This is a genomic window from Nonomuraea maheshkhaliensis, from assembly GCF_039529435.1.
GTDB lineage: Bacteria > Actinomycetota > Actinomycetes > Streptosporangiales > Streptosporangiaceae > Nonomuraea > Nonomuraea maheshkhaliensis.
Genome location: NZ_BAAAMU010000014.1, coordinates 1 through 43,080, shown reverse-complemented (window position 1 = coordinate 43,080; position 43,080 = coordinate 1). Strand labels below are relative to the sequence as shown.

At 71.1% G+C, this 43,080-nt stretch carries 43 protein-coding genes; 22 read left to right on the top strand and 21 right to left on the bottom strand.

Annotation, left to right across the window (positions count from 1 at the left end; translation table 11 throughout):
* On the top strand, positions 1 to 286 hold a 286-nt coding region (locus tag ABFX54_RS12165), incomplete at its 5' end, for an SDR family oxidoreductase (RefSeq protein WP_346104211.1).
* 73 nt (positions 287 to 359) lie between these two features.
* Here ABFX54_RS12165 and ABFX54_RS12160 read toward each other — a convergent pair.
* Positions 360 to 1,016: an NIPSNAP family protein gene (locus ABFX54_RS12160; protein WP_346104209.1), complete on the bottom strand. Its 657-nt coding sequence runs from the start codon at positions 1,014 to 1,016 to the stop codon at positions 360 to 362.
* A gap of 215 nt (positions 1,017 to 1,231) precedes the next feature.
* On the opposite strand from ABFX54_RS12160, the gene ABFX54_RS12155 reads away from it, so the two are divergent.
* The 3 genes from ABFX54_RS12155 to ABFX54_RS12145 all read left to right on the top strand — a co-directional run bounded on the left by ABFX54_RS12155 (position 1,232) and on the right by ABFX54_RS12145 (position 2,736).
* Positions 1,232 to 1,519 carry a hypothetical protein gene (locus ABFX54_RS12155; protein WP_346104207.1) on the top strand — a complete coding sequence of 96 codons (288 nt, stop codon included), beginning with the start codon at positions 1,232 to 1,234 and terminating at the stop codon, positions 1,517 to 1,519.
* A 60-nt stretch (positions 1,520 to 1,579) separates the two neighbouring features.
* A complete protein-coding gene (locus tag ABFX54_RS12150) occupies positions 1,580 to 1,819 on the top strand; it encodes a hypothetical protein (protein ID WP_346104205.1) in 240 nt (79 codons plus the stop codon).
* Between the two features lie 143 nt (positions 1,820 to 1,962).
* Positions 1,963 to 2,736, top strand: coding sequence for an ATP-grasp domain-containing protein (locus ABFX54_RS12145; protein ID WP_346104203.1), 774 nt, complete (start codon positions 1,963 to 1,965; stop codon positions 2,734 to 2,736).
* Here the strand turns inward: ABFX54_RS12145 and ABFX54_RS12140 are convergent, their stop codons facing one another.
* The 5 genes from ABFX54_RS12140 to ABFX54_RS12120 form a co-directional block, all read right to left on the bottom strand.
* Positions 2,737 to 3,483 carry an SDR family oxidoreductase gene (locus ABFX54_RS12140; RefSeq protein ID WP_346104201.1) on the bottom strand — a complete coding sequence of 249 codons (747 nt, stop codon included), beginning with the start codon at positions 3,481 to 3,483 and terminating at the stop codon, positions 2,737 to 2,739. It lies immediately after the preceding gene.
* A 48-nt stretch (positions 3,484 to 3,531) separates the two neighbouring features.
* Positions 3,532 to 4,827, bottom strand: coding sequence for a DUF2252 domain-containing protein (locus tag ABFX54_RS12135; RefSeq protein WP_346104199.1), 1,296 nt, complete (start codon positions 4,825 to 4,827; stop codon positions 3,532 to 3,534).
* 93 nt (positions 4,828 to 4,920) lie between these two features.
* Positions 4,921 to 5,724 carry an SDR family oxidoreductase gene (locus ABFX54_RS12130; RefSeq protein WP_346104197.1) on the bottom strand — a complete coding sequence of 268 codons (804 nt, stop codon included), beginning with the start codon at positions 5,722 to 5,724 and terminating at the stop codon, positions 4,921 to 4,923.
* Between the two features lie 12 nt (positions 5,725 to 5,736).
* Complete coding sequence (locus ABFX54_RS12125) at positions 5,737 to 6,861, bottom strand: acyl-CoA dehydrogenase family protein (protein WP_346104195.1); 1,125 nt, start codon at positions 6,859 to 6,861, stop codon at positions 5,737 to 5,739.
* Positions 6,848 to 7,381, bottom strand: a complete 534-nt coding sequence (locus ABFX54_RS12120; protein ID WP_346104365.1) for a flavin reductase family protein — start codon at positions 7,379 to 7,381, stop codon at positions 6,848 to 6,850. Before ABFX54_RS12120 ends, ABFX54_RS12125 begins: the two co-directional genes overlap by 14 nt.
* A 229-nt stretch (positions 7,382 to 7,610) precedes the next feature.
* Here ABFX54_RS12120 and ABFX54_RS12115 point away from each other — a divergent pair, with 229 nt between their 5' ends.
* The 4 genes from ABFX54_RS12115 (at position 7,611) to ABFX54_RS12100 (ending at position 11,674) form a co-directional block, all read left to right on the top strand.
* A complete protein-coding gene (locus ABFX54_RS12115; RefSeq protein WP_346104193.1) occupies positions 7,611 to 8,780 on the top strand; it encodes a thiolase C-terminal domain-containing protein in 1,170 nt (389 codons plus the stop codon).
* Positions 8,780 to 9,217 carry a Zn-ribbon domain-containing OB-fold protein gene (locus ABFX54_RS12110; RefSeq protein WP_346104191.1) on the top strand — a complete coding sequence of 146 codons (438 nt, stop codon included), beginning with the start codon at positions 8,780 to 8,782 and terminating at the stop codon, positions 9,215 to 9,217. Before ABFX54_RS12115 ends, ABFX54_RS12110 begins: the two co-directional genes overlap by 1 nt.
* Before the next feature lie 914 nt (positions 9,218 to 10,131).
* Positions 10,132 to 10,869: a GntR family transcriptional regulator gene (locus tag ABFX54_RS12105; protein WP_106235132.1), complete on the top strand. Its 738-nt coding sequence runs from the start codon at positions 10,132 to 10,134 to the stop codon at positions 10,867 to 10,869.
* Positions 10,870 to 11,137: 268 nt separating this feature from the next.
* Positions 11,138 to 11,674: a GNAT family N-acetyltransferase gene (locus ABFX54_RS12100; protein WP_346104189.1), complete on the top strand. Its 537-nt coding sequence runs from the start codon at positions 11,138 to 11,140 to the stop codon at positions 11,672 to 11,674.
* Between the two features lie 365 nt (positions 11,675 to 12,039).
* Here the strand turns inward: ABFX54_RS12100 and ABFX54_RS12095 are convergent, their stop codons facing one another.
* Both ABFX54_RS12095 and ABFX54_RS12090 read right to left on the bottom strand, forming a co-directional pair.
* Positions 12,040 to 12,594 carry a hypothetical protein gene (locus ABFX54_RS12095; RefSeq protein ID WP_346104187.1) on the bottom strand — a complete coding sequence of 185 codons (555 nt, stop codon included), beginning with the start codon at positions 12,592 to 12,594 and terminating at the stop codon, positions 12,040 to 12,042.
* 30 nt (positions 12,595 to 12,624) lie between these two features.
* Complete coding sequence (locus tag ABFX54_RS12090; RefSeq protein WP_346104185.1) at positions 12,625 to 14,388, bottom strand: trypsin-like serine peptidase; 1,764 nt, start codon at positions 14,386 to 14,388, stop codon at positions 12,625 to 12,627.
* Positions 14,389 to 14,610: 222 nt separating this feature from the next.
* Between ABFX54_RS12090 and ABFX54_RS12085 the strand changes: the two genes are divergently transcribed.
* The 5 genes from ABFX54_RS12085 (at position 14,611) to ABFX54_RS12065 (ending at position 20,203) form a co-directional block, all read left to right on the top strand.
* The gene (locus ABFX54_RS12085) at positions 14,611 to 14,748 is read left to right on the top strand and encodes a hypothetical protein (protein ID WP_346104183.1); all 138 of its coding nucleotides are present in this window, start codon (positions 14,611 to 14,613) and stop codon (positions 14,746 to 14,748) included.
* Positions 14,735 to 16,198, top strand: a complete 1,464-nt coding sequence (locus tag ABFX54_RS12080) for a YcaO-like family protein (protein ID WP_346104182.1) — start codon at positions 14,735 to 14,737, stop codon at positions 16,196 to 16,198. The genes ABFX54_RS12085 and ABFX54_RS12080 overlap by 14 nt, the downstream gene beginning before the upstream one ends.
* 98 nt (positions 16,199 to 16,296) lie before the next feature.
* A complete protein-coding gene (locus ABFX54_RS12075; RefSeq protein ID WP_346104181.1) occupies positions 16,297 to 18,450 on the top strand; it encodes an NACHT domain-containing protein in 2,154 nt (717 codons plus the stop codon).
* Between the two features lie 137 nt (positions 18,451 to 18,587).
* Positions 18,588 to 19,802 carry a S8 family peptidase gene (locus ABFX54_RS12070; RefSeq protein WP_346104179.1) on the top strand — a complete coding sequence of 405 codons (1,215 nt, stop codon included), beginning with the start codon at positions 18,588 to 18,590 and terminating at the stop codon, positions 19,800 to 19,802.
* 185 nt (positions 19,803 to 19,987) lie between these two features.
* A complete protein-coding gene (locus tag ABFX54_RS12065) occupies positions 19,988 to 20,203 on the top strand; it encodes a hypothetical protein (RefSeq protein ID WP_346104177.1) in 216 nt (71 codons plus the stop codon).
* Between the two features lie 185 nt (positions 20,204 to 20,388).
* Here ABFX54_RS12065 and ABFX54_RS12060 read toward each other — a convergent pair whose 3' ends face one another.
* A complete protein-coding gene (locus ABFX54_RS12060) occupies positions 20,389 to 22,779 on the bottom strand; it encodes a DUF4132 domain-containing protein (protein ID WP_346104175.1) in 2,391 nt (796 codons plus the stop codon).
* Between the two features lie 312 nt (positions 22,780 to 23,091).
* On the opposite strand from ABFX54_RS12060, the gene ABFX54_RS12055 reads away from it, so the two are divergent.
* Positions 23,092 to 23,772, top strand: coding sequence for a copper homeostasis protein CutC (locus tag ABFX54_RS12055; protein ID WP_346104173.1), 681 nt, complete (start codon positions 23,092 to 23,094; stop codon positions 23,770 to 23,772).
* 67 nt (positions 23,773 to 23,839) lie between these two features.
* Here the strand turns inward: ABFX54_RS12055 and ABFX54_RS12050 are convergent, their stop codons facing one another.
* The 5 genes from ABFX54_RS12050 to ABFX54_RS12030 form a co-directional block, all read right to left on the bottom strand.
* Positions 23,840 to 24,982 carry a DUF6986 family protein gene (locus ABFX54_RS12050; RefSeq protein WP_346104171.1) on the bottom strand — a complete coding sequence of 381 codons (1,143 nt, stop codon included), beginning with the start codon at positions 24,980 to 24,982 and terminating at the stop codon, positions 23,840 to 23,842.
* Positions 24,966 to 26,267, bottom strand: coding sequence for an FAD-dependent oxidoreductase (locus ABFX54_RS12045; protein ID WP_346104169.1), 1,302 nt, complete (start codon positions 26,265 to 26,267; stop codon positions 24,966 to 24,968). Before ABFX54_RS12045 ends, ABFX54_RS12050 begins: the two co-directional genes overlap by 17 nt.
* Before the next feature lie 203 nt (positions 26,268 to 26,470).
* Positions 26,471 to 27,955 carry an AMP-binding protein gene (locus ABFX54_RS12040; RefSeq protein WP_346104167.1) on the bottom strand — a complete coding sequence of 495 codons (1,485 nt, stop codon included), beginning with the start codon at positions 27,953 to 27,955 and terminating at the stop codon, positions 26,471 to 26,473.
* A gap of 49 nt (positions 27,956 to 28,004) precedes the next feature.
* On the bottom strand, positions 28,005 to 29,066 hold the full coding sequence (locus ABFX54_RS12035; RefSeq protein ID WP_346104165.1) for a hypothetical protein: 1,062 nt from the start codon (positions 29,064 to 29,066) through the stop codon (positions 28,005 to 28,007).
* On the bottom strand, positions 29,066 to 30,133 hold the full coding sequence (locus ABFX54_RS12030) for an LLM class flavin-dependent oxidoreductase (protein ID WP_346104163.1): 1,068 nt from the start codon (positions 30,131 to 30,133) through the stop codon (positions 29,066 to 29,068). The genes ABFX54_RS12035 and ABFX54_RS12030 overlap by 1 nt, the downstream gene beginning before the upstream one ends.
* A 93-nt stretch (positions 30,134 to 30,226) precedes the next feature.
* On the opposite strand from ABFX54_RS12030, the gene ABFX54_RS12025 reads away from it, so the two are divergent.
* Positions 30,227 to 30,712 (top strand): hypothetical protein, encoded by a 486-nt coding sequence (locus ABFX54_RS12025; protein ID WP_346104161.1) that lies wholly within the window; start codon positions 30,227 to 30,229, stop codon positions 30,710 to 30,712.
* A 67-nt stretch (positions 30,713 to 30,779) separates the two neighbouring features.
* Here the strand turns inward: ABFX54_RS12025 and ABFX54_RS12020 are convergent, their stop codons facing one another.
* Positions 30,780 to 31,724 carry an acyl-CoA dehydrogenase family protein gene (locus ABFX54_RS12020; protein WP_346104160.1) on the bottom strand — a complete coding sequence of 315 codons (945 nt, stop codon included), beginning with the start codon at positions 31,722 to 31,724 and terminating at the stop codon, positions 30,780 to 30,782.
* 134 nt (positions 31,725 to 31,858) lie between these two features.
* Here ABFX54_RS12020 and ABFX54_RS12015 point away from each other — a divergent pair, with 134 nt between their 5' ends.
* Both ABFX54_RS12015 and ABFX54_RS12010 read left to right on the top strand, forming a co-directional pair.
* On the top strand, positions 31,859 to 32,530 hold the full coding sequence (locus ABFX54_RS12015) for a hypothetical protein (RefSeq protein ID WP_346104158.1): 672 nt from the start codon (positions 31,859 to 31,861) through the stop codon (positions 32,528 to 32,530).
* 166 nt (positions 32,531 to 32,696) lie between these two features.
* The gene (locus ABFX54_RS12010; RefSeq protein WP_346104156.1) at positions 32,697 to 34,442 is read left to right on the top strand and encodes a proline--tRNA ligase; all 1,746 of its coding nucleotides are present in this window, start codon (positions 32,697 to 32,699) and stop codon (positions 34,440 to 34,442) included.
* 55 nt (positions 34,443 to 34,497) lie between these two features.
* On the opposite strand, the gene ABFX54_RS12005 is transcribed toward ABFX54_RS12010, so the two are convergent.
* From ABFX54_RS12005 to ABFX54_RS11990, 4 genes are read right to left on the bottom strand one after another with little or no spacing between them, the layout of a single operon-like run.
* Entirely contained in the window at positions 34,498 to 35,997 is a 1,500-nt protein-coding gene (locus tag ABFX54_RS12005; RefSeq protein ID WP_346104154.1) for a tripartite tricarboxylate transporter permease, read from the bottom strand.
* A 1-nt stretch (position 35,998) separates the two neighbouring features.
* Positions 35,999 to 36,583: a tripartite tricarboxylate transporter TctB family protein gene (locus tag ABFX54_RS12000; RefSeq protein WP_346104152.1), complete on the bottom strand. Its 585-nt coding sequence runs from the start codon at positions 36,581 to 36,583 to the stop codon at positions 35,999 to 36,001.
* Complete coding sequence (locus ABFX54_RS11995) at positions 36,580 to 37,569, bottom strand: Bug family tripartite tricarboxylate transporter substrate binding protein (RefSeq protein WP_346104150.1); 990 nt, start codon at positions 37,567 to 37,569, stop codon at positions 36,580 to 36,582. The genes ABFX54_RS12000 and ABFX54_RS11995 overlap by 4 nt, the downstream gene beginning before the upstream one ends.
* On the bottom strand, positions 37,566 to 38,414 hold the full coding sequence (locus tag ABFX54_RS11990; protein WP_346104148.1) for an alpha/beta hydrolase family protein: 849 nt from the start codon (positions 38,412 to 38,414) through the stop codon (positions 37,566 to 37,568). The genes ABFX54_RS11995 and ABFX54_RS11990 overlap by 4 nt, the downstream gene beginning before the upstream one ends.
* Before the next feature lie 68 nt (positions 38,415 to 38,482).
* Here ABFX54_RS11990 and ABFX54_RS11985 point away from each other — a divergent pair, with 68 nt between their 5' ends.
* The gene (locus ABFX54_RS11985) at positions 38,483 to 39,550 is read left to right on the top strand and encodes an ArsR/SmtB family transcription factor (protein ID WP_346104147.1); all 1,068 of its coding nucleotides are present in this window, start codon (positions 38,483 to 38,485) and stop codon (positions 39,548 to 39,550) included.
* 20 nt (positions 39,551 to 39,570) lie between these two features.
* On the opposite strand, the gene ABFX54_RS11980 is transcribed toward ABFX54_RS11985, so the two are convergent.
* Complete coding sequence (locus tag ABFX54_RS11980) at positions 39,571 to 40,119, bottom strand: ferritin-like domain-containing protein (RefSeq protein WP_346104145.1); 549 nt, start codon at positions 40,117 to 40,119, stop codon at positions 39,571 to 39,573.
* Entirely contained in the window at positions 40,116 to 40,610 is a 495-nt protein-coding gene (locus ABFX54_RS11975) for a hypothetical protein (RefSeq protein WP_346104144.1), read from the bottom strand. Before ABFX54_RS11975 ends, ABFX54_RS11980 begins: the two co-directional genes overlap by 4 nt.
* Positions 40,611 to 40,892: 282 nt before the next feature.
* Here ABFX54_RS11975 and rimP point away from each other — a divergent pair, with 282 nt between their 5' ends.
* From rimP to ABFX54_RS11955, 4 genes are all read left to right on the top strand, one after another.
* Entirely contained in the window at positions 40,893 to 41,378 is a 486-nt protein-coding gene (gene rimP, locus ABFX54_RS11970; protein ID WP_346104142.1) for a ribosome maturation factor RimP, read from the top strand.
* Between the two features lie 12 nt (positions 41,379 to 41,390).
* Positions 41,391 to 42,395, top strand: coding sequence for a transcription termination factor NusA (nusA, locus tag ABFX54_RS11965; RefSeq protein ID WP_346104140.1), 1,005 nt, complete (start codon positions 41,391 to 41,393; stop codon positions 42,393 to 42,395).
* Positions 42,379 to 42,678 carry a YlxR family protein gene (locus ABFX54_RS11960; protein WP_346104139.1) on the top strand — a complete coding sequence of 100 codons (300 nt, stop codon included), beginning with the start codon at positions 42,379 to 42,381 and terminating at the stop codon, positions 42,676 to 42,678. Before nusA ends, ABFX54_RS11960 begins: the two co-directional genes overlap by 17 nt.
* Before the next feature lie 125 nt (positions 42,679 to 42,803).
* A partial coding sequence (locus ABFX54_RS11955; protein ID WP_346104137.1) for a translation initiation factor IF-2 N-terminal domain-containing protein occupies positions 42,804 to 43,080 on the top strand: 277 nt, incomplete at its 3' end.

Here is a 43,080-nt window from a genome sequence, read left to right as displayed (position 1 = left end):
CCGGGACGCCAACACCCGGGACGCCAACACCCGGGACGCCAACACCCGGGACGCCAACACCCGGGACGCCGACGCCCAGGACGCCGGAGCCCATGGTGCGGCGGACCACTACGGCGGCCGGGCGGATCTCGACGGCCGGGCCATCCCGGCCGGCAGGATGGCCACACCGGCCGACGTGGCCCAGGCCTGCCTGTGGCTGGCCGCCCCCGGCTACGTGACCGGCGCGGAGGTGCGGGTGGACGGCGGCGGCGAGATCCCCGCCTGGCGCCACCTCGTCTCGGACTGACCGGCGACCAGCACAGGAGCCGGGGCGGCAGGGGTCGCGCGGGATCGGCGCACGGACGTCAGGCGGTGGGGTGTCAGCGCAGGGACGAGCGGGCGGTGGGGCGCAGGCGCAGCCGCTCCGTGGGCGCGGTCAGGTACGGCTTCAGCATCGGCAGTTCCACCTCCCGCTCCTCCTCCGGAGTCTCGAAGCGGGCGAACCACACGAACACGTTCACCCCCGTCCTGACGGGCAGTCGTGGAAAGGTGTTCTCCGCATGCTCGCTTTCCAGGCAGGCCACCGGCCGCACACCCGCCTCGGCCAGTGCCGGAACGGCCTCCCGAGCGAAGAGGGCGGCGAAGCCATCCCCGGCCACGTGATGGATCGTGGCTACGTAGAGTGACGAAGGTAGGTCCTTCGTCCCGACTGGAGGCCGTTCACCGAAGGACGGCTCCGGTCCGACGGGGCGCAGGAGCAGCACGTCGTCGGAGTCGATCATCGTGGCGTTGGCCGCATCGCGGTTGGCCAGCCAGACGGGGCCGCCGTAGAAAGCGGTCAGCGCCGCCCGCCGCGACTCCATGTCGGGAAAGGCCCGCAACCAGGGGAACGTGTCCGGCTCGCCGTCCTCGCGGAAGGATCCGGCGACCCGCATGCCGGTGGCCTCCTGCGTCTCGATGAACTCCCGCTCGAACAGCTCGATGAGGACGTCCCGCCGCCCGGGGCGCATCTGGTAGCGCCGTAGTTCGTAGATCATGCGCCGGACGTTAGAGCCAGGTCACTGACATCCCGTGTCAGCGTAAGCTTCGAACAATATTCTGATCACTCACAGCTACTAATCGACCACGCAACGCTATATGCTCGCACTGACCTTGATCCCCTGAGGTCCAAGGAAGGTCAAGGGGGCGGTGTGCGCTCAGGGCCCTGCGAGCGCCGTCTCCGAGCTCTTCCCCAACTGGCGAAGGAGCAGAAGTGATCAGAAGGGTGTGCGCCGCCGCGGCCGTGCTGGCAGCGGTCGCCGGCGGCACACTACTGGCAGTCCCCGCTCACGCTGACGACGACTGGATCAGCCCGTGGACCGGCGCCAACTGGTCCGCGAACCGGAGCGGCAACAGCGATTCGTCCCAGTCGGGAAACAACTTCGGGGACGTCCTGGCCGGCAACCACGGCTCAGGACACTCGACCAACGTCAACAACGTCAACGGCATCGCGCCGACCGCCACCTACGGCGGCATCACGGTGACGTACATCTTCCACTGACCCGCTGACGTCCCGAAACAGCACTACGAAAGGGCAAGCACCATGATGAAGAAGCTCTGCGTGACCGGTCTCATCGCCGCCGCGGCCGGCGTGACCCTGCTGTCCGCCCCCGCCCAGGCCGACACGAACGCCGGCAACACCAGCTCCAACCGCGGCTCCTCGCAGTCGGGCAACAACTTCGGCAACGTCGTCAACTCCAACGCGAACGGCCTCGGCGCCACCGCGATCAACAACGTCAACGGCAACGCCGTGACGGGCACCAACGGCAGCGACGTGGTCGTCGACGACGTGGTCGACTAGTCCGGCTCCCGCGCCGCGGACCTGCCGGAACGCGGCGCGCTCGTGCGGGGTAGGGGCGGGCCGGGCCGGAAAAGGCCCGGCTTGCACCGTAATAGCATCTTTGCGTGACTCTTTGTGCCTATGCCACGTTTGAGAACTTTCATGTGGACGACGAGCTCGACCTGGTCCTGACCGCCTGGAAGGAGGCCGGGATCGACGGGCGCGCCGAGCGCTGGGACGACCCGGCGGTCGACTGGAGCGCGTACGACGCCGTCGTCGTCCGTTCCGTCTGGGACTACATCCTGCGGCGGGAGGAGTTCCTGGCGTGGGCGCGCGGCGTGGAGTCCGTCACGCGGCTGCTGAACCCGTACGCGGTGCTGGAGTCGAACACCGACAAGACCTACCTGCGCGAGCTGGGTGTGCCGATCGTGCCCACGCACTGGTCGTCGCGGGGGCTGCCCGACTGGCCGGAATACGTCGTCAAGCCGACCGTCTCCGGCGGGGCCCGCGACACCGTCAGGACCACCGACCGCGCCGAGGCCGAGGCGCTGGCCGTGGCGCTGGAGGCCGCGGGGCGCGCGCCGATGGTGCAGCCGTACCTCGACATGGTGGAGTCGGAGGGCGAGACCTCGCTGCTGTTCTTCAACGGCCGCTTCAGTCACGCCGTCCGCCGCAGGCCCATGCTCGCCCGCGGGGCGGGCCCCGGCGACATCGCGCGGGCCCGGCTCCGCACTCCGGCTCCGGACCAGGTCGACCTTGCCGAGAAGGTGCTCACCGCCGTACCCCATGTCCTTCTCTATGCCAGGGTCGATCTGGTCCGGCTCCCCGGCGGCGCGCCCGCCGTCATCGAGCTGGAGCTGACCGAGCCCTCCCTCCACCTGCACTACGAGCCGTCGGCGGCGGCGAGCTTCGCGAGGGCGCTGCGCGAGCTGCTCTGATCAGCAGGAGATCCCGCCGTCCACCGGGATGACCGCGCCGGTGAGGTACGCCCCCGCCCGCGAGGCCAGGTAGATGGCCGCGCCCGCCATGTCCTCAGGCCGCCCGATGCGCCCCAGCGGGACGCTCGCGGCGATGCTCGCGCGGGTGGCGGGGTCGTCGAGCGCGAACGCCATCATCTTCGACTCGAACGGCCCCGGCGCGATGGCGTTGACCGTGATGTGCTCACCGGCCAGCCGCTTGGCCAGGTGGCGGGTGAGCATGTGGACGGCCGACTTCGTCGCGGAGTAGGCGTAGCTCTCCAAGGCCGGCACCCTGAGCCCGTCGATCGAGCCGACGTTGATCACCCGGGCCGGGTCGTCGGCGCCGGCGGCCTGGCGCAACTGCGGCAGGAACCGCTGGGTCAGCTGGAACACCCCCTTGACGTTGATGTTCCACAGCTTGTCGAAGGCGCTCTCCGGATATTCCTCCAGCGGCGCGCCCCAGGTCGCCCCCGCGTTGTTCACCAGCACGTGCAGCGGCCCGTCCACCGCCGACACCAGCCGGTCCAGCCCCTCGGGCGTGGACAGGTCGGCCGGCACGGCGGAGCAGCCGAGCTCGGCGGCCGTCTTCTCCACCTCGGCCGTCTTGCGGGCGGAGATGTGCACGGTCGCGCCCGCCTCGACGAACCCGGCGGCGATCATCCGCCCGATGCCGCGCGAACCGCCGGTGACGACGACGTTCTTGCCTTCCACTGAGAACAGAGTCATGTTCTGGGAGCATGCCATACCGACCGGTCGGCTGTCAGGGTCGGAAGCTCACACTCCGGGCAGGCGGCCGTTGCGGAACAGGTCGACGAACCGCTGATGATCGTCCCTGGCCCGCGCCCCGTACCAATGGGCGAAGTCCACCAGCATGGCGACGAATCCGGACCTGTCCTCGCCGATCACCGCCACGATCGCCTCCTCCGTCGAGAAGTCCACCAGGTCGTGGCTGGACTCGTCGTCGGCGACCGAGTGCATGCGGGCCACCGCCCGCCCCAGGTCCTGCACGATCGAGCGCAGCTCCGCCGGCTCGTTGACGTCGTCCCAGTCGAGGTCGGCCGAGTACGGGGACACCTCCGCCACCAGCTGCCCCACCCCGCCGAGCGAGGTGTAACCCAGCCACGGATCGGCGTAGGCCTGCAGCGCCCGCTGCGACTCGGCCGTGCGGTGCCCTTGGTGCAGGAAGTAGGAGGTGACCTTCTCGTCGGAGATGTAGCGCGCCACCGCGGGGGCCGCCGCCTGCTTCATGTAGAGGATCACGTCGTTCTCCAGCGCTTGCGAGCGCCCTTCGAGCAGCAGGTTGTACGACGGCAGCCCCGCCGACCCGATGCCCACGCCCTTGCGCAGCGCCACGTCCTTGATCGTCTGCTCGTGCGGCGCGAGCGGCGCCGGCAGTGTGGCCAGGTAGTCGTCGAAGGCCGCCAGCACCGCCAGCCGCGTCGCCTCGTCCACCGGCTCGCGCCCCTCCATGAGCGCGAAGCGCCGGTCGTAGTCGTCGATCACGGTCTCGACGTCGAGCAGTGCCACCCTGGTGCTCAGCCGGGCCCGCTGCAGCACCCGGTGCAGCACGCCGGTGGTGGTGTCGAGCGTGAGCGAGCCGATCGCGTCGTCGCCACCGGCCGCGATGGCGCCCAGCTCGACCAGGTACGCCCCGGCGAAGTCGGTCACCAGCACGCTGATCGAGTCGTCGGACAGCGCCTTGGCGTACCCGAGCAGGGCCAGGCTGGCCGCGAACCGCTTGAGGTCCCAGACGTAGGGGCCCACGTACGCCTCGTCGAAGTCGTTGACGTTGAAGACGAGGACGCCGGAGGCGTTCATGTAGGTGCCGAAGTTCTCCGCGTGCAGGTCGCCGTGGATCCACACCCGGCTGGTCGGCCCGTCGAGGTAGGACTCGTCGGCGAAGGATCCGGTCATGTCCGCGTAGAACAGGCAGGCGCTGCCCCGGTAGAACGCGAAGGGGGAGGCCGCCATCTTCCTGAACTTCCGCCTGAACGCGGCGGGGTCTCGCTTGATCGACTCGCCGAACTCCGTCATGAGGACATCGAGCAGGAACGAAGAGCGTGTGCCCATGGTCCGGACACTAGATCCGGATCGCCCGTAGGACCACCCTGGTCTTTCCCTGACAGGGACGATCCGCGCCGGTCAGGGATGATTCCTGCCGGTTCACGGATGCTGCGAGGAGACCGAGACGACCTCGCCCGTCATGTACGAGGAGTAGTCGCTCGCCAGGAAGACGATCACGTTCGCCACCTCCCACGGCTCCGCCGACCGCCCGAACGCCTCCTTGGCCGCCAGCTCCGCCAGCAGCTCCTCACTGGTCACCTTCGCCAGGAACGGATGCACCGCCAGCGACGGCGCCACGGCGTTGACCCGCACCCCGTGCTCGGCCGCCTCCATCGCGGCACACCTGGTCAGTGCCATCACCCCGGCCTTGGCCGCGGCGTAGTGCGCCTGACCCCGCTGGGCCCGCCAGCCGATCACGGAGGCGTTGTTGACGATGACCCCGGAGCCCTGGGCGATCATCTGCCGCAGAGCCGCCCTGGTGCAGCGCATGGTGCCGTGCAGCGTGACGTCGATGACCGCGTGCCACTGCTCGTCGGTCATCTCGGCCAGCGGCGCGGTCCCGCCGAGCCCGGCGTTGTTGACCACCACGTCCAGCCGCCCGTGCGCCTCCACGACCGCGTCGAACAGCGCCAGCACCTGCGCCTCCGAGGTCACGTCGCAGGGGACGGCCAGCGGCTTGACCCCCGTCAGCTCGGTCAGCGCGTCGGCGGCGGCCGACAGGCGGCGCTCGTGCCGGTCGGAGACGACGATCGTGGCGCCCTCCTCGGCGCAGCGCCTGGCCGTGGCGTAGCCGATGCCGGCGCCCGCGGCGGCCGTGACGAGCGTGACCTTGCCGTCCAGCAGGCCGTGCGCCTTCGGCTGGGCCGGTGGCATGGGCTGGGGCGTCGGCTGGGGCAGTGACATCGGCGGCTCCGATCAGCGGGGGAGTCCCAGGGTGCGCTCGGCGATGATGTTGCGCTGGATCTCGCTGGAACCGGCATAAATGGTGTCGGCGCGGCTGAACAGGTAGAGCCGCTGCAACTCGTTCAGCCCGTCGGCGCCGCAGGCGAGCCCCGCCCGGCCCTGGACGGCCTGGGCCAGATCGCCCAGCCTGCGGTGCCACTCCGACCAGTACAGCTTGGCGATCGACACCTCGGGTCCCGGGTCGGGGCCCAGCGTCCTGAGCGCGTTGAGCCGCATGATCCGCAGCTCCAGCCAGGCGCGTACGAGCCGGTCGCGCAGCACGGGGTCGGCGGCGGCGCCCGTGCGCCTGGCCGTGGCGATCACCGCGTCCAGCTCCCGCGCGAACCCGAGCTGCTGGCCCAGCGTGGAGGCCCCGCGCTCGTGGCCGAGCGTGGCCATGGCCACCCGCCAGCCGTCGCCCGGCGCCCCGAGGATGTTGCCCGCCGCCGTGCGCGCGCCGTCGAAGAAGACCTCGTTGAACTCGGAGGTGCCGGTCAGCTGCACGATCGGGCGCACCTCGACGCCGGGGCCGTTCATGGGCACCAGCAGGTACGACAGCCCGTGATGACGCCGGGAGCCCTCCTCCGTACGGCACAGGACGAAGCACCAGTCGGCCACGTGCGCCAGCGACGTCCACACCTTCTGGCCGGTGATCACCCATTCGCCCGCTTCGAGCCAGGCCCGCGTCTGGACATTGGCCAGGTCGGAGCCGGCCTCCGGCTCGGAGTAGCCCTGACACCACAGCTCCTCGCCGCGCCGGATCGGCGGCAGGAAGCGCTCCTTCTGCTCGTCGGTGCCGAACTCCAGGATGGTCGGGCCGACCAGCCCCTCGCCGATGAGGCCCACCCGGGCGGGGGCACCGGCTCTGGCGTACTCCTCGTGGAAGGCGACCTGGTCGGCGAGGGAGGCGGCGCGGCCGCCGTACCTCTCGGGCCAGCCCAGGCAGGTCCAGCCGTGCCGGCCGAGATGGCGCTCCCACGCCTTCCGCAGCTCGAAGCCCTCGTGCTCGCGCCCGGGGCCGCCGAGCCCTCTGGCGCCGGCGAACTCGCCGCGCAGGCTCTCCTCCAGCCAGGCCCTGGCCCGCTCACGAAGGCTCAAGGAACCCGCCGTTGAACGATCCGTACCCGCCGCGGAAGAACAGCAGCGGCCCGCCCTCGGCGAGCGTGTCGAGCTGGTGCACCCGGGCCACCACGATCATGTGGTCGCCCGCCACGTGCTCGGCCTCGACCACGCAGTCGAGCCAGGCGAGCGCGCCGTCGAGCACCGGGTTGCCGCCGGGGGAGCCGGTCCAGTCGAGGCCGGCGAACTTGTCGCCGCCCTTGCTCGCCATCTGCGCGCACACGTCCTGCTGGGTCTCTGCCAGCACGTTGACCGTGACGACCTTGGCGGTGCGTACCTTGGGCCAGCTCGTGCTGGTGTGCGCGACGCAGAAGGCCACCAGGGGCGGGTCCAGCGAGACCGAGGTGAAGGAGTTGGCGGCCAGGCCGCACGGCCGGCCGCTCAGCGGGTCGACGGCCGTGATCGCCACCACGCCGGTCGCGAACCTGCCCAGCACCTGCCGGAAACGGCGGCTGTCGAGGTGGCCGTTCGGGCTGTGCTGGGATGGGCCCGTCGGCATGGCGGCTCCGTTGCGAGTCCTGCGCTGGTGGGGCGTCGGAAGGCCGCGGCAGCCGTCCGGCGCGATGAGCCGGGCAGCGTGTGTGCTCATGGTCCGCCTCCTCGTACGCCGACTGCGCTTATCTTACCAAGCGCTTGCTTGGACGCTAGGGGGAAGCGGCGAAAGGTGTCAAGTCGCAGTGGCTCACCTGCGTTGACAGGGGCGAAAACGGGTGCATAACGTGACGTATGTGCCCAAGCGCTTGCTTGAATTCAGGAATGTCACGGCCGTCGCGGGAGTCGGCTACACGCCCTTCACCAAGGACTCCGGCGTCAGCACGCTGACCCTGGCCTGCCGGGCCGTGCTGGCCGCCCTGGAGGATGCCGGTCTGACCGCGGACGACGTGGACGGCCTGGCCACGCACCGCGTCGGCGATTCGGCCCCGCCCACCCTCGTCGGCCCCGCCCTGGGACTGAGCGACCTGGCCTGGAACCTGGACCAGTTCGGCGGGGGCAGCGTCTCCCACGCCGTCGTCGGCCAGGCCGCGCTGGCGGTGGCCGCGGGCCTGGCCGAGACCGTCGTCTGCTACCGGGCCATCAACGCCCGCTCGGAGTTCCGCATGGGCGGCACCGGCAGGGGTGTCCCGGTGAGCCCTGAGGTGCAGTTCCAGGCCCCGTACGGTTACGTGGCCCCGCCCCAGCAGTTCGCCATGTACGCCCGCGCCCACATGCTCCGCTACGGCACCAGGGCCGAACACTTCGGCCGCCTGGCCGTCACCCAGCGCGCCAACGCCGCCAAGAACCCGCGCGCTCTCATGCGCACGCCCATCACCCTCGACGACTACCTGGCCAGCCGGTGGATCGCCGAGCCGTTCCGGCTGCTGGACTGCTGCCTGGAGACCGACGGGGCCTGCGCCGTGGTCGTCACCACGGCCGAACGCGCCCGCTCGCTGCGCCGCCCGCCCGTCCTCATCTCGGGCGCGGCCTGGGGCGGCGGCACCTCGCACCTCTCGCTCGCCGGCACTGACCCCACGGTCACCGCGGCCGCCGCCCTGGCCCCCCGCCTGTACGCGCAGGCGGGGATCGGCCCCGAGGAGGTGGACGTGGCCGAACTGTACGACTGCTTCACCTACTCGGTGATCGTCCAGCTTGAGGACTACGGGTTCTGCGCCAAGGGCGAGGGCGGGCCGTACGTGGAGTCGGGCGCGACCGCCCTGGACGGCCGGCTCCCGGTCAACACGCACGGCGGTTTCCTGTCCGAGGGGTACGTCCACGGGCTCAACCACGTCGCAGAGGCGGTCTCCCAGCTCCGGGGGGACGCCGGGGACCGGCAGGTGCCGGGCGCGGAGGTGGCGCTCTCGACGTCCCAGCCCGGCTACATCCTGCCCGCCACCTCCGCCCTGATCCTGAGGAGGGCGTGATGGCCTACCGTCCCGAGCCCGACCGGGACTCCCGCCCGTGGTGGGAGCGGATCGCCAGGAAGGAGTTCGCGGTACAGGAATGTGCCTCCTGCGGCACGCCGCGCTTCCCGCCGCGCGCCTTCTGCCCGGTCTGCCGTACGGAAGGGTGTCGCTGGCGGGAGGTCGACCCCGTGGGAACGGTGGAGAGCTGGATCGTCAGCCACCAGCCGTTCGTGCCGGGACGGCTCGATCCATACCTAGTGGTAATGGTCCGGCTGGAGGCGGTTTCCGGCTGTCTGGTGTACGGAAATTGGCGATCGACGCGTCCGCCGGAGCACGGGGAGCGGGTCGTGGGGGCGTTCACCGAGGTCACAGGGGATGTGACGCTGCTCGACTGGGCGCCGGCCGATGCCGGGAGCGTGCATGTTCATCCACCGGAGCGCAAGCCCTCCCACTAGTTGACCTTGCGCGGCAAATTGCATTGGTACCGGTAAATCCCACCAGTCCCACCATCACGAAAGGTGCCCCCGCGTTCGGCCTCAAGGGTTGATGATGTGGCTGTAGGCGTCGTCGATGCGGACGGCCTGGACTTGGCGGCAGATGTGATTCGTGCGTGCTGGGTGACGGACGTGGCCACGAGGTCACGTGAGACGATCCTGCCCGCCTGCCGTCGTGACACCCGGTCTCCCCGCTCCGGAACCCGGGCCAGCCGCCCCGGGTTCCGGAGCGGGGCGGCCCGTGCGCCCCCTGACACGGAAAAGCCCCCATCGGGAGATGGAGGCGGCGGTTCGTGCGGATCCCTGTCGAGGAGAACGCGTCCTGGCGGGCGTGGGGGACCCGCCAGGACGCGCTTCCTTCCCCGTGTGCGACGGCTCAGGACTCCGGCGAGGGATGGAGTCCTAGACCGTTGAGCCGCACACGGAGTCGATGGGGGAACGTGAAGGTCCCTGTCGTCGGCAACGTGCGGCGATGCTTCGAGCTGCACCGACCGGGTCATCGATGTGTTGCGTGACGGTGGCGCCACCCTCCTTGTCTCCGACAAAGGATCCGTCTTCGCAGCACGCGGTCAGCTCAGTCAGCACCGATGGCGATGGCGCGGATGTGCCACTGCACTGGCAGGTGTGGGTGATCACCTGGCGGCGCAACGCGTAACGCAGTAAACGAGTTGCTTCGCGAGGGTCATGCCAGGGCAGGTATGGCGTACCCGTGCGGACCGGCGACACTGGCCTTCACCCCCTCACCGGCCTTTAGATGGATTTGTACCAACGAATGGATGATGGGCCGGTAGACCGGGTTTGGTCAAGGGGTTGTGGCCTGCTAGAACCAGATCGTCTAAATTGTTGGAACAAAAGGGGTGAAAGTGGCAAGGTCGGTGCTGTATCAGCAGGTGGCTTCGGAACTGCGACGAGCCATCTACTCGGGTGTCCTCGGCCCCGGGTCGCAGCTGCCGACCGAGGCTCAGCTCATGGAAGACCATGGCGTGAGCAGGAACACTGTGAGGCTGGCCCTTGGGGAGCTGGTCAATGAGGGACTCGTCACTCGCACGCCACGGCGTGGAACAGTGGTCAGAGACCGCAGACCGCTGCTGATCTATCCGCAGCGGGAGCTGGAGCCACAACCCAGTGGGGAACTGCGGGAGGCCTTCGCCTATGCCGTCGCGCAGGAAGGCCGCGCGCCAAGCCAGTACATCGAGGTCCTGACGGTGTCTCCGGTAGAGGAGATCGCCAGCAGGCTGGAGTTGGCCGACGGGGAGTTGGCCGTGGTGAGACGCCGTCTGCGGTTCGTGGACGGGCAGCCGTACAACACCAACGATTCCTACTTTCCCCGTGACATGGTCGCCGATTCCGAGATCGCCAGGCCCGGAGACATCGCGCGAGGGGCGAACCGGGTACTGGAAGAGTTGGGTCATGCGCAGGTGCGCGTCGTCGACGACATCTGGGCCCGCATGCCCAACCAAGAGGAGGCCGAGCGCCTCCAGCTTGAGCTCGGCACGCCAGTGATGGTCTATGTCCGAGTGGGTTACGACGGGGCGGACATGCCTGTGCGTGTCGCCGTGTCGGTGTTGCCAGCCGACAAACATCTGATCAGATACGAGCTCGATCGCCGCTGACGAGCTCGTGGGTGAAGGGGTGATCCCGCCGGCCGGGCGCAGCGAGAAATAGCCGCCTCGCTGGCCTAGGGGAGTCGTGCATACTCCCCTAAATCGCCATTTATCCATATATATCGGGATAAGGCCCTATTTCGCCCTAACGCACCGTTGTGTCATCACGCTGTGCGCTGGGGCGGACACCCAACGCAGTGAAGGATTCACTATGCACACACACACCCTGCTTCACCCTCTCTCCCTCCGCCGAGCGGAACCCGCGGACCTTCCCGGCGTGCTCACCCTCCTCGCCGACACCTCCGAGTGGCTCTGGCGGCAGGGACTGCGGCAGTGGCCCCGTGGGGGGTTCGGTCCGGAAAGGATCGAGCCGCTCATCGAGGAGCGGGTGCTGTTCCTGCTGGACGACGAGCTCAGATACCTCGATCCCGACGAATCCGCCCCGCCGGTGGCCACCATCGCCCTCGACGAGCACGCCGACCCCGAGTTCTGGCGGCCGGGAGACGACCCGGGGGCCGCGCTCTACGTCCACAAACTGGCCGTCGCCCGCCCCTGGTCGGGCTCCGGCCTCGGGGACGCCCTGCTCGACTGGGCGGGCGCCTCGGCGTACGGGGCCGGCCTGCCGTGGCTGCGCCTCGACTGCGCCAAGAACAACCCCGGGCTGCAGAACTACTACCGCAGGCGCGGCTTCCGCCACGTCCGCACGGTGGACCTGCCACACCGGTCCTCGGGGGCGCTGTTCCAGCGCTCGTCGCAGGACGTGCCGATCACGGTCTTCCGTGATCTGACCATCGCCGAACTGATCAGCGCCTGACCCGCCCCGGCTCGCGGCCCGGCCCCACCCCTCGGGACCGGGCCCCGGCCGGCCCCATTCCTCGGGTCGCGACCGCCCTCATTCCTGGGCTCGCGGTCGACCCCGTCCTCAGTCCTCCACCGACCCCGTCCTCAGTCCTCCACCGACCCCGTCCTCAGTCCTCCACCGACCTCGTCCCTCGGGTCACGACCGGCTCCCGTCCCTCCGGTCGCGACCGACCCCGATCTCCCGGGACCCCGGTTTCGACCCCCGGCCCCGCGCGGCTCCGTCCTGGCCTGATCCCGCGGGGTGGCCTGTGGTCCGAGCCGACCTGCGGCCTGGGCGAGCCTGCCACCTGAGTCGGACTGCGGTTTGAGCCGGCTTGCTCAGGCGTGCGGAGCCGTCCAGGCCGGGGAGCACAGTGAGATGCCGATCTCCTGGGCCACCTCGGCGTGGGCGAGGTACTCGTCGATGTCATGAGCCCGGCCGGTGGCGTTGACGACGGGGACCTCGTCGGGCCCGTCCTGCCAGCGGTCGCCCAGCGGGCAGCCGATGGTGACCGGGTCGATCGGGCACCAGGCGTTCAACCAGCGGGCCACCCGGTCAGGGCGGTACGGCCCGCCGCTGATCAGCCGCTCGTACACGCCGTCCAGGCCGAGCGGGCTGCCCGCCGTCACCAGCAGTTCCACCTCCACCGCCGGGTCGAGCCGGGTGAGCAGGTCCATCGCGACCACCGTGCCCAGGCTGTGGCTGACCAGCACCATGCGGCCTGATCGCGGCAGCTCCTGGAGCACGCAGTCCAGAACCGTGTCCCGCACCCGCTGGTCGTCGAGGTAGGCGGCCACGTCTCCGAAGATGGCGGCGATGGCCAGGCGGTCCAGGTCGGTGGTGTCGGCGAGCCAGCTCAGCCCGTCATGGACGGCGTCACGCAGCCCCTCCACGCCCGGGGCCCGAGCCGGGGGCAGGCCGGCTCAGGCCGCCGCCTCGACGATCAGCCGCTCGTACAGCCGCCGCGTGGAACCGGCCGCCGGCGCCGCCGCCTCGACGGGATCGCCGACGGCCAGCCTCGGCGAACGCCGCAGCGCCTCCAGCGGCCGCATGGCGTCGACGAGCCGCCGCCCGTAGAACGGGAACCAGGCGTCGGCGGGCACGATGGTGGGCAGGCCGGCCCGGGTGAGCCCGCAGTTCAGCCCGGCGGCCCAGTTGCGGCGCACCTCTTCGGGAACGCATTTCTCGTGGTTGCGACCGTGCAGGAACACCAGGTGCTTCGCCCCACCGAACGCGCCCGGCGCGGCGGGCAGGCCGGTGCGGGTCCGGAGGGGCGCGGCACGTACACCGGCCTCGACGGGCGGCCCGCCCTGCGACGGCACGACCGACCGCCACGCCTCCGACGGCGGCATCGATCGCGGATCCGACGCAGGCGGCACGGTGCGCATGTCCTGCGACGGTGGCTCCGATCGCGTGTCCTGCGGTGGCGAGACCGGCCGCGTGTCCTGTGGCGGCGTGGCCGGTCGCGCGTCTTCCGACGGCGGGACCGTTTGCCCGTCCATCGCAGGAGGGACTGCTTGCGCGTCCGGCACGGGAGGGATCGTTTCCCCGTCTGCCGAAGGTGCGGCGGATAGCCCGTCCGCTGAAGGTGGAGCGGATCGCCCGTCTGCCGAGGGCGGGGCGGTGGCGGTGGTTTGTGTCGTGGCGAGGTTCTGGAGTCCGGACTCCGGGCCCATTTCGGACAGGTACGCCAGCCGTTCATCGTCGAGCGGCAGCGCGGCCAGATGCTTGAGGATGACGCTGACCCGCACACCCTCGTTGGAGACCCAGTCGACGGCGTCGTCGCCGTCGCCCTCCCGCCAGACCTGCCCGTCGCGCCGCAGGATCCGGCCGCGGTCGTCCGTCCTGGGCACGCCGCTGTGGTGGAGGGCCGTCACCTCCCACTGGTCGTTGAAGACGGGAGAGCCGGAACTGCCCGGCTCGGTGTCGGTCTGGTACTGCAGGAAGTCGTCCAGCCGCGCCTCCAGCCGGTTCTCCCGGATGGAGATCTCCTTCAGCCTGCCGCTGGGATGGCCGATGATGTTCACCGGCTCCCCGATGACCAGTTTGCCGGTCTGGACGCTGAGCCTGTTCCAGCCGAACGTCTCCCCGACCGGCCGGCCGGTGGCGTCCGGGACGACCGGGGCGAGCGCGAAATCGAGGGCCTGGTCGGCGACGAAGAAGGCGTCGGGGTCAAGGACGAAGCGCCGGGACACCTCAGGCGTGTTGTCCACGGTGACCTGCGCGTCGAACTCCACGATCGCCGAGCGGGCCACGCCGGCGTCGGGGAACACGTGGTGATTGGTGAGCAGCAGCCTGGGGGAGACCAGGAAGCCGGTGCCGATGGGAATCTCGCGGCCGTTCTCACGGACCGAGATCCGGGCGACCGTCCGCGCGGCCCGCACACCCCGGGGCAGGAAACTCCACGCCTGGAGGTCCTTGGCCACGCCCAGGATGCGCTCGTACATCATGGGCCGGTCGAGGGCCTCGGTCCTGGTCGCCTCCAGCGCCGCCTCCACCGGGAGCCCGTTGCGCTGGACGAGGCGGGCGGTGCGTGCGGCGAGCATCTCCGGCGTGTCGGGGAACGCCTCCCCCTGCTGCTGCCGGTGGGAGGTGGCCGCGCGGTCGCTGCCGCTCCAGCGATACCGCTTCGCGGCGGCCTTGCTGTGGCCCGCCCGGTTCTCACGGACTTCTGCTGCTATATCCATGGCAGTCCGCCACCTCACGTAAAAGCCGTGTCACTTTCGACGATGTGGCTCGGGGCGGTGCGGCGTCCAGGCGGGTGTACGGTAATTGGCCGCACGTTGACCGACATTTCGGCGCGCACTTCCTGTCGACCTCGACGGTCACGAGTTAAGTGAACTCATTAAACTTGTCATCAAGATGCCTTTCCTCTTTGCCGGACGGAGGCGGGACTACAATCAAACGACATGAGAAAGGGGGGCGGTCCCATGGGGAACAAGGTCGACTTCGTAACCGTGGAATCGCTGGACCGGCAGACCCAGCAGCTCACCCAGGTGGAGCTCCAACTGTTGGACGAGCTGCCGGCCCGGGATGACGGGCAGTAGCGGGGGTGGTCATCCGCCGCCGCGCTGCCCGGCCGAGCGCGAGGTGCCGCTGCCCGTCGCCGTCCGGCGGGTGACGACCACGCTGTCCGCGCTCGGCCTGCGCGCGCAGCTCGTGGACGCGGGTCCCGGCCATGACCCGTCCGCCTGGTGGTGCGGCCTGCGGGGTGAGGCGGACGCGGCGCCGCTGGCCTGCGGGATGGGCAAGGGCGGCCGGGACGAGGCCCGCGCAGGCGCCCTCTTCGAGGCCGTCGAGCACTACCTGACCGGCTCGGCGGGATTCGCCCCCGAAGCTGTGGCACTGGCCGCCCCGGCCGACGTCGCCGCCGGGCCGCTGCGGGATGACGTCTGCGGGGCCCTGCTGGCCCCCATGGGCGGCCATCGGATGGCTTGCGCTCGCTACCGGGCCATCGGCGGGCCAAAGCTCGGCAGGGACGTCCTCAGCGGTGGCGGTCTCAGCGGTGGTGGTCTCAGCGGCAGCGATCCCAGGGCCGGCCTCAGCGGGGTCGGTCGGAGTGGCGGCATCCTCGGTGGCGGCGACATGAACGGTGCCGGCCTCGACAGGGCCGGTCTCAATGGCCTCGGTGGCGGCGGGGTGTTGGTGCCGCTCTTTCTGTCTGCTCCCTGGTACGTCGAGGCAGGAGCCGCGTCGCTGCGGGAGCTGGTGGGCGACCGTTGCGACTACGCCGACCTCATGCGCTACAGCTGCAACAGCGGCTCTGCCATCGGCGTCACGGTGGCCGAGGCGTTGCTGCACGCGCTCAACGAGACGATCGAGCGGGACGCGCTCTCCCTGCTCCTGGTACGGGTCTTCCTGGGCGGGCCCGGGTTTCGCCCCCGGCTGATCGATCCGGAGACGCTGCCCGACAAGCCCGCACGGGCGTACGCGGTGGCCCGGGAGCTGACCGGATCCCCGGTGTACCTGCTGGACATCACCAGCGACCTCGGCGTGCCGACCATGCTGGCGTACACGCTGCCCACCTCCCGCCACCCGCACCGGCGCGGCACCGGCACCTCGCTGAGCCCGTCCCACGCCGCCTGGCGCGCCCTCACCGAGCTCGTGCAGACCACACTCGGCGAACGGCTCCCGGCCGACACTCACCGTGACCCGGCCGCGCCGGCGGCGCATCCCGAGCTGTACGCGTGCGCCCGGTTCGACCTCGCCCAGGCCCTGCGCGACGCACACGTCGTGCCCTTCCGGGGCGACGTGACGGCGGATGGGGCGCCTGGGGATCAGCTACGGACGGTTGTCGCGGTGCTGGCGGCGCGGGGTCTCACCGCTTATGGCCGGACGGTGCACGCCCTTGCTTCCGGCGTCACCGTCGTGCACGTGTTCGTTCCTGGCCTGGAGCGTTTCATGCTGGTGACCGACGGAAACCTCGTCATTCCCGGCCGCCGCGGCAGAGCGGCCGCGCTTTCTGCCCCCGAGAACGTATCTCTGCCACGTCTTTGACGGATGTTGGGAAGTCGTCGTACGGTTTTCCGATAATGAACCTCGTGCGGGTATTTCCCGGCACTGATTTTCGGGCGGAAGATGCGCATACTGAATTTATGACTGCTCGATATTGGCGGCAGCAGAATCGCCTGGGCAAGGTGTCGATCGTGGCCGTGGTCGTGGCCGTGGCCACATATTTGATCGCTTGGCGGCTCAAGGATCAGCCGGGAACTCTGGGAGGGGTGTTTTCGACCACCCAGACCATCGCCTCCGGGGGTGCCTTGGTCGGCCTTTGCATCCAAGTGATGCAGCTCGTGTCGTTGTGGCGGCGCAGCGGTGCACCCTTGCCCGCCCCGACTTCGGCCCAGATCAGCACCGCGAAGGACGTGCTCGCGGGTCTGGTGGCGCAGCAGTGGCGGGACGAGACCGCCCTGCGCTCGCTGGCCGACCCCGAGCCGATGCCGCTGGCCTGGCGTTCGACCGAGCGTCCCGAACTCTCCGACAGGCCCGAGATCATCGCAGGCGATACCGTCGCCTTCTCCGGCCTGAACGTGCACATCGAGGACATGGCGCGTAACTTCCGCGCCCTGCGCTGCAGGCGGCTGGTCATCCTCGGCGGCCCAGGCACCGGCAAGACGACGCTGGCGGTGCAGCTCGTGCTGGAACTCCTGCGCACCCGTGAGCCGGACGAGCCCGTCCCGGTGCTGCTGTCGGCAGCGCGCTGGGACGACCGCGAGCATCCCCGGCTGCAGGGCTGGCTGGCCGCGAGCCTGGCCCTGGACTATCCCGCGCTGCGTGCGGAAGAACTCGGCACCGACATCCCGGAGACGCTGGTGGCGAGGGGAGAGATCCTGCCCGTCATCGACGGCCTGGACGAGCTGCCCGACCACGCCCGCGCGGATCTGCTGACCGCGCTCAACCGGTCGATGTGCGGGAACGATCAGCTCATGCTCACTTGCCGGACGGAGCAGTTCGCCGAGTCGGTCGAGGCGATCGGCGACGTTCTGACGGCGGCCGCGGTCATCGAGCCGCAGCCCATGGGGCCCGGCGTGGCCGCCGACTATCTGCAGGCGTGCCTTCCTCCGGTGTCGCATCCCGCCTGGCCTGCGGTCATCGAGGCATTGCGCACGGGCGCGGCCCCCGCCATGGCGGAGGTCACCTCGACCTCACTGGGCCTGTGGCTGGTCCGCGCGACCTATATCGCCCCGCGCGTGGATCCGTCGCCGCTGCTGCGGTACGCGCACGGCAGCGCGGCCGAACTGCAGGACCACCTCTGCGACCAGCTCATCCCGGCCCTGGTGAGCACCAGGACGCCCGCGGACGGCCCGGCGCAGCCCTTCAGGCCCCGGCACGTGTGGACCCCGGAGCAGGTCGGCCGCTGGCTCACATACGTGTGCCGGCAGCTCGCCGTGAACCAGGACGACACCCGTGACATGGCCTGGTGGCACCTGGCGGGCCGCATGCCCAACCGCACGGTGCGCATCTGGTGTGGCGTCGGCATCGGCGTTGTGACCGGGGTGGTCTTCTTTCTGCTGGCCAAGGGGATGCTGCTCGCAGGCGTTGGGGCCGGGCTGCTGGCGGCGTTCGTGGTCATCGTCATGACCGGGTCCTGGTTCACCGAGGACCCCGGTCACGCCGAACTCCGGTGGCGCGGCCGGCTCGCCGAACTGGCCCGCGTGGTCATGGCCGGGCTGATCATAGTCCTTGTCGGGGCGATCCTGGGCTGGATCCTGGGCTGGTCACTCGGTCACCACAGGATCGACCGCGCCTGGGCTTCCGCGCTCAACATCGGGCTGGCGAGCGTCGGCTTCGTCATCGCCCTCAGCCTGATCCGCTGGGTCGAGTATCCGACCGTCACCGCGACCGCGCGGTCACCCCGCTCGACCTGGCGGGCGGACCGGACCCTGACCGTCATCCGGATGTTCGGCGGCCTCGTGGTCGGCCTCATGGCCGCGGTCATCGCCCGGGAGGCCCAGCTCCCCACAAGCGTGGCGATCGTCGGCGGGCTGGTGCTCGGCCTGCTCTTCGGGCTTGTCGTGGGCCGTCACCACGCCTGGCTGGCCTACAACCTGACGGTGCCGCGCCTGGCCGCCAAGGGCAGTCTGCCCATGCGGGCGATGGACTTCCTGGACGACGCCCACCGCCTCGGCCTGCTGCGTACGGAAGGCCCGTACTACCAGTTCCGGCACATCGAGCTGCAGCAGCACCTCACCCGTGGACTCCAGGAGAAGCGCGCGGACCAGCCGTTCGAGCCCGCGCCTCACTTGTGAGTCCTGTGCGTGCCTTTGGCGGTATTCCGGGCGTGCCTTGAGCGCGAGCCGAACCGGTGCTGGGAACTGATCCGAGTGGAGCCGGGCACGTCCGGCCCCCGTCCGGAAAGGGACGGGTGCGAGGGGGAGAAATTTCGGTGGGTGAAAGATACAGCGTGCTGCGCGACATGAGCGGCGTGAGCACGGCGAGTCCTTTCGAGTCGGCGCGGCAGCCGGGGCCGGAGCCCGCTCGCGTCCTCGCCGGCGGCGAGCCGCACGTCGAGGTGCTCGAACTGGCCAAGCACGAGCTGCGCGACATCTCCCGCGATCCGGAGGTGCGGGCGGTGGCGCCGGTCATGCCGACCATGCTCATCCAGCCGTTCGAGAACGGCGCCGACGAACGTGCCACGGCCGAGGCGGCGGCTGCCGCGGCCACCTGGGGCGTCAAGGCGGTGGGCGCCGACGTCTCGACCCGGACGGGCGCGGACGTGATCGTGGCCGTCCTCGACACCGGCATCGACGGCAACCATCCCGCGTTCACCGGCGTCACCCTCATCCAGGAGGACTTCAGCGGCTCCGGCGTCGGCGACAAGCAGGGACACGGCACCCACTGCGCCGGCACGATCTTCGGCCGGGCCGTGGCCGGCACCAGGATCGGCGTCGCGCCCGGCGTGACCCGGGCCGTGATCGGCAAGGTGCTCGCCGACGACGGGAGCGGTGACACCGAAGGGCTGCTGCGCGGGATGGAGTGGGCACTGCGCCAGGGCGCGCAGGTGATCTCCATGTCGCTGGGGTTCGACTTCCCCGGCATGGTGCAGCGCCTGGTCGACCTCGGACGGCAGCCCAAGTTCGCCACGTCGCTGGCGCTGGAGGCGTACCGGGCCAACCTGCGGCTCTTCGACGCGCTCATGCGGATGGTCGCCGCCCGCGAGGCCGTGAGCTCCGGCACTCTCGTCGTCGCCGCGGCGGGGAACGAGAGCGAGCGCCAGACCGGGCCTGACTTCGAGATCGCCGTGTCGCTGCCCGCCGCCGCCGAGGGCGTCATCGCGGTGGGCGCGCTGGCGCAGTCGCCCACCGGCAACGGCCTGGTCGTCGCGCCCTTCTCCAACACCTTCCCGCAGATCAGCGCGCCCGGCGTCGGCGTGGTCTCCGCCCGGGTCGGCGGCGGCCTGCGCTCGCTGAGCGGCACCAGCATGGCGACGCCGCACGTCGCGGGCGTGGCGGCGCTGTGGTGGGAGGAAGTGATGAAGTCACCGCTGCCGGCCACGTCGTCGACGGTGCTGGCCCGCCTCCTCGCCAACGCCGCCGTCAGCCCGCTGGCCTCCGGCGTGGACATCGCCGACCGGGGCGTCGGCCTGGTGCGCTCCCCGTAGACCTGCTCTCCGCCGGTGCCATGCGGCAGCGGTCGCGCCACGTCAGGCACGACCGTTCCGCGGGCTTCCGCGACGGGGGCGGTGGAACGGTGCGGTCGCCGACCGCACCGGCTCCGGCCGGCGAACGGCCGGAATTCCTTTTCTCAACGAAGGCCGTGCAGGTCTTCTCCGGAGGTGTAACAAGCATGAGTCAAGCGGTTGACGTCGACAAGCGCGAGGCGGCGTCCAGCGCCAAGCGAGCAGCGGGGGTCGAGGCGGCCACCAAGATCTGGCACACCAAGACCGTTCCCAACGCGGCCAAGGCGGCCGAGTGGGTCAACAAGACACCGCCGCAAGGCGCGGGTGAGGCCGCCTTCTCCACCCGGAGCGACGGCTCCGTGGACGTCTACTACTTCATGTGAGCACAGTGGGCTTCATGTGAGAACGGTGGGCTTCATGTGAGAACGGTGGGCGGACGCCGGTTCGCCCACCGTGCGTCCGCGCACGTGGCAGCGACCATGTGAGCGGCCATGTGAGCGCGCTCGGCGTGCCGAGGGCCGGTGTCCCGTCCGGGGCGCCGGCCCTCCCCGCATCGTGGGCCGGGCGGTCAGCCCTTGATCTGTCCGAGGATGCTCTCGTCGGTGATCTCGGTGTCCCTGGCCAGCAGCAGCGCCTTGCTGAGGATGAGCGCCAAGCGGCTGTCGTCCTCGAACGGCAGGAACAGCCGCGCGTCGGTCTTCCGCTCGGGCACGACGCACAGGTAGACGTCGCCCGGATCCATGAGGACGTTGCCGCTGCCCAGATGGATCTTGTACGTACGCAGATCGCCGCGGACGACCAGGAACCGCCCGTCGAGCGTGCAGCGATCGGCCACGGCCAGGCGCGGCAGGATGCGGGCCAGCGCGTCGCGGCGCACCTCGCCCGAGGCCGCGAGAGAGCCGAAGGAGGTCTCGCGCCAGTAGTCGAGATGGCGGCCCTGCCCCCGGTCGGCCCACTCGGGATCGGTGGCGATCGAGGTCACCGCCACGAACAGGTCCACGTCGCGCATGGCCTCGCTGAACACCAGAGGCGGCACCTCCGCCGGCGGCGCCTCCCGCCAGCCGCCGCCGTCGTGCCGGTCGAAGCGGATCCGACCGGTGAGGGCGTATTCGCCCGGCTCGTCATGCAGGTACTCGTGGTGCAAGGCCACCCGCCACCGATCACCCGCCGCCCGCCTGGCGCCGCAGGTCTGTGGGCCGGGTGCAACGGCGCCGCCGCCGGCCCGTGTGCCGAGCTCGCGCGTGGCCTCGCCCTCGTCGCCGCCGTCCCACGGGCCGAGCATCGGGGTCTGCCAGGAGCGGGTCTTGAGCAGGGCGTAGAGGCGGCGGTAGTCGACGACGTGACCGGCGAAGCGCTCGGAGCGGGTCGCGCCCTCCTCCGCCGGGGTCAGCAGGTAGACCTCGCGGAAGGCCTGCTTGAACGGCTGCCTGACCCGTTCATCGGTGATCCGCTCGCGCCAGCGGAACACCTCGTCCGTCGTCGCGCGAGCCGGGTGCCACAACCGCACCTGCGCGTCCTCAGGCACGCCGGGCTCCTCCGGCGCGCCCAGCGTGGCCCGCCACTCGCCGGGGGCGTGCTCGATCTCCCAGATCAGCCGTGCCGCCACCGGCTCGGCGACGGGATGCCGGGCCACCTGCGCCAGCCATGTCGCGTACGGCAGCGTGCTCTCCGCCGCGAACCCGGCCTCCAGCGCCCTGGTCATGGTGCTCACCTGCCGGTTGACCTGCTTGACCAGCTCGCGCAGCCGCTTGACCTCATCCGGGTGCTCCTTGCGCACCGCCGCGGGAAGGCTCTTGACCGGCCGCTCGCCCTGCCGCCAGGTCAGCGCGAACTCGCCGCTCTCGCCCGGCGCGATCACCGCCTGGTGCGTGCCCAGAGCCACCTCCATCCGCCCGCCGGGCCCGAACCCCAGGGACGGCATGCGCAGGGCGACCTCGACGCGGTCGGCCAGCCCCGGCTCGGCCCGCTTGATCATGCGGTCGAGCTGCTTGATCACCCCCGCGTGCCGGGTCGCCGCCCGGGCCGCGCGCAGCGCCGTGATCACCTCGGGGGTCGGGAACCGCTCGGCGGCCCTGGCGATCTCGAAGAGCAGCGCCTGCGACGGCGACGTCTTCGCCTGCGTGGGGGCGACCGCGACCAGGGAAAGCAGCCTGCCGAGCAAGTCGGGCAGCCACGGCTCGTCGCGCAGCAGCGCCAGCCGCGTGACCCGGCCGAGCGTCGCCACCTCGGCCCGGGTGAACGCCTTGTCGGCGTGGTAAGGCAGCTCGCCGGCGTGGATCGCGGCCAGCCTCTCCGTGGCGCTCTCCAGAGCGGTGCGGGCGAAGTCCAGGTAGGAGGGCAACTCCGCCAGCCGTTCCCACGCGTCGGGCGACTCGGGCGGCGACCCGTACGAGCCGGGGCCGGTCTCGGACAGCAGCGCCCGGCCTGCCGGATCGAAGCTCATCACCAGGTCGCGCTCGGCCGCCGCGAGCGACGCCGGCGGCTCGTCCGCCAAGATCGTCACCTCTCCCATTCCCGCCACCGCCGCCACGGCCAGCAGCGCCCAGGGCGCCTCCAGCCGCTGTGCGGCGATCATGAACTCGGTCAGAACCCGGGCCGGCCCGGCCAGCTCGGCCGCCGGCACACCGTCGGGACACCGGAGCAACGCGCCCGCCGCCAGGCACAGATCGGCCCACTTGCGCCTCTCCAGACCGGCCACCAGCGCTTCGTACAGCGCCAGGCAGGACTCGGGGGTGAACTCCGGCTGCCGCTGCCGCACCTCGTCCTCCACGAGGCAGCGCATCGAGAAGGCCGCGCTCCCCTTGCCCGGCGTCCGGTAGGCGAGAGGCAGCAGGTGGCCCAGATCGCGAGCGGTCAGCCGGGAGCCGTCGGGCCACGGATCGGGGTAGGCGGGGTCCTGCCCGGTCAGGTGGAGCAGCACCCGGTGGGCCTCGGGGGAGAGCGTGAGGGACGCGGTCATGGAACAGCAGGTTGCCGGACGCCACCGACAAAAGCGAAGCGAGGCCGGAACCTCCGGCCCGCCGGAACGTCAAGAACCGAGGATTCCCGCACGCTCTCCGCGTCAGCGGTCACCTGCGTCAGGAGCCCCCTGCGTCAGCGGTCCTCTGCGTCAGGGGCCGCCCGCCTCCTCACGTGAGCCGGTCCCGTGCGTTCCGTAACGGCTTCCGTACGCGTTCCGATTCCCCTACCAGCAAGGCCCGTCCGCGCTCCATCCGAGGTCAGGCGGCACTTTCTGACACAAAGGCGCAAAGTACCCTATAACCTCTCCTCCATGACCGGATCCCTGCTCGAGGTGATCGCGCTCAACGTGCGCGACGCCGTGGCCGCCGAACAGGGCGGAGCCGACCGGCTGGAGGTCGTCGCCGACATGGCGGCCGACGGGTTGTCCCCCTCCCCGGAGACGGTTGCCGCGATCGCCGCGGAATGCCCCCTGCCCCAGATGGTGATGCTCCGCTGCGACGCCGGCTTCGCCGCCGACCCCGACGTGCTGGCCAGGCTCAGCCGCGACGCCAAGGCATTGGCGCAGGCGGGTGCGGCGGGGTTCGTGTTCGGGTTCCTCGACGGAGGGGGCGCCGTCGACCTGGCCGCCACCGAGGCGCTCATCCACGCCGTCTCCCCGCTGCCGTGGACGTTCCACCGCGCCGTGGACCACGCCGCCGACGTCCAGGCCGCCTGGCGGGCGGTTCGGCTGCTGCCGAACCTGGCCACCGTGCTCACCTCGGGCTCGCCCAGCGGCGTGGGGGACGGCCTGCGGATGCTGAAGACGCGCGCCGACGCCGGTGACGCCTCCATCGTGCTGGCCGGTGGCGGCCTGAAGCCGGTCCACGTGCCGGCCCTGCTCGACTACGGCATCCGCGCCTTCCACGTCGGCACGGCGGTGCGAGGCAGCTGGTCGGACCCCGTCGACTGGCGCCTGGTACGCCAGTGGCGGGCCCTGGTCGAACGCGACTGAACCCGGGCCGGTCGGCCGGAGTGAGCGCGCGACCGGACCAGGGCCGCCACGCCCGAAGGAGCGGGGCTCAGGGGAGTGCCGCGTCCGCGCGGCGCAGCGCGGCACTCAGCGTGCGGATCGTGGCGGGCTCGTCCATCACGCCGCCCCCGGCCGAGCGCCGCTCCTCCCAGGCCCGCACCCGCTCCTGGTAGGCGTCGTACCTGGCCAGATGGAAGGCGTAGACGGTGGCGAAGCGGCTCACCAGATGCGACGGGTGCATGTCCCAGCCCTGGTAGAACCCGTACCGCAGGGAATGCCTGACGAGCTCGGCGTGCCGCCGCCACAGGGCGTGCACGTCGCTCGTCAGCTCGGAGGCGGGCGAGGCCGCCAGCGACCCGTCCGACAGCTCCACCCCCGTCTCCGCGAACGCCGTCTGCATCACGTGCCGCGCGTGGTCGCAGGCCGGATGGTCGAGCCGCTGCTCGTGCGGCGGCAGCCCGATCGCGGCGGTGTAGTCGAAGACGCCGAAGTGCGCCGCCGCCAGCCGCCCGCCCAGTGACTCGTTCAGGTCCCCGCGCAGGAACGGCAGCGTCTGCGGCGCCTCCACCTGCATCTCGAACCGCAGCCGCACCCCGAACTCGGCCTCCAGCGCCGCCAGCACGGCCGCGAACTGCCCGAGATAAGCCTCCATGAGCACCTTGGGGAAGGTCACGGTGAAGCCGCCGGGCAACTCTCCCGCTCGCGTGATCACCCCGGCCAGCAGCGTACGCAACGTGCGCACCGACCGTTCGGGATCGCCGTCGGCGAACGACTTCACCCGGGGACCCCAGCGCCGCGGCAGCGTCCCGGCCGCGTACATCGAGGCGACGGCCTCGGCGGCCCGCTCCGCGTGCTCGTCCTCGACGGCGCCCGGACGCACGCCGTAGCCGTCCTCGAAGTCGACGCGCAGGTCCTCGACCGGCTCGGTGGACAGCTTGCGCAGCACCCGCTCGTGCACGGCGGCGCCCAGCGCGCCCGGCACGCCGAACACCTCGGTCAGCTCGTCGGGCCCGGACAGGTGCGCCTTGACCAGGGCGAGCGCGTGATCACCCCACTCCTGGACGGTACGCGCGGAGAACCGGTCGGCGGGCACGTAGACGGTGTGCACCGGCTGCCAGCCGGGCGCGGTCATGGGGTATCGGGCCTGCTGCAGCCGGTAGGTCCCGGCGAAACCCTCAGGGACGGCAGGCACGGAGCATGGCCTCCAGACCGACGAGCTTGACGCGCTCGCCCCGGTTGAGCGACAGGGCGAGCTCGGCCTCGGCGGCCTCGATCGCCAGCCATTCCTCGTACGTCACCGGCCGCACCCCCCGCTCGGCCAGCACCGCGTCGATGCCGGGCCCCTCGGCCCGGGCCTCGCCCGCGGAGTCGGCCAGGAGCGTGCGGACCGTCTCGGCCGCGTCGGACTTGTTCGTGCCGATCACCCCGGTGGGCCCTCGTTTCAGCCAGCCTGCCACGTATTCGCGTTCGCGTACGCGCCCGGCCTGGTTCGGGACGGTCATGGTCGCCTCGGAGAACGGCACCCCGGGCAGCGGCACGCTCTGGTAACCGACCGAGCGCAGCACCATGCCGACCGGCAGCGTCTCGTACACGCCGGTCCCGATCACGCGCCCCTCCTCCGACAGCCGGGTGCGCTCCAGCTTGATGCCCTCGACCCGGTCGGCGCCGAGGATCTCGACCGGGCGCATCCAGAAGCGCACGTCGAGCCGGCGCGGCCGGCCCACGGGCTCGCGGCCGGCCCACTCCTGGAGGATCTTGATGTTGCCCTGCACCTGGCGCGGGAAGTCCGCGCCCAGGACGACGGCCTCCTCGGGGCGCACGCAGACGTCGGCGTTGGCCAGCTCGCCCAGCTCACGCAGCTCCTTCAGGGTGAACTTGGCGTGCTCGGGGCCGCGCCGGCCGATCATGTGGATGGCCTTGACCTGGCTCGCCTCCAGGCGTTCGAGCACCTCGTGGGGCACGTCCGTGGCGCGCAGCTCCTCCGAGGTCTTGGCCAGCACGCGTACGACGTCCACCGCCACGTTGCCGACCCCGATCACCGCGACCTCGGAGGTGTCGAGCGTGAACCGGCCGGGATCGACGTCGGGATGGCCGCAGTACCAGTTGACGAAGTCGGTCGCCGCCACGCTGCCCGGAAGATCCTCGCCGGGGATGCCGAGCTTCCTGTCGACCATCGCGCCCGTGCAGTAGACCACCGCGTCGTAGGCGCCGAGCAGGTCGTCCACCGACAGGTGCGCGCCGAGCGTGACGCCGCCGAGGAAGCGCACCTGGGGCAGCTCCAGCACCCTGCGCAGGTAGTTGGCGATCGACTTGATCGAGGTGTGGTCGGGCGCCACGCCGTATCTGACCAGCCCGTACGGAGTCGGCAGCCGCTCCAGGACGTCCACCTCGACCGGTTCCGCCGACTGCTTGACCAGCGCCTCGGCCGTGTAGATGCCTGCTGGGCCCGACCCGATGACCGCCACGCGCAACGCCACGTCGCCTCCCTATGCCGGTGATCGTGCACCACGGGACGTGCGTCCCACCAGATACAACCGGCCAGTGTGATCGATGTATCCCCGGTCGCCGGTACGGATGAACCCGTGTCCGGCGATTACCGCATGATCGGGGCTCTTGCCAACGTAGCCGCTCATCACCGCGCCGGTGGGGAGAAGCACCTCACCTTGTCAGCCAGGCGCGTCTATCGGGGGCGTAATGCCAGCTTGTCCACCTTTCCGTTCGGGTTCGTGGGCAGCGCGTCCAGCACGGTGATCGTCTTGGGCACCTTGTAGCCGGCCATGTTGGCCCTCGCCCACGCGAGCAGGGCGTCGGGGTCGGGGTTCCGGCCGGGCCGGGGGACGACGTAGGCCAGCCCGGCCTCGCCCGAGACCGGGTCGGGCACGCCCACGACCGCCGCCTGCGCCAGCGAGCCCTCCCGCAGCAGCAGCGACTCGACCTCGGCGGGGGAGACGTTGAACCCGTTGACGATGTAGAGCTCCTTCTTGCGGTCCACGATCGCGAGGTTGCCGGCCTCGTCCAGAACGCCGACGTCGCCGGTGTGCAGCCAGCCGCCGGCGTCGACGACCTCGGCCGTCTTGGCGGGGTCGTCCCAGTAGCCGCGCATCACGCCGTAGCCGCGCTGGAGGATCTCGCCGCGCTCGCCGGGCGCGACCTCCTTGCCGTCGTCGTCCACGATCTTCACCTCGATGCCCGGCACGGGCCTGCCGGTCGTCGCGGCGACCACCTCGATCGGGTCGCCGGCCCGGGTCATGGAGACGACCGTGCCCTCCATCAGCCCGTACGCGTTGATCACGCGTTCCAGCCCGACCCGCTCGACCAGCCGCGTGATCAGGCTCGCCGGCACGGCGGCCGCCCCGCAGATGGCCACCCGCAGCGACGACACGTCCCAGGAGCCCCGGTCCAGCTCGTCCAGCACCCGGTGGAAGAGCGTGGGCGGCCCGGCCAGCACCGTGACCCGCTCGGAGGAGATCAGTGACATCAGCGACTCCGGCGCGAACACCGGGATCGGCACCATCGTGGCCCGGCGCAGCACACAGGCCACGAGCCCGGCGTTCAGCCCGAACCCGTGGCTGAACGGGGCGATCACCGGATAGCGGTCGTTCTCGTCCAGCGTGACGATCTCCGACCAGTCCCAGTAGCCACGCAGGACCTGGGAGTGGTCGATCATGACGCCTTTGGGGGTGCCGGTGGTGCCCGAGGTGGACATGATCTCGCACAGGTCGCCCGGCAGGACCGACAGTGCCCGCTCCTCGGCCGCCTCGGCGGAGACCGCCTCCCCCGCCAGATCGTCCGAGGTGAGGACGTGCAGCGGGCCGGGCAGCGGGGGCAGCAGCTCCGCCGGCCGGGGATCCGCAGGCCCCGCCCCTGCGATCAGCACCTTCGCGCCCGTCTTCTCGATCAGCTGCGCGGCCTCGATCCCCTTGAAGCGCGCCGACAGCGGCACGATCACCGCGCCCGCGTCCCAGATCCCGAACGCGTGCGTCACCCAGGCCGCCGAGTTCACCCCCCACATCGCCACCCTGTCACCGTGGGCCACGCCGAGCGCCATCAGGCGGCGGGCGACGCCGGACGCCCGCTCCCTCAGCTCCGCCAGCGTCAGCCGCGGGCCGTCCCGCTCGGCGACCGCGACGGCGCCGGGATGCCGTTCGGCCTGGTCACGTAGCATGCGGGGGAGCGTCCCCCAGTCCGGCATCGATCCCATCGGCTGCCCCTTCTCAGGCGAGCGCGCTCCGGTCCCTTCCCAGGTGGTGGCCGCGTGCGTCGGCGACGGTGCCGGGGGTCGCGGTCTCCGAGACCTCGGGGGCGATCTCCACGGCGATCGAGACGGGTGTGAGCGCGCGTACGGACTGCTCGATCCGCGCCTTCCACATGGGGTTGCCCACCAGGCTCTCCCGGCCGAACGTCACCGTCAGCACGGCCGTGTCCAGCGTTCCGTGGCGGCTCACGGCCAGCTCCCACCCGGTCACGCCGTCGATCTTCGCCAGCGCCCTGTCGATGCGCGGCAGTGCCAGCCACACGCCTCTGACCAGCACGTGCTCGCCCACGGTGTGGGCCGGCGCGGGGATGGCCGAGCCGGCCGTCCCGGCCACCAGGCCGGTCCGCAGCACGGCGTCGCCGAGCGTGGAGTGCGCGTGCGGGGTGACGACCAGCTCCGCCAGCCCGGCGGCGGGGTCGGCCGCGTCGTCCCTGGCCAGGGCCGCGGTCCCGAGCAGGCCGTCCACGAGCGGTTTGAGCGGATCCTCCTCGGCCGTCCGCCACGCCAGCGCGCCGCCGCCGAACGGGCTGGCCAGCACCTCGGTGACCGTGGCGCCGAACTCGCCCGCCAGGTGCCCGAGCGTGCGCTTGGAGGCGATCTCCCCGGTCAGGACGATGTTCCCGAGGCCGAGGTCCAGCGGGTCCAGCAGGAACTCCAGATGCAGGCGGGCCAGGAGGTCCATCGCGCCCGTCGGGGTGGCGACCAGCGTGGTCGCCTTCAGCGCCGACAGGGCGTGGTGCAGCCGCATCCGCCCGCGCGGGCCAACGGACGCCGCCGCCGCGGCCACGTCCGCCGCCGCCGCGGTCCACAGCGCCCCGGCCGGCTCGGCGAGCGCCACCACCACCCGGTCGCGTTCGCCCACTCCCGCCTCCCGCAGCGCCGCCCCGGTCAGCTCGGCGGCGGCGGCCCGGTCGCCGGGTCCGAGGGGCAGGACGCTCGACACGTCGGGGGAGACCAGCAGCAGGCCGGTGGCGGATCCCGCGGCGGCCCCGAGGTCGTCGCGGGTCAGCCAGCGCGCCATCAGCGCATCACGTCCTTCATGAACAGGGTGATCGAGTCGCACACCCGCTCGTGTGCCAGCCCGCCCACCTGCGCCTGGATGATCAGATCGGTCGCGCCCGCCTCGGCGATCCTGGCCAGCGCCTTGCGCGAGCCCTCGACGTCGTCCACCACCACCATCAGGTGCTCGCGCAGCGTGGCCATGGACTCCTCTGGCGGCATCCCGGCCGCCAGTTGCCCGAGCACGCGGTGCGTGGCGTGGCGGGCGTCGTAGTAGTCGGGCGGGGTGACGAGGTTGACCTGGCGGCGGATGTACCACAGGACGGCGTCGGCGGCCGTGGCGGTGGCCTCGTCCCTGGTGGGGGCCACGAACCAGGGGATCATGAGCGCGATCCGGCGCGTGGCGGGGTCGAAACCGTACTCCGCCAGACACTCCCGATATTTCGCGATGTCGGCGGCGACGTCGTCGATGCCCTTGAGCATCGTCATGCCGAGCAGGTTGTACCCGCGCCGGGCGGCGGCCAGGTAGCCCTCCAGGGAGGTCGAGGCCACCCACACCGGCGGATGGGGCCGCTGGGCCGGACGCGGGTAGACGGCCACGTCGGGGATCTCGAAGAACTCGTTCGACCGGCTGACCGGCTCGCCGTCGGCCTCCCAGATGGCGAGCGTCGCCTCCAGGGAGTCCTCCCAGATCTGCCGCGACTTCTCGAACGGCCGCTGGAACGCCTGGTACTCCAGCGGGGAGGCCCCGCGCCCGGTGCCGAAGTCAACCCGGCCGCCGCTCAGCACGTCCAGCGTGGCGACGCGCTCGGCCGTGCGGATCGGGGACTGGAACGGCAGCAGCACCACCCCGAGCCCGAGCCTGATGCGCTCGGTGCGCTGGGAGATGGCGGCCAGGACCAGATCGGGGGCGGAGGAGTGGGAGAAGCCCCTGGTGAAGTGGTGCTCCACGAACCAGGCCGCCTCGAAGCCCAGCCTGTCGCCCAGGACGACCTGGTCGATCACGTTCTGGAACGCCCGCTGTTCGACCTCGCGGGTGCGGCCGCGGACCTCCAGTTCGTACCCCAGGCTGATCCGTAGGGACGTCATCGCGCCTCCGGCGTTATAGGAAACCAAGCGCTCGCTTGGTAGAGCGTATCAGCGGCAAAGACTTGCGGGAAGGGCGCGGCGGCGATCAGAGTGATGCTCGTGAAGCGAAAGCACGCGTTGCGGCGGCCGAAGAGCGGCCCGCCTTCCGACCACGGCGACGGGCTCTCGCTCACCGAGGCCCGCCGGTACGAAGCGTTCGGCAGGGTGATGGCCGCGCTGGCCGCCGAGGCCGACTTCATCGAGTCGTGCCGCGACCTGACCTGGTGGCCCGGCGCCGACCACGGCTGGCACATCGAGTGGCGCGACGGCCCCTTCGCGTCCGAGGTGGCCGATCTGCTCGCCGAGCAGGTACGCGACGACCCCGCCCACGACGGCTCCCTGGTCACCGGTGCGGGGCCGGCCGGTGCGGGCTCGGCCGTGCTCGACGTGATGGGCGTGCGGTTCGAACTGCGTGCGATCGACCCGATGGGACGGGCCGGCGTACGCGCCAGGCCCGGTTTCTGGCGCCTGACCGAGGCCCTCGACACCACCCGCCGCACCAACACCCGCCACCCCTGGGAAGAACTCCTCGGCGGCTGACCCCGAGGACGCGGCTCAGGCGTCTGGCCCCGGACATTCGGCTCAGGCGTCTGACCCTGTGTGCGGCTCAGACGTCGCCGTCGAAGACGTGCGCGGCGAGGCGGGCGCGATGCGCCTGCGGCGGGCCGAACAGCTGCGCGTCCGACGTCGCCCGCTTGAAGTAACGATGCGCGGGATGCTCCCAGGTGATCCCGATCCCGCCGTGCACCTGGATGTTCTCCCCGGCCGCCGTCAGGTACGCCTCCGTGCAGTACGACCCCGCGACCGCCGCCGACACCTCGTCATCGGCCGCCGCTCCCGCGGCCGACCTGGCAGACTCCACCAGGAGCAGCAGGTCGGCCAGCTTGTGCTTGATCGCCTGGAACGACCCGATCGGCCGCCCGAACTGGTGCCGGCGCAGCGCGTGCTCGACCGCCATGTCCAGGCATCGCTGCGCCCCGCCCACCTGCTCGGCCGCCAGGGCCGCGATCCCGAGGTCGCGCACGCGGGCCCACGAGCCGCCGTCGCCCAGCCGCCGGACCGGGGTGTCGCGGAAGGAGAGCCGCTGCAGCGGCCGGCTCTCGTCCATCGTCCGGTACGTCTCCCGCTCCTCGGGCACCGCCTCCACCAGCGATCCGCCGGCGTACAGGAGCACCAGCTCGCCCTCCAGCGCGTACGGCACCACCCCGGTGAGCAGGCCGCCCTCCAGCCTGAGCTCGCCGTCGCCCGGCAGCACCACGGTCGCCGTCGTCTCCCCGCCGGCCAGCGCCGCCAGCACCCCGTCCGCCCCGCACGCCCTGGCCGCTTCGACGGCCATGACCGCCGACTGCAGGAAGGGGTGAGGGGACAGCGCCCGGCCCAGCTCCTCGGCCACCGCGGCCGTCTCCGCCGGGCCGCAGCCCGCGCCGCCGTACTTCTCAGGAACGAGCAGTCCGGCGATTCCGACGTCGTCCGCGAACGCCCGCCACGAAGCGGCGGGACGGGCGTCGAGATAGTCGCGGACCACGGCGCGGAGATCGTCGGCGAGCGTCACGCGCTCCACCATAACCAAGCGATTGCTTGTTTTGGAATGCGGAGGACCGAAATTTGCCTTTTGTGTAGGGTTACATAGTCTGATTGCGGTTATCCCAAGATTTAGCCGGTGAGGGGTTGACCAGGGAATCGGAGATGAACAACACCACCATCGACTACGTCGACTTCGCCGAGTACGACCGGCGACAACGTGCCATCGAACGGCACCTGGTGACGGCCTTCCTGGGCGGACTGGTCGTCGGAACGCTGGGAATGCTGCTTTCCGGGATCGGTCCGCGATGGTTCGGGCAGATCTACGATCCTTACGCCTATCTCGCCCTCTCTCTCGCCGTGGGCGTGAGTGCTTCCGGATTCGGCTGGGCCTTGGTGACCACGTTCCTCGCGGCGGTCTCCACGCTGGTCGCCGCGCTCGGCGCGACCGCCCTGCGCGGCGACGAGGCCTTCGACGTCATCGGCGGCAGCGCCGTCGGGCTCAACTGGACGCTCGGCCTGCTCGTCGTGCTGGGCCTGCTGGCGTACGTCACACGCAGGGACGACGCCTGGGGTGACGTGGCCGCGGGCGCGATCGGAGCCGCGCTGATCACCGACGTGGTGGACCGCTCCACCCCCGGCTTCATCGACAGCGACCAGTCGTTCTGGCCGGGACCCGCGGTTTCGGTCGGGCTCCTCGCCCTGGCCCTGGTGTTCTTCCTGCGCAGGAACGCGGGCGGACGGGTGCGCGCGCTGGCCATGTCGGCGGTGTTCGCGGCACTGTTCACGTTCTGCCTCGCGGCCTTCGTGGCGGGCTGGTTCCCGCTGGCCGCCTGATCCTTTCCGCGCTGTCTTGTGCGCCGTCTTCCGCGTCGTTTTTCGGGTCGTCCTCTCGGTTGTCCGAATCCTCCCGTGCCCCCAGCACCTGATAAGCCCGAGCGCGGCGCTCCTCCGACTCGATAGCCTGTAGTCCTTCACATCCAGGTTCGAGCAAGGAGTAGCCGTGTTGCTGCGCATGTCGTCGTTGTTTCTTCGCACCCTGCGGGACGACCCGGCAGACGCGGAAGTCCCGAGCCACAAGCTCCTGGTCCGCGCCGGCTATGTCCGCCGCGTGGCCCCCGGCATCTACTCCTGGCTCCCGCTCGGCAAGATGGTGCTGGAGAACGTCGCGAGGATCGTCCGCGAGGAAATGAACCGCATGGGCGGCCAGGAAGTGCTCTTCCCCGCGCTGCTGCCCCGCGAATACTACGAGGCGACCGGTCGCTGGACCGAATACGGCGACACGCTCTTCCGCCTTCAAGACCGTAAGGGCGCCGACTATCTGCTCGGTCCCACGCACGAGGAGCTCTTCGCCGACATGGTCAAGAGCGAATACTCCTCCTACAAGGACTATCCGGTCACCCTTTACCAAATTCAGACCAAATATCGCGACGAGGCGCGGCCCAGGGCGGGCATCCTGCGCGGCCGCGAGTTCCTGATGAAGGACTCCTACTCCTTCGACCTCGACGACGACGGGCTCAAGCGCTCCTACGAGCAGCACCGCGAGACCTACATCCGCACGTTCGACCGCCTCGGCATCTCCTACAAGATCGTCTTCGCCACGTCCGGCGCCATGGGCGGCTCGGCCTCCGAGGAGTTCCTGGCCCCCACGCCCACCGGCGAGGACACGTTCGTGGCCTGCCACTCCTGCGGCTACGCGGCCAACGCCGAGGCCGTCGTCACCACCGCGCCCGCCGCCCGTCCCGTCGAGGACGCGGCGCCGCTGCGGGTCCTCGACACGCCCGACACCCCGACCATCGAGTCCCTGGTCAACCACGTCAACGAGCACCACGGCCTGTCCGTCACCGCCGCCGACACGCTCAAGAACGTCGTCGTCAAGGTGACCACGCCCGGCTCCGACAAGGTCGAGACCCTGGTCGTCGGCGTGCCCGGCGACCGCGAGGTGGACTTCAAGCGCCTTGAGGCGTCGCTGGCGCCCGGCGAGCCGGCCATCTTCGAGGCGGCCGACTTCGCCAAGCACCCGGGTCTCGTCCGCGGCTACATCGGCCCGCAGGTCCTGCGCGAGCTCGGCATCCGCTACCTCGTCGACCCGCGCGTCGTCACCGGCACCTCCTGGGTGACCGGCGCCAACGAGCCCGGCAAGCACGCCGTCAACGTGGTCGCCGGCCGCGACTTCACCCCCGACGGCACGATCGAGGCCGCCGAGGTGCGCGCCGGCGACCCGTGCCCCCGCTGCGGCGCCGAGCTGTCCATCGACCGGGGCATCGAGATCGGCCACATCTTCCAGCTCGGCCGCAAATACGCCGACGCCGCCGGCCTCGACGCGCTCGGCCCCGACGGCAAGCCCATCCGCGTCACCATGGGCTCCTACGGCATCGGCGTCTCGCGCGCGGTGGCCGTCATCGCCGAGCAGGCCCACGACCAGCTCGGGCTGGTGTGGCCGCGCGAGGTCGCGCCCGCCGACGTGCACATCGTCGGCACCGGCAAGGAAAACCAGGTGGAGGCCGCCCTGGAGCTGGGGGCCGAGCTGGAGTCGCGCGGCCTGCGGGTCCTGGTCGACGACCGGGCGCAGGTCTCGCCCGGCGTGAAGTTCAAGGACGCCGAGCTGCTCGGCCTGCCCACGATCGTGGTGGTCGGGCGCGGGCTCTCGCAGGGCGTGGTGGAGCTGCGCGACCGGGTGACCGGCGAGAAGTCGGAGATCCCCCTCGCCGAGGCCGCCGACCGCGTGATCGCCGCCACCACCGACTGAGCCGCCACCGCCTCAGCCCGCCCGGCGCACATGCTCGCCGGGCGGGCCAGGTGGATCAGGCGACGGGCAGGGGCGACTTCGACCGCCGCCGTACGACCACCGGCCCGACCAGGCACGCCACCGCGACGAGCAGGATCACCAGCGACACCGGCCGCGTCACGAACACCGTCGGATCCCCCTCGCTGAAGGCCAGCGCCCGCCGGAACTGCACCTCCATCAACGGCCCCAGCACCGCCCCCAGGATCAGCGGCGCCACCGGATACCGGGCCCGGTGCAACACCCACCCCAGCAGCCCGAACCCGTACGCGATCAGCACCTCGAACACGCTCTGCGAGATCGAGTAGACGCCCAGGGTGGCGAACGTCAGGATCGCCGCCGTCAGCAACGCCGGCGGCACGCTCAGCAGCTTCACCCACACCCGGATCAGCGGCAGGTTCAGCACCAGCAGCATCACGTTGCCGATGTAGAGGCTGGCGATCAGCGTCCACACCAGCACCGGCTGCTGGTCGAAGAGCTGCGGCCCGGGCTGCACGTTGTAGATCTGGAACGCGATCAGCAGCATGCTGGCCGTCGCCGAGGTCGGGATGCCCAGCGTGAGCAGCGGCACCAGCACCCCGGAGAACGCCGCGTTGTTGGCCGCCTCGGGCCCCGCCACGCCCTCGATGGCCCCCTGCCCGAACTCCTCCTTGTGCTTCGACAGCCGCTTCTCGACGTTGTAGCTCAGGAACGTGGGCAGTTCGGCCCCGCCCGCCGGCAGCGAGCCGATGGGCAACCCGAACAGCGTCCCGCGCAGCCACGGCCGCCACGAGCGCCGCCAGTCCTCCCGCGTCATGCCGACCCTGCCGTCCACGGTGACGGGCGCCTGCGCGGGCCGGTGCCGGGAGGCGGCCGTGGAGACCGCCTCGGCCACCGCGAACAGCCCCACCGCGACCGCCACCACCGACAGCCCTTCGTACAGCTCGGGCGCCCCGAAGGCGAAGCGCGGCTGGCCGGTCATCTGGTCGATCCCGACCAGGCCGATCGTCAGCCCGACGAACAGGCTCGACAGCCCTCGTACGATCGAGTCGCCCATCAGCGAGGTGACCGTCACGAACGCGAGCACCATGATCGAGAAGTACTCGGCCGGCTGGATCAGCTTGGCGATGTTCGACATGCCGGGGGCCAGGAACGTGATGACGACCGTGGAGATCGTGCCGGCCACGAACGAGCCGATGGCCGCCGTCGCCAGCGCCGCCCCCGCCCGCCCGCGCCGGGCCATCGGATAGCCCTCCAGCGTGGTCGGGATCGAGGCCGTCTCGCCCGGGATGTTGAGCAGGATCGCGGTGGTCGAGCCGCCGTACATGCCGCCGTAGTAGATCCCGGCGAACATCACGAACGCCCCGACGGGGTCGAACACGAACGTCAGCGGCAGCAGCAACGCGATCGTCGTGGCCGGCCCGAGCCCCGGCAGCACGCCCACGAGCGTGCCGACGGTGACCCCGAGCATGGCCAGCAGCAGGTTCTGCAGGCTCAGCGCGTGGCCGAACCCGTCGAGCAGGTTGCCCAGCACGTCCATCTCAGAACGCCAATCTGATCAGGCCCGGCGGCAGCGTGATGCCGAGGAGCCGGTCGAACAGGAAGTACGTGGCCAGCGCCAGCACCAGCCCGGCGAGCACGTCGCGCACCAGCCGCCGGCTGCCCAGGACCCTGGCCACGGCCACGAAGAACAGGGTCGTGGCCTGCCAGTAGCCCGCGGGGACGAGCAGCAGCGCGTACGCGGCCAGCGCCCCCAGCAACATCAGCACCGACGGCCAGTGCGTCTCGCCGTCCTCACTCGACGCGTCCTCACCGGACGCGACCGCAGCCGACGCGACCTCGCCCGACGCGTCCTCACCGGACGCGACCGCAGCCGACACGACCTCGCCCGACGTGTCCTCACCGGACGCGACCGAGCCCGCCGCGACCGCGCCCGGGGTGGAGCCGGGCCGGAACGCCTGGACCACCCCGATCACCGACACCGCGGCCAGCCCCACCCCCACCAGCAGCGGGAACGCACGCGGCCCCACCGCCTGGTACCCGTTGCCCTGGGGGATGGAGAAGGCCTGGGCCAGCACGACCACGGCCGCCGCCAGGAAGCCGAGCGAGACGATCCGCTGCGTCACTTGCCGAGCCCCAGCTCACCCAGGATGGCGGTGACCTGCGTCCGCTGCTCGGCCAGCACCTTGCCGAACTCGTCGCCCGGCTTCCAGTCCTCGGTCCAGTTGTTGCGCTTGAGCACCTGCTTCCAGCACGACGACTGGCGGACCTTGTCGATCAGCCCGATCACGTCCTGCTGCTGCTCCTTCGACAGCCCGGCCGGGGCCAGCACGCCCGCCAGCGTGGAGACCGCCTCGTCGGCCAGGCCCAGCTCCTTCATGGTCGGCGCGTCGATGCCGGGCACCCGCTGCTCGGAGTCGACGGCCAGCACCCGCAGCTCGCCCGCCTCGATCTGCGGCCGCAGCTCGGCCACGGTGTCGATGCCGACCGTGGCGGCCCCGCTGAGCAGCAGGTTCATGGACTCGCCGCCACCGGCGGTGGGCACGAAGTTGATCTCCTTGGCGGCGATGTCGCGGCCCTTGGCCAGCCCGGCCACCGTCATCTGGCCGGGCCCGCCGAGCGAGCCGCCGGTCCACTTGACGCTGTGCGGCTTGGCCTGCATCGCGTCGAGCAGCGCCTTCAGCTCCTTGTACGAGGACTTCTTCGCCACCACGATGGCGCTCGGCCCCCGGCTCAGCCCCGCCACCGGCGTCAGCGTGGACAGGTCGACCGGCGACTTGTTGTTCACGATGCCGCCCAGCATGGTGACGCTGTCCATGACCATGAGCTGGTAGGGGTCGCCGTTCCGCTTGGCGAACTGCGCCAGCCCGATGGTCCCGCCCGCGCCCGGCACGTTCGTGACCGTGGCGTCCACCTCGGCCACCTGGCACTCGCCGAGCGCGCTCGCGATGCCGCGCGCCCGGGTGTCCCAGCCACCGCCGGGGCTGCCCGGGGCCATGATCGACAGGGCCTTGCTCGGGTACTCGCCGCCCGCGTCGGTGCTCTCGCCCACGGCGCAGCCGCCGCTGAGCGTCACGGCCGCCGCGACGGCGGCCACCAGTCTGATCTTCATGATGGCTCCCGGGGGGTGAGGATCGATGCGAAGAAGTCCTTGACGGGGCCGAGCACCTGCATCGGCTCGTGCCCCACGCCCGGCACGACGTCGAACCGCACGCCGATGCCGTGGGCCTCGAAGTTGTCGCGCAACGCCGTCAGCCGTTCGAGCCGCGTCACGCCGTGGGCGTCGGCGCCGTCCATCCAGTTGGAGTCGCCTTGGTTGTTGATCTCCCAGGTCTCCACGTCGGCGCTGCCCACGACCATCTGGACCGGCACGTCCCGCAGTTCCCCGATCCTCGGGGCGCAGCCGAACTCCTCCTCGAACCCCTTCAGCCCGATCCACCACGGGCTGTCGGGATCGATGTACGTTATCCGCCCCGGTGCCCCGATGGACAATCCGCACAGGCGGTCGGGGTGCAGGTAGGCGAACCGGTGCACGAACTGCCCGCCGCCGGAGAAGCCGTGCAGCAGGAACCTCTCCGTCCGTACGTTGAAGCGCTCGGCCACCTCCTCGACCATGGCCAGCAGGGCCAGGTCGAAGCGGATGCCGTCGTACCGGAGGAACTTGAAGTTGTGCAGGTCCTGGGGGTCGTCGCCGATGCCGGCGGGGAAGAGCGGCGCCAGCACCAGGCAGTCGTGCTCCTCGGCCCAGCCGGCGAAGTTGTCGCGATACTGCGGTCCGCGCCGCCCCGTCCCGTGCTGCAGAACGGCCACAGGCAGGGGAGCGCCGTCCGGGTCGTGGGCGGACGGCACGTACAGGCAGTAGGAGAATCTCTGGTCGTATCTCGACGCGAAGACGGTCGTCGCGCCCGCCGAATAGAAGCCCGTCGGATGCTTGACCACGTGCAGTGCCTCAGCCATGAGGCGACAGCCTGCGCAAACGCGGAGGGCTCCACAAGGAGATTGCCGCGAACGCGGTAATCTGCAGGGTGGCCGTCACGCTCCTCCTCGACCCGCCCGCCGCCGGATCCGTCGTCGTGCGCCAGTCGCCCCTGGCCGAGTTGTGCGCCTGTCTCCACGCGTTCGACGAGCCGGGCCACCACCCCGCCAGCGCCGCCTGGGTGGCCAGGGCCCACGCCGACCTCGACACCGCGCTGCTCGCCCAGGCCGCCGTCTGGGCGCCGCTCTGGGGCGCCTTCCGCGCCCGCTACCTGCTGCCGCTGACCGCCGGCGCGCGGCGCACGCTCGACGACGAGCTGGAGGAGGTGGCGGGGCTGCCCATCGGCGAGTTCACGGCCATGAGCGTGCAGGCGCTGATCGGCAAGAACGACACCGGGCTCGCGCCCCGGCTCAGCGACGAGGTGCTGCACCGGCTCCGGCTGATCTCCTCCAGCCGGATGGAGATCGGCGCCCGGCTGCTGGCCGACCCCGAAGGGGTGCGCGCCGAGCTGCTCGGCTTCCTGGCCGCCTTCGCCGCCGCCGCCTTCGACGCCGAATGGCCCGCCCTGCGCCGCGTCCTCGACCGCGACGGCGCGCTGCGCGAGCGCGACCTGCGCAGGAAGGGCGCCCTGTCGCTGGCCGACTTCCCGACCGCGTCAGCGGTCCAGCCGTCGGGCCGGTGGGTGCGCGTCGTGTTCGACAAGCTCTACAACGCCACCGCGCGGGTGGACGACGACCGCCCCTGCCTGCTCGTCCCGACCGTGCACGGCCGCCCCCACTTCGTGATCAAGCACTATCCGGGCTATCCGGTCGTCATCCAGTACAGCGCCGACGGGGCCGGCACGCCCACGCTGGAGACCGCCAGGCGCAGGCTCGCCGCCCTCCAGGACCCCACGCGGCTGCGGCTGTGCTACGCGATCCTGCGCAATCCGGTCGCCACCGCCGAGCTCGCCACCCAGCTCGGCATGACCGCGCCCCAGGTCTCCAGGCACCTGCGCCGGCTCAGGGAGGCCCAGCTCGTCCACACGCACCGGCGCGGCTCGGTCGTCTACTACCAGCTCGACGCCGACGCGGTCGAACGCCTCGGCCCCGACCTGCTCTCCGTCCTCTACCGCTGACGTAGGGCTCTCGTACGGCGCTACTCCCCGTCCTGGACGGCCGAGGCCGCGGGCGAAGCGGCGGGCGTTGCCTTGGCCGGCATGCCGGGAAAGGCCGCGGGCTGGGCCGGGCGGAAGGAGTAGGAGCGGGTCACCGCCTCCTGCATGGCCAGCGCGGCGTGCCGGCGCAGCGGCTCCTCGGTGGCCGCGGCCAGCTCCAGGTAGGCGGCCGTGACGCCGCCCTCCAGGTGCACCGCGAGGTTCGCGGCCAGGGTGGCGTTGGAGGGGAAGAACGGCAGCGCGTACGACGCGTCGGGCTCGACCGGCCGCCCGCCCCGCGCCGTGATCAGCGCGCGCAGTTGGTCGCGCCTGGACCTGTGGGCCTCGTAGGCCGCGCTCATCCTGGACCGCAGCGAGCCCGAGGTGCGCGCCCCGAGCAGCCCGTAGGCGAACAACACCGCGTGCTCCGCCGCCAGCGCCTTGCGCAACTTGTCGATGTCGCCCGCGTCTCTCGCAGCGGCCTGGGCACTGCGCTCGGCACTGCGCGCGGCGACCCCGGCGGCGCTGACACCGGCCTCCGCGCCGCTCACAGGGACCTCGGCAGGGCGACGACGTGGGCGGCCTCGCAGGCCCCGATGCTGGCGACGAGCTGGGCCACCCCTGGCGAGAGCCCGCCGAGCGCCCGCGCCCGCCCGGCCGCGGCCTTGCGCTCCAGCTCGCGCAGCCGGGCCAGCGACGGTTTACGCGCCTTCGCGGTGGACGTGGGGGACGTGGGGGATGGCGACACCGGCCCGGACGCGGCGCCCGGCGTGGGCGGGACGGTCACGTGCTTGCGCAGCTCGTCGAGATGGGCCTGATGGCGGTCCCTGAACGGCACGAGCTTGTCGGCCCCGCCCGAGATCAGCGACGAGTAGAGCGCGATCGTGCGCTCCTTCTCCGCGATGAGGCCCTTCAGCATGACCGTCTCGGGCGAGTCGGGGGCCGGCGCGGCCGGCCGATCGGGGCCGGAGGCGCTGCATGCGGTGAGGGCGGCCGCCCCGCCCGCCAGCAAGGCTCGCCTGGAGAGCTGAACCGGGCGCACGGACTCGAACCTCCACATGTCTCTGACCCCTGTCGCGGACCTCGCTAGCATCGTACGGCCAGTGCCCGGGATCGCCGCCCGGCGACGCCCCGTGATCGGGCTCGTGATCAGGCCCGTGATCCGGCCTGTCGTTCGACCCACCGTCCGACCGTGACGAGTGGCGCTCTTTCTGTGCCCTCATACGGATAGGGTGTCAACTGTCGTCGCTGGCTGAGCGGCCAGACGGCGGAGAGCCAGAGGCGAGGTCCGCCCGGCTGAGACATGACAATAGGGGAGGTCGATATGGGCAGCGCATCACCCCGCGACCACCTGATGAAGCTCCTGGAGCCCGTGGTCAGCGCGGAGGGTCTCGACCTGGAGGACATCACGGTCACCCAGGCAGGCAAGAGACGGCTGCTGCGGGTGATCGTCGATCGTGACGGCGGCGTGAGCCTCGACGACGTGGCCGACGTCAGCCAGGCCGTCTCCACGGCCCTCGACGACACCGACGCGATGGGCCAGGCCGCTTACACACTCGAGGTCTCCTCGCCCGGCGTCGACCGCCCGCTCACCGAGCCGCGCCACTGGCGCCGCGCGGCGAAACGGCTGGTGAAGGCCGAGCTGCGAGACGGCACCGTGGTGGAGGGCCGCATCATGACCGCCGACGACACCGGCGTCGACCTCGACGTCGAGGGCGCGGCGCGCAGACTTGACTACGAGAGCCTGACCCGCGGACGGGTGCAGGTGGAGTTCCGCCGCTTCGACGACGTCGACGGCGACGAAGGCTAAGGGGGAGCCGTCGTGGACATCGACATGAGCGTCCTGCGCAGCCTGGAGCGGGAGAAGGACATCTCCTTCGACCTGGTCGTCAAGGCGATCGAGGACGCGCTGCTGATCGCGTACTTCCGCACGGAGGGCGCGGCCCCCAAGGCGCGGGCCGAGCTCGACCGTGGCAGCGGCCACGTCACGATCTGGGCGGCGGAGCTGGACGACGAGGGCGAGGTCGTCAGGGAGTTCGACGACACCCCGGGCAACTTCAGCCGGATCGCCGCGACCACCGCCAAGCAGGTCATCCTGCAGCAGCTGCGCGACGCCGAGGACGAGATCAACTTCGGTGAGTTCGCCAGCCGCGAGGGTGAGCTGGTCTCCGGCGTGATCCAGCAGGGCAAGGACCCGCGCGTGGTGCTGGTCGACCTCGGCAAGATCGAGGCCGTGCTGCCCCACGCCGAGCAGGTCCCCGGCGAGGAATACGCCCACGGCGAGCGCATCCGCGCCTACGTGGTGCAGGTGAAGAAGGGCCACAAGGGCCCGTCGGTTACCCTGTCGCGCACCCACCCCGGGCTGGTGAAGAAGCTGTTCGCGCTGGAGGTCCCGGAGATCGCCGACGGCACCGTCGAGATCGCCGCGGTCGCCCGCGAGGCCGGCCACCGCACGAAGATCGCGGTCAGGTCGCGCAAGCCCGGCGTCAACGCCAAGGGCGCCTGCATCGGGCCGATGGGCTCGCGGGTGCGCAACGTGATGACCGAGCTGCACGGCGAGAAGATCGACATCATCGACTGGTCGGAGGACCCCGGCGAGTTCGTGGGGAATGCCCTGTCGCCCGCACGCGTTTCCCATGTCGAGGTTCTCGATCTCGACGGACGCGTCGCGCGGGTGACCGTGCCCGACTACCAGCTCTCGCTGGCCATCGGCAAAGAGGGGCAGAACGCCCGGCTCGCCGCACGACTGACCGGATGGCGGATCGACATCCGGCCCGACACCCAAGCCGAGGACGCCGCCGGTTCCGTAGATGCGTCAACACGGTAAGCTGGAATATGGTGGCCACGCGGTCCCACAGCGCACGTGTGTGGGCTGCAGGGTTCGCACGGCTAAGTCCGAGCTGCTCCGACTGGTGCGGGTCGAGGATCAAGTGGTCCCCGACCTGCGAGGACGGCTTTCAGGCCGCGGTGCATCGCTGCATCCGTCCTTGAGTTGTCTGGAGCTCGCCGAGCGGCGCCGAGCGTTTCCGCGCGCGTTCCGCGTGCGGGGGCCGCTTGACGTGTCGCCCGTACGGGCGCATCTAGAAGGAGAACCACGAAATGTCATGTAGGACGCCGAGTTGATGGGCGGAGTCAGATTGCTATGAGCGCCTGATGAGCACGCGGCGATGAAGACGTCAAGGTAGCGACGGTCCGGACGGCATAGCCAGCCTCCCGGGCCGAGTAAGGGAGTGCAGTGGCGAAGGTCCGGGTATACGAGCTCGCTAAGGAGTTCGGCGTAGAGAGCAAGGTCGTCATGGCCAAGCTCCAGGAGATGGGGGAGTTCGTCCGTTCGGCGTCCTCCACCATCGAGGCGCCGGTGGTCCGCAGGCTCACCGAAGCGTTGGGGGCGTCCAAGGGCGGCCCCTCAAGGGGCGGCGGTCAGTCGTCCAACAAGCCGCAGCCGCCAAGGGCTGCGCCGCGGCCGGCCGATGGCCAGGCCGCCAACGGCGCCGGGCAGGCGCCGGTTCCAG

Excerpts from the sequence above, each read along its gene's own strand:
- ABFX54_RS12135 (WP_346104199.1), bottom strand. The coding sequence starts at position 4,827 with ATGGGCACACGCTCTTCGTTCCTGCTCGATGTCCTCATGACGGAGTTC.
- ABFX54_RS12060 (WP_346104175.1), bottom strand. The coding sequence starts at position 22,779 with ATGACCGCGTCCCTCACGCTCTCCCCCGAGGCCCACCGGGTGCTGCTC.
- ABFX54_RS12075 (WP_346104181.1), top strand. The coding sequence starts at position 16,297 with ATGACTGCTCGATATTGGCGGCAGCAGAATCGCCTGGGCAAGGTGTCG.
- ABFX54_RS12040 (WP_346104167.1), bottom strand. The coding sequence starts at position 27,955 with ATGCTACGTGACCAGGCCGAACGGCATCCCGGCGCCGTCGCGGTCGCC.
- ABFX54_RS12130 (WP_346104197.1), bottom strand. The coding sequence starts at position 5,724 with ATGTCACTGCCCCAGCCGACGCCCCAGCCCATGCCACCGGCCCAGCCG.
- ABFX54_RS12160 (WP_346104209.1), bottom strand. The coding sequence starts at position 1,016 with ATGATCTACGAACTACGGCGCTACCAGATGCGCCCCGGGCGGCGGGAC.
- ABFX54_RS12030 (WP_346104163.1), bottom strand. The coding sequence starts at position 30,133 with ATGACGTCCCTACGGATCAGCCTGGGGTACGAACTGGAGGTCCGCGGC.
- ABFX54_RS12080 (WP_346104182.1), top strand. The coding sequence starts at position 14,735 with ATGACGGGCAGTAGCGGGGGTGGTCATCCGCCGCCGCGCTGCCCGGCC.
- ABFX54_RS12085 (WP_346104183.1), top strand. The coding sequence starts at position 14,611 with ATGAGAAAGGGGGGCGGTCCCATGGGGAACAAGGTCGACTTCGTAACC.
- ABFX54_RS12065 (WP_346104177.1), top strand. The coding sequence starts at position 19,988 with ATGAGTCAAGCGGTTGACGTCGACAAGCGCGAGGCGGCGTCCAGCGCC.
- ABFX54_RS11990 (WP_346104148.1), bottom strand. The coding sequence starts at position 38,414 with ATGGCTGAGGCACTGCACGTGGTCAAGCATCCGACGGGCTTCTATTCG.
- ABFX54_RS12005 (WP_346104154.1), bottom strand. The coding sequence starts at position 35,997 with ATGGACGTGCTGGGCAACCTGCTCGACGGGTTCGGCCACGCGCTGAGC.
- ABFX54_RS12090 (WP_346104185.1), bottom strand. The coding sequence starts at position 14,388 with ATGGATATAGCAGCAGAAGTCCGTGAGAACCGGGCGGGCCACAGCAAG.
- ABFX54_RS12035 (WP_346104165.1), bottom strand. The coding sequence starts at position 29,066 with ATGGCGCGCTGGCTGACCCGCGACGACCTCGGGGCCGCCGCGGGATCC.
- ABFX54_RS12140 (WP_346104201.1), bottom strand. The coding sequence starts at position 3,483 with ATGACTCTGTTCTCAGTGGAAGGCAAGAACGTCGTCGTCACCGGCGGT.
- ABFX54_RS11960 (WP_346104139.1), top strand. The coding sequence starts at position 42,379 with ATGCGTCAACACGGTAAGCTGGAATATGGTGGCCACGCGGTCCCACAG.
- ABFX54_RS12025 (WP_346104161.1), top strand. The coding sequence starts at position 30,227 with ATGCTCGTGAAGCGAAAGCACGCGTTGCGGCGGCCGAAGAGCGGCCCG.
- ABFX54_RS11995 (WP_346104150.1), bottom strand. The coding sequence starts at position 37,569 with ATGAAGATCAGACTGGTGGCCGCCGTCGCGGCGGCCGTGACGCTCAGC.
- ABFX54_RS12110 (WP_346104191.1), top strand. The coding sequence starts at position 8,780 with ATGGCCTACCGTCCCGAGCCCGACCGGGACTCCCGCCCGTGGTGGGAG.
- ABFX54_RS12015 (WP_346104158.1), top strand. The coding sequence starts at position 31,859 with ATGAACAACACCACCATCGACTACGTCGACTTCGCCGAGTACGACCGG.
- ABFX54_RS12120 (WP_346104365.1), bottom strand. The coding sequence starts at position 7,381 with ATGCCGACGGGCCCATCCCAGCACAGCCCGAACGGCCACCTCGACAGC.
- rimP (WP_346104142.1), top strand. The coding sequence starts at position 40,893 with ATGGGCAGCGCATCACCCCGCGACCACCTGATGAAGCTCCTGGAGCCC.
- ABFX54_RS12055 (WP_346104173.1), top strand. The coding sequence starts at position 23,092 with ATGACCGGATCCCTGCTCGAGGTGATCGCGCTCAACGTGCGCGACGCC.